65 protein-coding genes and 2 riboswitches (1 of these 67 running past the window's edge) are annotated in these 57298 nt (G+C 42.9%); of the genes, 60 read left to right on the plus strand and 5 right to left on the minus strand.

The genetic code is table 11. The annotated features are described in order from the left end of the window. Positions 1-95: 95 nt before the first annotated feature. Positions 96-241: riboswitch (FMN riboswitch) on the plus strand. Between the two features lie 133 nt (positions 242-374). The 5 genes from ribD to ribT all read left to right on the plus strand — a co-directional run bounded on the left by ribD (position 375) and on the right by ribT (position 4320). Further along, positions 375-1466, plus strand: a complete 1092-nt coding sequence (ribD, locus tag AXI57_RS10875; protein WP_061670062.1) for a bifunctional diaminohydroxyphosphoribosylaminopyrimidine deaminase/5-amino-6-(5-phosphoribosylamino)uracil reductase RibD — start codon at positions 375-377, stop codon at positions 1464-1466. Positions 1467-1476: 10 nt separating this feature from the next. Beyond that, positions 1477-2124: a riboflavin synthase gene (gene ribE / locus AXI57_RS10880; RefSeq protein WP_061670063.1), complete on the plus strand. Its 648-nt coding sequence runs from the start codon at positions 1477-1479 to the stop codon at positions 2122-2124. 14 nt (positions 2125-2138) lie between these two features. Continuing rightward, the gene (locus tag AXI57_RS10885; protein ID WP_061670064.1) at positions 2139-3335 is read left to right on the plus strand and encodes a bifunctional 3,4-dihydroxy-2-butanone-4-phosphate synthase/GTP cyclohydrolase II; all 1197 of its coding nucleotides are present in this window, start codon (positions 2139-2141) and stop codon (positions 3333-3335) included. 30 nt (positions 3336-3365) lie between these two features. Then, entirely contained in the window at positions 3366-3830 is a 465-nt protein-coding gene (ribH, locus tag AXI57_RS10890) for a 6,7-dimethyl-8-ribityllumazine synthase (protein WP_004429671.1), read from the plus strand. Between the two features lie 115 nt (positions 3831-3945). Next, on the plus strand, positions 3946-4320 hold the full coding sequence (ribT, locus tag AXI57_RS10895) for a GNAT family N-acetyltransferase RibT (protein ID WP_004429673.1): 375 nt from the start codon (positions 3946-3948) through the stop codon (positions 4318-4320). Between the two features lie 15 nt (positions 4321-4335). Here the strand turns inward: ribT and AXI57_RS10900 are convergent, their stop codons facing one another. Together AXI57_RS10900 and AXI57_RS10905 are read right to left on the minus strand one after the other, a co-directional pair. Then, complete coding sequence (locus AXI57_RS10900) at positions 4336-4860, minus strand: DUF309 domain-containing protein (protein ID WP_061670065.1); 525 nt, start codon at positions 4858-4860, stop codon at positions 4336-4338. Positions 4861-4951: 91 nt separating this feature from the next. Continuing rightward, a complete protein-coding gene (locus tag AXI57_RS10905; RefSeq protein ID WP_072053263.1) occupies positions 4952-5047 on the minus strand; it encodes a YjcZ family sporulation protein in 96 nt (31 codons plus the stop codon). A 207-nt stretch (positions 5048-5254) separates the two neighbouring features. Here AXI57_RS10905 and AXI57_RS10910 point away from each other — a divergent pair, with 207 nt between their 5' ends. The 15 genes from AXI57_RS10910 to aroD all read left to right on the plus strand — a co-directional run bounded on the left by AXI57_RS10910 (position 5255) and on the right by aroD (position 19141). Further along, positions 5255-6010 carry a segregation/condensation protein A gene (locus AXI57_RS10910; RefSeq protein WP_061670066.1) on the plus strand — a complete coding sequence of 252 codons (756 nt, stop codon included), beginning with the start codon at positions 5255-5257 and terminating at the stop codon, positions 6008-6010. Beyond that, complete coding sequence (scpB, locus tag AXI57_RS10915) at positions 6000-6593, plus strand: SMC-Scp complex subunit ScpB (RefSeq protein WP_061572939.1); 594 nt, start codon at positions 6000-6002, stop codon at positions 6591-6593. Before AXI57_RS10910 ends, scpB begins: the two co-directional genes overlap by 11 nt. Positions 6594-6642: 49 nt before the next feature. Further along, a complete protein-coding gene (locus AXI57_RS10920; protein WP_010789092.1) occupies positions 6643-7182 on the plus strand; it encodes a YpuI family protein in 540 nt (179 codons plus the stop codon). 123 nt (positions 7183-7305) lie between these two features. Beyond that, positions 7306-8457, plus strand: coding sequence for a D-alanyl-D-alanine carboxypeptidase family protein (locus AXI57_RS10925; RefSeq protein ID WP_061670067.1), 1152 nt, complete (start codon positions 7306-7308; stop codon positions 8455-8457). Further along, entirely contained in the window at positions 8445-9035 is a 591-nt protein-coding gene (gene spmA, locus AXI57_RS10930) for a spore maturation protein SpmA (protein ID WP_061670068.1), read from the plus strand. Before AXI57_RS10925 ends, spmA begins: the two co-directional genes overlap by 13 nt. A gap of 4 nt (positions 9036-9039) precedes the next feature. Further along, entirely contained in the window at positions 9040-9576 is a 537-nt protein-coding gene (gene spmB / locus AXI57_RS10935) for a spore maturation protein SpmB (protein WP_061670069.1), read from the plus strand. Positions 9577-9668: 92 nt separating this feature from the next. Then, positions 9669-10403, plus strand: coding sequence for a 23S rRNA pseudouridine(2605) synthase RluB (gene rluB / locus AXI57_RS10940; protein WP_004429689.1), 735 nt, complete (start codon positions 9669-9671; stop codon positions 10401-10403). A gap of 89 nt (positions 10404-10492) precedes the next feature. Next, on the plus strand, positions 10493-11032 hold the full coding sequence (gene resA, locus AXI57_RS10945) for a thiol-disulfide oxidoreductase ResA (protein ID WP_010789090.1): 540 nt from the start codon (positions 10493-10495) through the stop codon (positions 11030-11032). Further along, positions 11029-12657, plus strand: a complete 1629-nt coding sequence (resB, locus tag AXI57_RS10950) for a cytochrome c biogenesis protein ResB (protein ID WP_061670070.1) — start codon at positions 11029-11031, stop codon at positions 12655-12657. Before resA ends, resB begins: the two co-directional genes overlap by 4 nt. A gap of 21 nt (positions 12658-12678) precedes the next feature. Further along, positions 12679-13854: a c-type cytochrome biogenesis protein CcsB gene (gene ccsB / locus AXI57_RS10955; protein ID WP_061670071.1), complete on the plus strand. Its 1176-nt coding sequence runs from the start codon at positions 12679-12681 to the stop codon at positions 13852-13854. 82 nt (positions 13855-13936) lie between these two features. Further along, positions 13937-14659: a DNA-binding response regulator ResD gene (resD, locus tag AXI57_RS10960; protein ID WP_061670072.1), complete on the plus strand. Its 723-nt coding sequence runs from the start codon at positions 13937-13939 to the stop codon at positions 14657-14659. Next, complete coding sequence (locus AXI57_RS10965) at positions 14656-16443, plus strand: ATP-binding protein (protein WP_061670073.1); 1788 nt, start codon at positions 14656-14658, stop codon at positions 16441-16443. The genes resD and AXI57_RS10965 overlap by 4 nt, the downstream gene beginning before the upstream one ends. 183 nt (positions 16444-16626) lie before the next feature. Next, entirely contained in the window at positions 16627-17211 is a 585-nt protein-coding gene (gene sigX, locus AXI57_RS10970) for an RNA polymerase sigma factor SigX (protein WP_004429700.1), read from the plus strand. After that, positions 17147-18247 (plus strand): hypothetical protein, encoded by a 1101-nt coding sequence (locus AXI57_RS10975; protein ID WP_061670074.1) that lies wholly within the window; start codon positions 17147-17149, stop codon positions 18245-18247. The genes sigX and AXI57_RS10975 overlap by 65 nt, the downstream gene beginning before the upstream one ends. Before the next feature lie 138 nt (positions 18248-18385). Next, the gene (gene aroD, locus AXI57_RS10980; protein WP_061670075.1) at positions 18386-19141 is read left to right on the plus strand and encodes a type I 3-dehydroquinate dehydratase; all 756 of its coding nucleotides are present in this window, start codon (positions 18386-18388) and stop codon (positions 19139-19141) included. A gap of 49 nt (positions 19142-19190) precedes the next feature. Here aroD and serA read toward each other — a convergent pair whose 3' ends face one another. Next, positions 19191-20768, minus strand: a complete 1578-nt coding sequence (serA, locus tag AXI57_RS10985) for a phosphoglycerate dehydrogenase (RefSeq protein ID WP_004429705.1) — start codon at positions 20766-20768, stop codon at positions 19191-19193. A 222-nt stretch (positions 20769-20990) separates the two neighbouring features. Further along, a riboswitch (FMN riboswitch) is annotated at positions 20991-21126 on the plus strand. Positions 21127-21278: 152 nt separating this feature from the next. Between serA and AXI57_RS10990 the strand changes: the two genes are divergently transcribed. Further along, positions 21279-21857 carry an ECF transporter S component gene (locus AXI57_RS10990; RefSeq protein WP_004429709.1) on the plus strand — a complete coding sequence of 193 codons (579 nt, stop codon included), beginning with the start codon at positions 21279-21281 and terminating at the stop codon, positions 21855-21857. 71 nt (positions 21858-21928) lie between these two features. On the opposite strand, the gene AXI57_RS10995 is transcribed toward AXI57_RS10990, so the two are convergent. Further along, the gene (locus AXI57_RS10995) at positions 21929-22177 is read right to left on the minus strand and encodes a ferredoxin (protein ID WP_004429710.1); all 249 of its coding nucleotides are present in this window, start codon (positions 22175-22177) and stop codon (positions 21929-21931) included. A gap of 267 nt (positions 22178-22444) precedes the next feature. Here AXI57_RS10995 and AXI57_RS11000 point away from each other — a divergent pair, with 267 nt between their 5' ends. The 17 genes from AXI57_RS11000 to fni all read left to right on the plus strand — a co-directional run bounded on the left by AXI57_RS11000 (position 22445) and on the right by fni (position 38499). Beyond that, entirely contained in the window at positions 22445-23503 is a 1059-nt protein-coding gene (locus AXI57_RS11000; protein WP_061670248.1) for a YpbB family protein, read from the plus strand. Next, entirely contained in the window at positions 23496-24986 is a 1491-nt protein-coding gene (locus tag AXI57_RS11005) for a RecQ family ATP-dependent DNA helicase (RefSeq protein ID WP_061670076.1), read from the plus strand. The genes AXI57_RS11000 and AXI57_RS11005 overlap by 8 nt, the downstream gene beginning before the upstream one ends. Before the next feature lie 14 nt (positions 24987-25000). Next, positions 25001-25606 (plus strand): CPBP family intramembrane glutamic endopeptidase, encoded by a 606-nt coding sequence (locus AXI57_RS11010; RefSeq protein WP_303740894.1) that lies wholly within the window; start codon positions 25001-25003, stop codon positions 25604-25606. Continuing rightward, positions 25566-26411: a LysM peptidoglycan-binding domain-containing protein gene (locus tag AXI57_RS11015; protein ID WP_061670077.1), complete on the plus strand. Its 846-nt coding sequence runs from the start codon at positions 25566-25568 to the stop codon at positions 26409-26411. The genes AXI57_RS11010 and AXI57_RS11015 overlap by 41 nt, the downstream gene beginning before the upstream one ends. A gap of 65 nt (positions 26412-26476) precedes the next feature. Continuing rightward, complete coding sequence (locus AXI57_RS11020) at positions 26477-26935, plus strand: YpbF family protein (RefSeq protein ID WP_061670078.1); 459 nt, start codon at positions 26477-26479, stop codon at positions 26933-26935. 83 nt (positions 26936-27018) lie between these two features. Next, a complete protein-coding gene (locus tag AXI57_RS11025) occupies positions 27019-27804 on the plus strand; it encodes a metallophosphoesterase (RefSeq protein WP_061670079.1) in 786 nt (261 codons plus the stop codon). Between the two features lie 167 nt (positions 27805-27971). Then, a complete protein-coding gene (locus tag AXI57_RS11030) occupies positions 27972-28556 on the plus strand; it encodes a genetic competence negative regulator (protein ID WP_004429724.1) in 585 nt (194 codons plus the stop codon). 167 nt (positions 28557-28723) lie between these two features. After that, a complete protein-coding gene (gene gudB / locus AXI57_RS11035; RefSeq protein WP_004429726.1) occupies positions 28724-29998 on the plus strand; it encodes an NAD-specific glutamate dehydrogenase in 1275 nt (424 codons plus the stop codon). 107 nt (positions 29999-30105) lie between these two features. Then, positions 30106-31080 (plus strand): YpdA family putative bacillithiol disulfide reductase, encoded by a 975-nt coding sequence (locus AXI57_RS11040; protein ID WP_061572954.1) that lies wholly within the window; start codon positions 30106-30108, stop codon positions 31078-31080. Positions 31081-31212: 132 nt separating this feature from the next. After that, positions 31213-31869, plus strand: a complete 657-nt coding sequence (gene prsW, locus AXI57_RS11045; protein WP_004429730.1) for a glutamic-type intramembrane protease PrsW — start codon at positions 31213-31215, stop codon at positions 31867-31869. 144 nt (positions 31870-32013) lie between these two features. Then, a complete protein-coding gene (gene sleB / locus AXI57_RS11050; RefSeq protein ID WP_061670080.1) occupies positions 32014-32943 on the plus strand; it encodes a spore cortex-lytic enzyme in 930 nt (309 codons plus the stop codon). Between the two features lie 34 nt (positions 32944-32977). Continuing rightward, entirely contained in the window at positions 32978-34327 is a 1350-nt protein-coding gene (gene ypeB / locus AXI57_RS11055; protein WP_061670081.1) for a germination protein YpeB, read from the plus strand. Positions 34328-34423: 96 nt separating this feature from the next. Then, the gene (locus tag AXI57_RS11060) at positions 34424-35080 is read left to right on the plus strand and encodes a flagellar brake protein (protein ID WP_061670082.1); all 657 of its coding nucleotides are present in this window, start codon (positions 34424-34426) and stop codon (positions 35078-35080) included. Positions 35081-35126: 46 nt separating this feature from the next. Beyond that, a complete protein-coding gene (locus AXI57_RS21350) occupies positions 35127-35303 on the plus strand; it encodes a YpfB family protein (RefSeq protein WP_004429738.1) in 177 nt (58 codons plus the stop codon). A gap of 78 nt (positions 35304-35381) precedes the next feature. Continuing rightward, positions 35382-36068: a (d)CMP kinase gene (gene cmk, locus AXI57_RS11065; RefSeq protein WP_061670083.1), complete on the plus strand. Its 687-nt coding sequence runs from the start codon at positions 35382-35384 to the stop codon at positions 36066-36068. Positions 36069-36288: 220 nt separating this feature from the next. Further along, complete coding sequence (rpsA, locus tag AXI57_RS11070) at positions 36289-37437, plus strand: 30S ribosomal protein S1 (RefSeq protein WP_004429740.1); 1149 nt, start codon at positions 36289-36291, stop codon at positions 37435-37437. Positions 37438-37449: 12 nt separating this feature from the next. Next, positions 37450-38499, plus strand: coding sequence for a type 2 isopentenyl-diphosphate Delta-isomerase (gene fni, locus AXI57_RS11075; RefSeq protein ID WP_061670249.1), 1050 nt, complete (start codon positions 37450-37452; stop codon positions 38497-38499). Between the two features lie 50 nt (positions 38500-38549). On the opposite strand, the gene AXI57_RS20865 is transcribed toward fni, so the two are convergent. Beyond that, positions 38550-38681 (minus strand): YpzI family protein, encoded by a 132-nt coding sequence (locus AXI57_RS20865; RefSeq protein WP_004429742.1) that lies wholly within the window; start codon positions 38679-38681, stop codon positions 38550-38552. An 80-nt stretch (positions 38682-38761) separates the two neighbouring features. On the opposite strand from AXI57_RS20865, the gene AXI57_RS11080 reads away from it, so the two are divergent. From AXI57_RS11080 to trpC, 22 genes are all read left to right on the plus strand, one after another. Next, on the plus strand, positions 38762-39364 hold the full coding sequence (locus tag AXI57_RS11080) for a YphA family membrane protein (RefSeq protein WP_061670084.1): 603 nt from the start codon (positions 38762-38764) through the stop codon (positions 39362-39364). Continuing rightward, on the plus strand, positions 39361-40254 hold the full coding sequence (locus AXI57_RS11085) for a YIEGIA family protein (protein WP_004429744.1): 894 nt from the start codon (positions 39361-39363) through the stop codon (positions 40252-40254). The genes AXI57_RS11080 and AXI57_RS11085 overlap by 4 nt, the downstream gene beginning before the upstream one ends. Beyond that, entirely contained in the window at positions 40251-40445 is a 195-nt protein-coding gene (locus tag AXI57_RS11090) for a capping complex subunit for YIEGIA (protein WP_004429745.1), read from the plus strand. The genes AXI57_RS11085 and AXI57_RS11090 overlap by 4 nt, the downstream gene beginning before the upstream one ends. 157 nt (positions 40446-40602) lie before the next feature. Beyond that, positions 40603-41913, plus strand: coding sequence for a ribosome biogenesis GTPase Der (gene der / locus AXI57_RS11095; RefSeq protein WP_004429746.1), 1311 nt, complete (start codon positions 40603-40605; stop codon positions 41911-41913). Positions 41914-41930: 17 nt separating this feature from the next. Next, complete coding sequence (locus AXI57_RS11100) at positions 41931-42968, plus strand: NAD(P)H-dependent glycerol-3-phosphate dehydrogenase (RefSeq protein WP_061670085.1); 1038 nt, start codon at positions 41931-41933, stop codon at positions 42966-42968. A gap of 341 nt (positions 42969-43309) precedes the next feature. Next, entirely contained in the window at positions 43310-43513 is a 204-nt protein-coding gene (locus AXI57_RS11105; protein ID WP_004429748.1) for a DUF2768 domain-containing protein, read from the plus strand. 21 nt (positions 43514-43534) lie between these two features. After that, complete coding sequence (locus AXI57_RS11110) at positions 43535-44266, plus strand: hypothetical protein (RefSeq protein ID WP_061670086.1); 732 nt, start codon at positions 43535-43537, stop codon at positions 44264-44266. A gap of 194 nt (positions 44267-44460) precedes the next feature. Further along, complete coding sequence (gene spoIVA, locus AXI57_RS11115; protein ID WP_004429750.1) at positions 44461-45939, plus strand: stage IV sporulation protein A; 1479 nt, start codon at positions 44461-44463, stop codon at positions 45937-45939. Between the two features lie 363 nt (positions 45940-46302). After that, positions 46303-46581 carry a non-specific DNA-binding protein Hbs gene (gene hbs, locus AXI57_RS11120; protein ID WP_003153447.1) on the plus strand — a complete coding sequence of 93 codons (279 nt, stop codon included), beginning with the start codon at positions 46303-46305 and terminating at the stop codon, positions 46579-46581. Positions 46582-46778: 197 nt separating this feature from the next. After that, the gene (gene folE, locus AXI57_RS11125; protein ID WP_004429751.1) at positions 46779-47351 is read left to right on the plus strand and encodes a GTP cyclohydrolase I FolE; all 573 of its coding nucleotides are present in this window, start codon (positions 46779-46781) and stop codon (positions 47349-47351) included. 22 nt (positions 47352-47373) lie between these two features. Next, positions 47374-47601: a trp RNA-binding attenuation protein MtrB gene (gene mtrB / locus AXI57_RS11130; RefSeq protein WP_003230576.1), complete on the plus strand. Its 228-nt coding sequence runs from the start codon at positions 47374-47376 to the stop codon at positions 47599-47601. Between the two features lie 165 nt (positions 47602-47766). Next, positions 47767-48522, plus strand: a complete 756-nt coding sequence (hepS, locus tag AXI57_RS11135; protein WP_004429753.1) for a heptaprenyl diphosphate synthase component 1 — start codon at positions 47767-47769, stop codon at positions 48520-48522. Positions 48523-48527: 5 nt separating this feature from the next. After that, positions 48528-49229 carry a demethylmenaquinone methyltransferase gene (menG, locus tag AXI57_RS11140; protein WP_061670087.1) on the plus strand — a complete coding sequence of 234 codons (702 nt, stop codon included), beginning with the start codon at positions 48528-48530 and terminating at the stop codon, positions 49227-49229. 28 nt (positions 49230-49257) lie between these two features. Then, positions 49258-50220, plus strand: coding sequence for a heptaprenyl diphosphate synthase component II (gene hepT / locus AXI57_RS11145; protein ID WP_004429757.1), 963 nt, complete (start codon positions 49258-49260; stop codon positions 50218-50220). Positions 50221-50342: 122 nt separating this feature from the next. Beyond that, positions 50343-50789, plus strand: coding sequence for a nucleoside-diphosphate kinase (gene ndk, locus AXI57_RS11150; protein WP_004429759.1), 447 nt, complete (start codon positions 50343-50345; stop codon positions 50787-50789). 223 nt (positions 50790-51012) lie between these two features. Further along, positions 51013-51783: a protein-glutamate O-methyltransferase gene (locus tag AXI57_RS11155; RefSeq protein WP_061670088.1), complete on the plus strand. Its 771-nt coding sequence runs from the start codon at positions 51013-51015 to the stop codon at positions 51781-51783. A gap of 71 nt (positions 51784-51854) precedes the next feature. Beyond that, positions 51855-53027 (plus strand): chorismate synthase, encoded by a 1173-nt coding sequence (gene aroC / locus AXI57_RS11160; RefSeq protein ID WP_004429762.1) that lies wholly within the window; start codon positions 51855-51857, stop codon positions 53025-53027. Continuing rightward, positions 53027-54115 carry a 3-dehydroquinate synthase gene (aroB, locus tag AXI57_RS11165; protein WP_061670089.1) on the plus strand — a complete coding sequence of 363 codons (1089 nt, stop codon included), beginning with the start codon at positions 53027-53029 and terminating at the stop codon, positions 54113-54115. Before aroC ends, aroB begins: the two co-directional genes overlap by 1 nt. Continuing rightward, positions 54112-54495 (plus strand): chorismate mutase, encoded by a 384-nt coding sequence (aroH, locus tag AXI57_RS11170; RefSeq protein WP_010789062.1) that lies wholly within the window; start codon positions 54112-54114, stop codon positions 54493-54495. Before aroB ends, aroH begins: the two co-directional genes overlap by 4 nt. A gap of 218 nt (positions 54496-54713) precedes the next feature. Continuing rightward, positions 54714-56261: an anthranilate synthase component I gene (gene trpE, locus AXI57_RS11175; RefSeq protein WP_061670090.1), complete on the plus strand. Its 1548-nt coding sequence runs from the start codon at positions 54714-54716 to the stop codon at positions 56259-56261. Further along, a complete protein-coding gene (gene trpD, locus AXI57_RS11180; RefSeq protein WP_061670091.1) occupies positions 56233-57249 on the plus strand; it encodes an anthranilate phosphoribosyltransferase in 1017 nt (338 codons plus the stop codon). The genes trpE and trpD overlap by 29 nt, the downstream gene beginning before the upstream one ends. Beyond that, a protein-coding gene (gene trpC, locus AXI57_RS11185) for an indole-3-glycerol phosphate synthase TrpC (protein WP_061670092.1) crosses the window boundary here: on the plus strand, positions 57242-57298 show its start. It continues 696 nt past the right edge of the window; only the first 57 of its 753 coding nucleotides appear in the window; its start codon is at positions 57242-57244; its stop codon lies beyond the right edge, outside the window. The genes trpD and trpC overlap by 8 nt, the downstream gene beginning before the upstream one ends.

Raw genomic sequence — 57298 nt, forward strand, 5'->3', positions numbered from 1 at the left:
AGGTGTTTCTTTGTTTTCTCAAATTGTAAGTTTATTTCATTGCGTACTCTCGGAAGGATCGTTATAATAGCCACTAAGGACAAAAAAATATCGATTGTATCCTTCGGGGCTGGGTGGAAATCCCGACCGGCGGTAGTAAAGCCAATGCGCTTTAGAGCCCGTGACCCGTGTGCTTATGCATACGGTGGATTCAGTTATAAGCTGAAGCCGACAGTGAAAGTCTGGATGGGAGAAGGATGAAAGACAGCTATGCAAAAGAATGAAAAACGCATAGTGTTATTTCGTATGGTTAAAAAATGGACAGCCCCGAATTTATTTTAAAATTCGGGGCTTTTTGACGGCCAAATTCACAATAGAGAAAGGAGGGAAAATGAATGGAAGAGTATTACATGAATACGGCGTTAGAGCTTGCAAAGCAAGGCGAAGGCCAAACCGGTTCTAATCCGCTTGTTGGCGCTGTCGTTGTAAAAAACGGCGAAATTGTCGGGATGGGCGCTCATTTAAAGTACGGTGAAGCGCATGCGGAAGTCCATGCCATAAAAATGGCGGGAAAACACGTAAAAGATGCTGACATCTATGTCACTCTGGAACCATGCAGCCATTACGGAAAAACGCCTCCTTGCGCCGAGCTGATTATAACATCAGGCATTAAAAGAGTCTTTGTTGCGATGAGAGATCCAAATCCCCTAGTGGCGGGAAAGGGAATCAGCATGATAAAGGCTGCGGGCATTGAAGTGAAAGAAGGCATTCTGGCAGATCAGGCAGAAAAGCTGAACGAAAAATTTCTTCACTACATGCGTACCGGGCTTCCGTACGTTACGTTAAAAGCAGCTGCAAGCCTTGACGGAAAGACAGCCACAAGTACAGGCGACAGCAAATGGATTACCTCAGAGGCGGCCAGACAGGATGCCCAGCAATACCGGAAAACACATCAAAGCATTCTTGTCGGAGTCGGTACAGTGAAAGCAGATAATCCAAGCTTAACCTGCAGGCTTCCGAACACAGTAAAACAGCCCGTCAGAGTCATTCTTGATACGAGCCTTACCATTCCTGAAGAAGCAAATGTAATCCAAGATCAAGCGGCACCGACATGGATTTTTACAACGTCGCAAGCGGACGCGGAAAAGAGAAAACGCCTTTCTGATTTCGGAGTGAAAATATTCACACTGGAAACCGGACATATCCATATTCCCGATGTGCTGAAGATTCTCGCAGAAGAAGGCATTATGTCGGTTTATGTTGAAGGCGGGGCCGCTGTTCACGGAAGCTTTGTCAAGGAAGGCTGCTACCAAGAAATCATCTTCTATATTGCCCCTAAACTAATCGGAGGAACGCATGCTCCCAGCTTGATCTCCGGTGAAGGCTTTCAATCGATGAAAGATGTCCCCTTATTACAATTCACTGCAATTACCCATATTGGTCAAGATATAAAACTGGAAGCAAAACCAAAACCTGTACATGAGTAGGATGGTGACAATGTTCACAGGAATAATTGAAGAAACAGGCACAATTGAGTCCATGAAAAAGGCAGGCCTTTCTATGGCTCTGACGATTAAGTGTTCACACATATTAGATGATGTAAAACTCGGCGACAGCATTGCGGTTAACGGCATTTGTCTCACCGTCACTGCGTTTACGAAAACTCAATTTACGGTTGATGTGATGCCGGAAACGATAAAATCTACCTCTTTAAACGGTTTATCTAAAGGAAGCAAAGTCAATCTGGAAAGAGCAATGGCGGCAAACGGGCGTTTCGGCGGACATTTTGTTTCCGGACATGTGGACGGAACGGCGGAAATCACGCGTATCGAAGAAAAAAGCAACGCTGTATATTATGATCTGAAGATGGACCCTTCTTTAACGAAGACTCTTGTATTAAAAGGCTCCATCACTGTTGACGGCGTCAGTTTAACAATTTTCGGGTTGACGGAAGACCAAGTGACAGTGTCGATTATCCCGCATACCATCAGCGAGACGATTTTTTCAACAAAGGCGATCGGCAGTACGGTGAATATCGAATGCGATATGATCGGAAAATATATGTACCGCTTTTTACACAAAGCTGATCAAAAAAAGAATGACCAATCCATTACAAAAGCGTTCTTAAGCGAGAATGGTTTTTAGAGAGGAAGATTAACATGTTTCATCCGATAGAAGAAGCATTAGACGCTTTAAAAAAGGGCGAAGTCATTATTGTAGTAGATGATGAAGACAGAGAAAACGAAGGTGATTTTGTGGCGCTGGCCGAGCATGCCACACCGGAAGTCATTAATTTCATGGCAACCCACGGGAGAGGGCTGATCTGCACGCCTTTGGAAGAAAACATCGCCAATAAGCTTGATCTTCACCCGATGGTTGACCATAATACAGATTCACACCATACAGCTTTTACGGTAAGTATTGACCACCGTCTTACAAAAACGGGAATCAGCGCGCAGGAAAGATCGCTTACTGTTAAAGCGCTCCTTGACAGCCAAGCGGTTCCGACTGACTTTCAGCGCCCTGGTCACATTTTTCCCTTAATTGCGAAAAAGGGCGGCGTGCTCAAAAGAGCGGGTCACACAGAAGCAGCGGTTGATTTAGCAAAAGCCTGCGGTTCACAAGGAGCAGGCGTTATTTGCGAAATTATGAATGAAGACGGAACAATGGCGAGAGTGCCCGAACTGATTGAAATTGCCAAGCAGCATCAGCTGAAAATGATTACAATCAAGGCATTGATCGAGTACCGCTACAACTTAACAACACTCGTAGAGCGGGAAGTGCAAATCAGTCTGCCGACAGATTTCGGCACATTTAAAGTATACGGGTATACAAACGAAATAGACGGCAAAGAGCACGTGGCGCTCGTCATGGGAGAAGAGCCGTTTGATGAAGAGCCTGTGCTGGTCAGGGTGCATTCTGAATGTCTCACAGGAGATGTGTTTGCCTCACACCGATGTGATTGCGGTCCGCAGCTTCATGCAGCGCTTGCACAGATTTCTGAAGCGGGGCGCGGCGTTCTGCTATACCTGCGCCAAGAAGGACGGGGAATCGGCTTAATCAATAAATTAAAAGCGTACAAGCTTCAGGAAGAAGGCTATGATACAGTCGAAGCCAACGAAGCGCTCGGCTTCTTGCCTGACTTGCGCAACTATGGTATCGGTGCGCAAATATTACGCGATCTGGGTGTCCGTGAAATGAAACTGCTGACAAATAACCCCCGGAAAATTGCCGGGCTTGAAGGCTATGGCTTGCAAATTGCTGAAAGAGTGCCGTTGCAAATGGAGGCAAAAGAGCATAATAAAAAATATTTGGAAACAAAAATGGATAAACTAGGACATTTACTTCATTTCTAAAACAAACTCACAAAAAAGGATGGGAATCATATGAATATTATACAAGGAAATTTAGTTGGCACAGGTCTTAAAATCGGAATCGTCGTAGGAAGATTTAATGATTTTATCACAAGCAAGCTGTTAAGCGGTGCGGAGGACACTTTACTGAGACACGGAGTAGATACAAATGATATCGATGTGGCTTGGGTGCCGGGTGCATTTGAAATTCCGTTTGCAGCAAAAAAAATGGCGGAAACAAAAAAATACGATGCGATTATCACACTCGGAACCGTTATCCGGGGCGCTACGACTCATTATGATTATGTTTGCAACGAAGCCGCCAAAGGTATCGCGCAAGCAGGAAATACAACAGGAGTGCCGGTCATTTTTGGAATTGTCACTACGGAGACCATTGAGCAGGCGATTGAACGCGCTGGCACAAAAGCAGGGAATAAAGGTTCTGATTGCGCCGTATCTGCCATAGAAATGGCAAATTTAAACCGCTCATTTGAATAATTTGTTGAAAAGAGTTTAAAAACATGGCGAAAATGATATAATGTGAGAAAGCGGATCACCTTTATTCATCCGTTTGACAGACAAGACTGGATATTTTGGATATAGAGGGGTTTTTATGTTAATTCGTTATAAGAAATCGTTTGAAAAGATTGCGATGGGGCTTCTTTCATTCATGCCGAATGAAAAAGATCTTAAGCAGCTTCAGCAGACAATTAAGGCCTACGAAACGGATACTGACCGCCAGCTCTTTCTTTGGAAAGAGGATGAGGACATTGTCGGAGCAATCGGAGTCGAAAAAAAAGATTCTGAAGTCGAAATCCGGCATATCAGTGTAAATCCTTCTCATCGCCATCAAGGAATCGGAAAACAAATGATGGATGCATTAAAGCATTTGTTTAAAACACAAGTACTGGTTCCGAATGAATTAACGCAGAGCTTTTTTGAACGCTGTCAACATCAAAAAGATCAAGACATCACATATAATAATTAAGCAGAGGCTGCAGTGTTAGCCTCTGCTTTTTTTTCTGCGTTCGATTTCTTGTTCTCGTTTAAGAATGACATCTGTCCGATCACGCAAGCGGTGTTTATTTACAAGATAGGTATCGGTAAGTACGCTGGGCTGGCCCCATGTGTAAGACTTGCGCTGACACTGCTTGCGGCAAGCTTCTGCCAAGTGCTTGTCCTTCATCGGCAGCATGATGCTCTCGTATGAAGCTCCCGTGTTGATCCGTTCATACAATGACTGCATGAGCTCCATTAAGCGTGTATAGTCAAGCCCGAGAGCTTCCACCGCCGGCTTTTCTGCCTGGAGAATGCGGATGCTGTTTGCAAGAAGGCGCTTTGCCCCACGCATATTAGACCTCCGCTGATGATACAAGGCAACGGCAAGCTGAATAAACCCTACCCAATATTGCTTCCGTTCTTCCGGAGGATCTTCTTTCCAGTATTCTTCTAATATTTCATGGCACTCAAAATAATCGCGTGTAGCGTGAAATTCAATGAGGAAATCAATATATGCTTTTGGATACAAGACGCTTCCCCCTTTCTCTCTCCTCAGTGTACCATAGGAAAAATAAAAGGAAAAAGGAGCGTCCTCACTCGAACGCTCGTAGTCCTGTGTTCTAGCAAATCCAGGCAGCTCCTACGATAATCAGCAAAATGAACAAGACGACAATTAATGCAAAGCTGCCGCTGAATCCTTTTTCTCCCATGGACATTCAGCCTCCCTTTCTTCTTTATACATGGGTATCTTATGTGTGTTCGCCTTCTTGTGTATAGGCGATTATCTTATCTTTCAGTATTTTCTGTACAAATTGTTTGGAAATCACGTAATAAATAGTATTGGACGAGAGCTTTTGGGTGGCTTATACTAAAGGGTAGCCAGTTTTTCCGGCAATGAAAGTGATACTGAAAATGGTGAGATGATGTTAGAATATCAAGTGAAAATTGATTCGTTTGAAGGGCCTTTGGACCTGCTGCTTCATTTAATAAATCGTCTTGAAATTGACATATACGATATACCTGTGGCAAAAATCACTGAACAATATTTATTATATGTACATACGATGCGTGAGCTTGAGCTTGATATTGCCAGCGAATATTTAGTCATGGCCGCAACGCTGCTCAGCATCAAAAGCAGGATGCTGCTTCCGAAACAAGAGGAAGAGCTGTTTGAAGATGAATTACTTGAAGAAGAAGATCCGCGTGAGGAACTGATTGAAAAGCTAATTGAGTATAGAAAATACAAAGATGCGGCGAAAGATTTAAAGGAACGGGAAGAAGAGAGACAAAAATCCTTTACAAAACCGCCGAGTGACTTGAGCGAGTATGCAAAAGAAGTGAAACAAACAGAACAAAAGCTGTCAGTTACCGTTTATGATATGCTCGGCGCTTTTCAAAAAGTGTTAAACCGAAAAAAAATAGCAAGGCCGACGGAAACGACCATTACAAGACAAGAAATACCGATAGAAGACAGAATGAACGAAATAATGAAAAGCTTGAAAACAACCGGAACGAGAATCAATTTTATGGCGCTTTTTCCGTATGAACAAAAAGAACACTTAGTCGTTACTTTTTTAGCAGTTCTCGAGCTGATGAAAAATCAGCTGATCCAAATTGAACAGGAGCAAAATTTTTCAGATATTTACATTACGGGGAGTGAATCCATTCATGGAGCTTGACATCGTGAAATGGAAAGCAATAGTAGAAGCCCTGCTGTATGCGGCGGGTGATGAAGGACTGACTAAAAAGCAGCTGTTGACTGTGCTTGATATAGAGGAAGCAGAGCTGCAAGATATTATGGCGGACGTGGCCGGCGAATATCGTAAGGACGATAGAGGAATCGAATTAATTGAATTTGCGGATACGTATATGCTTTCTACTAAGAAAGAGTTTGCGGCGTATTTAAAAAAGCTTATCGAGGTACCGTCAAAAGGCCTTTCTCAAGCTTCTCTGGAGGTATTGGCGATTGTATCGTATAAACAGCCGATTACGAGAGCGGAGATTGAAGATATCAGAGGTGTGAAATCAGAACGGATTCTGCACAGCCTAGTCTCAAAGGCGCTTTTATGTGAAGTCGGACGGGCCGATGGACCCGGGCGCGCGATTTTGTACGGCACAACGGCAACTTTTTTGGAACAATTCGGCTTGAAAACGCTGGACGAGCTTCCTCCGCTGCCTGAAAATGCGGAAGAAGACGTGTTCCAAGAAGAAGCTGATTTGTTTTTTGAAAACTTTAACCAAACATTCGAGGATATAAAATAGAAGATTATTTTTGCTTTTTCATCATACGATAGTAAAGAAAAGGCCAGTGATGAAAGAAGCAGAACAAGATGCACAAAGATATGAGGGGAAGGTAACGAACGGAATGGGAAATTCGATGGTGAAAACCCAGACTAAGGAAACCGGCGAATTCTTATCAAAGGTTGTCACAACCGTCAACAATTATTTAAATCAAACCACTTTATCATCTATGCAGGCCGATTTGCCTCTTGAGGAGGAATATTGCCGAGATGTGCTCAGTACGCTGAGAAGGATGTCAGTATTTTGTGAAGGAGGCGCTGAAGCATGCCGCCTGCTTCTTCACCATGAGCCATTTCAGGATAAAAGAGCGGAAAACACGCTGTACAAAGTGTATCATCAGTGTATTGAAGAATTTTTTATGCCGAAAAAAGATACATGGTTTGAAAATAGCCGGGCAGCCTACACCGGTAATAGCGCGATCCAATTTTATCAGGCTGTGCCTGCCTCTCTGCAGGAATTATTGACGGCTCTCAGCCCCGATTTCCTGCATATGCGGGAAGAATTGGCGCACTATGAAACGTCAGGATCAAACATGGCGCAAATCAGATAAGATGAACTCTCCCTTAAAAGGAGAGTTTTTTATTGTTGAAAAGGGCCTGACAAACAATTGGTATTCATAACTGCTGGACATGCGCATAAACTTGTACAAACCACAACAAGGACGTGAGCAAACATGCGCTTTCTGAAAAAAGCTGCCGTAATCATTCTGGTCACTGCTTTTCTACTCACCTTTATTAAAGAGCATAAAGCATATGCAGCAATAAATGTCAGCGCAAAAAGCGCTATTGTCATTGACGGTGCGTCAGGCAGAGTGTTATTTGCTAAAGACGAGCACGAAAAACGGCGAATTGCGAGCATAACAAAGATCATGACGGCCGTTCTCGCCATAGAATCAGGAAAAATGGAAGAGACTGTGACAGTGTCGGCAAACGCGGTCAGAACGGAAGGTTCAGCCATCTTTTTAAAAGAAGGACAAAAGGTAAAGCTGAAAGATCTTGTATATGGGCTGATGCTGCGTTCAGGCAATGATGCGGCTGCGGCCATTGCCGAACATGTCGGAGGAAGCCTAGGCGGATTTGTGTATATGATGAACCAAAAAGCTGAGCAGATCGGCATGGAAAATACACGTTTTCAAAACCCTCACGGACTCGATGACCATGAGAATCATTACTCAACAGCCTATGATATGGCGATTTTAACCAAATACGCCATGAAGCTGAAAGACTATCAAACCATTTCAGGTACTAAAGTGTATAAAGCGGAAACGATGGAAAGCGTATGGAAGAATAAAAACAAGCTTCTGACAGGACTTTACCAATACAGCACAGGCGGTAAAACAGGCTATACGAAGCTTGCGAAGCGGACGCTGGTCTCGACCGCATCAAAAGATGGCACAGACTTAATTGCAGTCACCATTAATGACCCTAACGATTGGGATGATCATATGAATATGTTTGAGTATGTATTTAATCATTATAAAACCTACATTGTCGCAAAAAAAGGAGACATTCCAAAGCTCAAAGAAACCTTTTATGGCAGCCGCGCTTTTATAAAACGAGATGTTACTTATTTACTCAATGAAGCTGAAAAAGACGAAGTGAAAATTAATACAACCCTGCTCAAGCCGAAAAAAGCATGGAAAAAGGATCGCTCAGCCATTCCTGATGTTGTCGGACAAATGACGGTCACCATTAATGACGAAACCATAGTGAAATTGCCGATCTATTATGAAAATGAACGGAATAAAAAACCGAAAAAACGCTTCTTTGAAACCTTCAAAGCAATTTTCTCGAATGCGGCTGGCGGGTCAGAATGGTCAATTTAATTTGGGTCGGCTTAACTGTGATCGGGCTTGTGTTCGCAATGTGCAACGGGACCCTTCAAGAGGTGAATGAAGCTGTTTTTAAAGGGGCAAAAGAGGCCGTTACGATCTCACTCGGACTCATGAGCGTCCTTGTCTTCTGGCTCGGCTTGATGAAGATAGCTGAACAGTCCGGGCTGCTTGATATCTTCAGCCGTATGTGCAGGCCGTTTATATCAAAGCTGTTTCCAGATATTCCGCCGGATCATCCCGCAATGGGCTACATCTTATCAAATCTCATGGCCAACTTTTTCGGTCTGGGCAATGCGGCGACACCGCTTGGCATAAAAGCGATGGAACAAATGAAAAAGCTGAATGGCAACCGTTCTGAAGCAAGCCGCTCAATGATCACGTTTCTGGCCGTTAATACATCGAGTATTACTCTCATTCCGACAACAGTGATTGCAGTCCGAATGGCTTATTCTTCAAAGGCGCCGACTGATATTGTCGGCCCCACTATTTTGGCGACTCTTATCTCAGGCATCGGCGCCATCCTGATCGACCGTTATTTTTATTATCGCCGGAAAAAGAAGGGGAGATGAGCGGATGGAAATCATCAATTGGCTGTCTTTGGCAATGATTCCGATTATTATTGCCGGAATACTTCTTTACGGAACCTTCAAGAACGTTCCGACATATGAATCTTTCGTAGAAGGCGGAAAAGAAGGAATAGAGATTGCGTTCTCCATTATTCCGTATTTAGTCGGGATGCTTGTCGCTATTACTGTTTTTCGGGCTTCAGGCGCGCTCGATTTTTTTATGGGACTTTTAAAACCCGTCTTCTCCGCGCTTGGCATGCCCGCTGAGATAGTGCCGCTCGCTCTGATCCGCCCGATTTCAGGAACGGCGGCGCTTGGTATGACAACAGATTTAATTGCCGTTTACGGACCGGATTCCTTTATCGGCAGGCTCGCGTCGGTTATGCAAGGCTCGACCGATACGACACTTTACGTTTTAACTGTCTATTTTGGGGCGGTTGGAATTAAAAAAATGGGTGATGCTTTAAAGGTAGGACTTCTCGCTGATTTGATCGGAGTAGTTGCATCCATCATCATCGTTACGTTATTATTTGGAAGCGCCTGAAAATGGCGCTTTTTTGTTTCGAAACAGTAAGCTCCTGAAAAAGCTTGTTTGTTCAGGTTGAAAAAAGTAAGATAATACTTGAGGTGAAAGACATGGAAAGACTGCAAAAAGTTATTGCTCACGCCGGAGTTGCGTCACGCAGAAAGGCAGAAGAGCTGATTAAAGAAGGAAAAGTAAAGGTGAACGGCAAAATTATAACAGAGCTGGGTGTAAAGGTGACCGGTTCTGATCAAATTGAAGTAAATGGGATGAAGATAGAACGCGAAGAGCCCGTATATTTTCTGCTCTACAAGCCGAGAGGCGTCATTTCGGCTGCTGACGATGATAAAGGGCGAAAAGTGGTAACTGACTTTTTTAAAGAAATTCCGCAGCGCATTTATCCGATCGGACGCCTTGACTATGATACAAGCGGATTATTGCTTTTAACGAATGACGGCGATTTTGCCAACAAGCTTATGCATCCTAAATATCAAATTGATAAAACATACGTGGCGAAGGTAAAGGGAATTCCGTCAAAAGAGCTGGTCAGAAAACTCGAACGGGGCGTACAGCTGGAAGAAGGCAAAACAGCGCCCGCCAAAGCGAAGCTGCTCTCTTTAGATAAGAGAAAACAGACAAGCATTATTCAGCTGACCATTCATGAAGGCAGAAACAGACAAGTTCGCCGCATGTTTGAAGCAATCGGCCATGAGGTGCTGAAGCTGAAGAGGGAAGAATACGCATTTTTAGACCTGCGCGGACTTCATACCGGAGATGCGAGAGAACTGACGCCGCATGAGGTAAAAAGACTCAGGGCATTGGCTGAACACGGTAAAAACGCTTTCTAATTTTCACATAACCTTCAAAAAAAACAAATGTGAATAGAATTGGCAATGGTATAATGAAATGGTATGCAATAGGGGAAGGGGGCTGTGCAATGAAGAAAAAAAGGCGTTTATTCATTCGGACCGGCATCCTTCTCATATTAATCTGTGCGCTGGGATATACGATTTACAATGCCGTATTTGCAGACAAAGAAAGTATATCTGAAGGGTCCCAAGCACCGAATTTTGTGCTGAAAGATGCGGAAGGGAACCGTATTGAACTGAATGGGTTGAAAGGCAAAGGCGTTTTTTTGAATTTCTGGGGAACATGGTGTGAACCGTGCAAAAAAGAGTTTCCCTATATGGCGAACCAATACAAACACTTTAAAGACCAAGGAGTCGAAATTATTGCAGTGAATGTAGGCGAGTCAAGATTAGCAGTACATAATTTTATGAATTCCTACGGAGTCAATTTTCCAGTTGTGCTGGATAGTGACAGACAAGTGCTTAATGCGTATGGCGTGAGTCCGATCCCAACAACATTTTTAATTAATCCGGAGGGGAAAATTGTCAAGGTGGTGACCGGCACAATGACAGAAAGCATGATTCATGATTATATGAATCTGATTAAGCCCGGGGAGTCTTCAGGATGAAGCGGGTAAAATGCGAGTGCGGACATATCAACCCGATCGGAACCGTCTTATGTGAATCGTGCGGCAGAACGCTTCAAGAAAAACAGCCGGCGCTTGCTGATATGAGGTATGACGGCAGTGCCAGGCGCTCCCAAACCTATAACAAAACCATCATCGATAAAATTTGGAACTTCTTTTCTTCGGTCAAGGTAGGGATATGGCTTATCATCATTACACTGGCTGCCTCTGCATTCGGCACCATTTTTCCGCAGGAAGCCTACTTGCCTCCAGGGGCACAAGCTGATACATATTATAAAGATCAATACGGCACATTCGGCCATATCTATTATCTGTTAGGCCTTCATCACCTTTACGGGTCTTGGTGGTATTTGCTTCTGATCGCTTCCATCGGCATCTCTCTTGTGATTTGCAGTCTTGATCGGGTTATCCCGCTTTACAGGGCGTTGAAGAACCAAGGTGTCAAACGGAATCCTGTCTTTTTGAGAAGGCAGCGGCTGTTCAGCCAGTCAGAGACAGAGCTGACAGGACAAACAAAGGAAAAAATCATCACTCATTTAAAAAAGAAGCGTTATAGAATAAGAGAAAAAGAGGGAAGCCTTTTAGCTGAAAAAGGCCGTTTTTCCAGATGGGGTCCATATGTCAACCATATCGGTCTGATTATCTTTCTCATCGGCGCGATGCTGAGATTTGTCCCCGGAATGTACGTTGACGAAACTCTGTGGATTCGTGAAGGCGAGACAGCGACGATCCCGGGAACTGGCGGCAAATATTATTTAAAAAACAATCAATTCAGTGTGGAAACCTACAATAGCAAAAATGAAAAAAAAGTCTTTGCGGACGCTATTGACCGGGTCGGAAACGGAAAAGTCGCCAAAAGCTTTCAGACAAAGGCAGAGCTTTTCAAACGCGAAGGCAAGATTGTTTACGGAGAAAAACCGAAGCTAAAGAAAATAAAAGAGGACAACATCATTGTCAATGAACCTCTGCGTTTTGATTCCTATTCGGTTTATCAAGTAGACTATAAAGAGAATCAGCTCGATCAGATGGTGTTTCAGCTGATTGATAAAAAAACCGAAAAATCCTTTGGAAGTATTAAGATTAATCTTCTGGATCCAGATGCGGACTATGATCTTGGTAACGGTTACAAGGTTGAAGTGGCAAGCTACCTGCCGGATTTTTATTTTAATAAAGACGGAGAGCCGAGCACCAAAACAAAAATCCCTAACAATCCTGCATTTGTCTTTAATATGATTACACCAGACAAGCCAAAAGGTGAAAAAAGCTTCGTGGCGATCCAGGAGACGATAGAAGGATCAGACAGCAACAAATATAAAATGAAATTTGATCATGTCGAAACGAAAAACATCTCTGGTCTTACCGTCAGAAAAGATTTGACGCTTTGGGTGCTTGCTTTAGGCGGAGCTATTTTTATGATCGGTGTTATTCAGGGTATGTACTGGCAGCATCGGAGAATCTGGCTGCACACGCAGGATGGTAAGGTGCTTATAGCCGGGCATACCAACAAAAACTGGTACGGACTTAAGCAGGATTTGAAATATGTCCTGACTGATACAGGGCTGGCTGAGCCGGCAGATCAAAAAGAATTAATGAAATCGCAGGTATAGTTATAAAAAGGGAGTGTTGTAATGGCGGAGCTGAGCGGAAATTTTCTTTATGCGGCCTTTCTTGTATATTTAATAGCCGTCGCGTTTTTCGGCGGGGCTATTCGCGGGAAAAGAGGCAGGAAGGACGGTAAAAACCGTTGGGCGGCGATCGGAATTGCCCTTTCTTGTATCGGGTTTGTTTGCCATCTCGGATATTTCATCACAAGGTGGGCTGCGAGCGGTCACGCGCCTGTCAGCAATCTGTTTGAATTCACCACAGCCTTTGGCATGATGCTGGTTCTTGCCTTTATCATTATTTATTTTATTTATAAGCTGCCTTCATTAGGGCTGTTTACGCTGCCGATCGCTTTGCTTCTCATTGCATATGCGAGCATGTTTCCGACGGATATTTCGCCATTAATTCCTTCATTGCAGAGTAATTGGCTGTATATTCATGTCACAACCGCTGCGCTTGGGCAGGCTATACTTGCGATCAGCTTTGTGGCGGGCGTTATTTTTCTGCTGAAAGATGTGGATCAGACAAAGCCGGGCAAAAAAACCTTTTGGCTGGAAATGATCATGTTTATACTGGTGACAACCATCGCGTTTATTGCTGTCACGTCAGCATTCCGCTTCGCAGATTACAAAGCGGAATTTAATTGGGTTGATAAAAACAAGGAAAAAAGCGTAATGGTGTATGAAATGCCTGCGCTTGTCGGACCGCATCAAGGCGAGCTGGTGACAAACGGCAAATTGGAGCCATTCATAGAACTTCCGGCAATCTTTTCAGGCAGAAAAGTGAATACAGTCATCTGGTCATTTGGCGCCGGGCTTCTCCTATATGGCGCGTTGCGTCTGATCATCAGAAAAAGGATCAGTGCGTTTTTACAGCCTCTGGTGAAAAGTGCGAATCTTGATCTGGTGGATGAAGTCGGCTACAGAGCTGTTTCCATCGGATTTCCCATATTTACACTTGGGGCGCTGATCTTTGCGATGATTTGGGCTCAGCTCGCTTGGACAAGATTTTGGGGCTGGGACCCGAAGGAAGTATGGGCGCTGATTACGTTTTTGTTCTACGCCGCTTATTTGCATTTAAGGCTTTCAAGAGGATGGCATGGCGAGAAATCAGCATGGCTTGCTGTCATTGGATTTGCCATCATTATGTTCAACTTAATTTTCGTGAATCTTGTGCTTGCCGGACTGCACTCCTACGCATAAGTTCCTAAAAACCTATTCAGTTCTCAATCTTTCACAGGTTTTGATAAAATGAAAGTAACAGAAGGAAAGCAGGGGGAAAACGATGGATCAATCTAAAGAAACAAAAATATTAGTAGTAGATGACGAAGCCAGAATTCGCCGCCTTTTAAAAATGTATCTTGAACGGGAAGAATATGAAATTGAGGAAGCGGAAAATGGAGACGAAGCAATCGTCAAGGGGCTTGAAACCGATTATGATCTGATCTTACTCGATTTAATGATGCCAGGCACAGACGGAATCGAAGTCTGCCGCCAAATTCGGGAAAAAAAGGCTACACCGATCATTATGCTGACGGCAAAAGGAGAAGAAGCGAACCGCGTGCAGGGCTTTGAAGCGGGAACAGATGACTATATCGTCAAGCCTTTCAGCCCGAGGGAAGTCGTGCTGCGTGTAAAAGCGCTGCTGCGCAGAGCATCACAAACATCTTACTTCAATGCCAATACGACAACGAAGGATGTGCTCGTGTTCTCGCATCTGTCCATTGATAATGACGCCCACCGCGTGACCGCCGATGGAACTGAAGTGAGCTTAACCCCAAAAGAGTATGAGCTTCTTTACTTCTTGGCGAAAACGCCGGACAAAGTCTATGACAGGGAAAAGCTTCTGAAAGAAGTATGGCAGTACGAATTTTTCGGAGACCTCAGAACGGTCGATACACATGTCAAACGGCTGCGGGAAAAGCTGAACAAAGTATCACCGGGCGCGGCAAAGAAAATCGTTACAGTTTGGGGCGTCGGTTATAAATTTGAGGTAGGCGCTGAATGAAATTTTGGAAAAGCGTAGTAGGCAAGCTATGGTTCACAATCCTTTCGCTTGTTCTGATCGTTTTATTTATCTTAACGGTCCTGCTGCTGGAATTTATCGAAAATTATCACGTAGAAGAAGCGGAAAATGACTTAACCCAGCTCGCCAACAAAGTAGCGGTTATTTTAGAAAACCATGAGGATCAAGCACTGGCTAGATCCATCACATGGGAGCTGGCAGATAACTTAACAAGCATTGCGATTGTGCAGGATGAGAAGAAACACTGGTATTCGCCTAATGACAAAAATCAATTATCCTCGATTACGCTGGAACAAATTAAGCGTGACCCAGAGTTAGGCAAGGCGCTGTCGAATTACCAAAAAGTGAGTAAACGCACCGGAGTCAACGACACCAATACGAATAATGAGCGGCTCGTCGTCGGAGTCCCTTATGAAAAAGACGGAAAAAAAGGGATGGTATTTTTATCGCAGTCTCTTTTAGCCGTGAAGGATACGACAAAACACACAACACGCTATATTTTTCTGGCTGCAGGCATTGCGATCGTGCTGACAACATTTTTCGCCTTCTTTCTGTCAAGCCGGGTAACCTATCCGCTTCGAAAAATGAGGGAAGGTGCTCAGGATCTGGCGAAAGGAAAGTTTGACACAAAGATTCCGATTCTGACGCATGACGAAATCGGTGAACTTGCGACTGCCTTTAATCAAATGGGGAGACAGCTCAACTTCCATATTAACGCGCTGAATCAGGAAAAAGAACAGCTTTCCAACATATTGAGCAGTATGGCCGACGGGGTCATTACAATTAATATAGACGGAACAATTCTGGTCACAAACCCGCCGGCGGAGCGTTTTCTGCAAGCGTGGTATTATGAGCAGAACATGAATGTACAGGCAGACGATCACCTTCCGCCGGAGGCAAAAGAACTGTTCCAAAACACGGTCAATACAGAAAAAGAACAAATGATCGAAATGACGCTGCAAGGGCGGTCGTGGGTGCTTTTAATGTCGCCGCTTTACGCGCAGTCTCATGTGCGGGGCGCCGTTGCCGTGCTGCGGGACATGACGGAAGAGCGCCGGCTTGATAAATTGCGGGAAGATTTTATCGCCAATGTGAGCCATGAGCTCAGAACGCCGATCTCTATGCTTCAAGGCTATAGTGAAGCCATCGTTGACGATATCGCAAGCTCAGAGGACGACCGAAAAGAAATTGCGCAGATCATTTATGATGAGTCATTACGAATGGGCCGTCTTGTCAATGATTTGTTGGATTTAGCGAGAATGGAATCCGGCCATACCGCCTTACATTACGTAAAAGTAAATCTCGATGAGTTTTTAGAAAAGATCTTCAGAAAATTTTCCGGAGTTGCAAAAGAGAAAAACATCTCTTTAACGGACGACATTTCACTTAATGAAACAGAGTTTGCATTCGATGAGGACAAAATGGAGCAGGTATTTACAAATTTAATTGATAATGCGCTGCGTCATACTCAATCGGGCGGAACCGTCCATATTGCGGTCCAATCTGTCAAAGACGGATTGAAAATTGACGTGAAGGACTCTGGTTCAGGAATACCGGAAGAAGATTTGCCGTTTATCTTCGAGCGTTTCTACAAAGCGGATAAAGCACGTACAAGGGGCCGAGCGGGCACAGGGCTCGGACTTGCGATTGTGAAAAATATCGTAGAAGCACACAATGGCTCCATCACAGTGCACAGCCGTATTGATAAAGGAACGACATTTACGTTTTACATTCCGACAAAACCGTTGGATGAAGTCCAAATTTGACGAAGAATCTTGTTCCATACGAAACACCCGCTGTTTATGCGGGTGTTTTTTTCCTTTTACGCTTACAAAATTTAAGAATAAGTTAATATAAATTCCCTTCCAAATTCCAGTTTCTCGTAATATAGTTGTAATGTAACTTTTCTACCTATTCTTACGACAAAAAAGTGAACGGAGGGGTTTCCCATGGAAGAAACCTTTCAGATATTGTATGATACATATCATCAAGATTTGTACCAATTCTTATTTTATATGGTAAAAGACAAAAGCCAAGCAGAGGACCTTCTTCAAGAGGTTTATATCCGTGTGCTGAATTCATATCATACATTTGAAGGAAGAAGCAGTAAAAAAACATGGCTGCTGTCAATAGCCCGCCATGTCGCAATTGATTGGTTCCGAAAGCAGCAGACGATCAGACAGCGGATTATGGGGACATTTGATTGGGATACACAGGATGTCAGAGATCAGCATTTGCTTCCGGATGAACTCGCCGTTCAGCATGAAAATGTCCGGGAAATCTATGCCGCGCTGGATCAATGCACCATAGATCAAAGAGCTGTTATTATCTTAAGATTTATTCAAGGATATTCTATTCAGGAAACAGCCAAAGCTCTGCGCTTCTCGGAAAGTAAAGTGAAAACGACCCAGCACAGGGCGCTCAAAGTACTTCGGAAACATATGGAGCTTTTGAGGGAGGAGCTAATGGATGATGAAGTCAGATTGGAACGAAGAACGGATAAAGGAGTTGTTAAATCAACTTCCCATAGTTAAAGACCAACGCTCGGCAAACGACATTTACGCGTGTCTTCTGAAGGCAAAGCATAAGAAAAAACTGCCTGTAAGCTGGATTGGTCCCGCAGTTGCAACAGCGATTGTTGTATATATTGCTTTCATTATTTCTCCTCATTTATTTCCCAAATCACAGTTTGAGAACAAAGAAACGGCTGATGACAGTGCTGCCGCTGAAATGAAGCTGGCAGACAGCCAAAAATCAGAAGCAGCCCGCATTCAAAAAACGTTTGTCGTTTCTGACAAAGATCAAAACAAGTACATAACCGTAGCATTTGCCAATGCAAAAACGTCCACGATCATACCCGTAAGCATCGAAAAAACAAACTCAGGCGAAAACATTCAGGACATGCTGTTTGCCTACGACCACTCAGATTTATTTGATACCGGCATATCTGTCCCATCATTTATTGATGACGTGAAAGTCACGGAAAATCAGAAGGAGCTGTTGATACAGGTCAATCAACAAATCACGGTCGATTCTTCTAAAGAGGCAAAGTTATTGGAAAAAATGCTGAACGAAACAATGAAATGGAGCCCCTATGACCGCATCAAATTCACGACAGACCAAGGCGATTCAGGTGCAGACATAGGATCCTACGGCACTTTAACGGAACTTCCGGTTCACAAACAGACCCAAAGGGGTTACTATGCCTATCAGGATGAAGAAGGGCATTATTTCCTCGTCCCTTCTGAAAAAACCTATCATAATATAAGTGACGCAATAAAAGGAATGGAAAACAGCAGCAATTCAGATACAAGACCTATTATTAAAAGCGGAACGGTCAAATCTGTAACAGAAAAAAACGATTCCTTATTGATATATTTCTCAGAAAAGTCGGTTGTTGAGAATTCGATAAGCAGTATTTTAATGCTTGAAGGATTGCTTTTGACAGCGAAAGATTTTGGTTATACCAAAGTGACCTTTAAAAATACGAAAACACATCAGGTTGGGAAGTATGATGTAACAGAACCCGTATCGGTTCCGTCTGCTCCAAATCCGATTCATATAAATTAAGACAAAGAACTCTTTTCGGGCAGTAAGGGAAGAGTTCTTTTTTATGCGGACAGCCGCCGGTTTTTGAAAAGGGACTGCCGCTTTCGCCTTGTAAGTGTTATATAATAATAAGACGATTGAAGAAAGGGCTGAAAGTCTATGAATACATTAACAATCAAAAATGTTTCAATAGGGGAAGGGATTCCTAAGATTATTATTCCTTTAATGGGGACGACAGAAAAACAAATTCTTCAAGAATCAGAAGCTATAAAAGCCTTAAAGCCGGACATTGTGGAATGGCGAGTGGATGTGTACCAAAAGGCTGAAGATTTAGAAGCGGTAAAAGACATGATTTCAAAGCTTAGAAAGACGTTGGCAGACACCCTTTTTCTTTTTACATTCCGAAGTCATAAAGAGGGCGGCAGCTTACAAGTTGAAGATCGTTACTATGCGCAACTGCTGGAAATGGCTATTCGTACAAAAAAAATTGATCTGGCGGACGTTGAACTGTTTTCAGGACAAGCAAAAGCACTAGTTGCGTGTGCGGAAGAAAATGGTGTGTATGTCGTGATGTCTAATCATGATTTTCGCAAAACACCAGCAAAAGAAGAAATCATTTCACGTTTGCGCCAAATGCAAGAGTACGGAGCTCATATCCCTAAAATCGCGGTAATGCCGAATAGCGCTGAAGATGTATTGACTCTGCTCGATGCCACGCTCACTATGAAAACAAAATATGCAGATCGTCCAATCATTACAATGTCAATGGCGGCAACAGGACTTGTCAGCCGTCTTGCAGGAGAAGTTTTTGGTTCAGCCTGCACATTTGGCGCAGGAGAAGAAGCGTCTGCACCAGGACAGATCCCAGTCCAAGAATTGAGAAGTGTTTTAGACATTTTACATAAAAACGCGTAATGATCAAAAAAACTCAAGCCTTCAATGGCTTGAGTTTTTTGTGTATTGATTAAGGAAGATCAATCAGTTTGACAGAAACAATGTCAGCAACGTCTGATAGTTCATTAACAACCTTTTCTTCTAAATGTCTGTCAAAGGAGAGCATCATAATAGCTTCTCCGCCTTTTTCTTTACGGCCAACCTGCATTGTGGCGATATTGATATCATTGTCGCCGAGAATACGTCCAACGCGGCCGATAACACCGGTTGTATCTTGATGCTGGATGTAAACCAGATGTCCGGTTGGGTAGAAGTCAATATTAAATCCGTTTAATTCAACAATACGCTCTCCGAAATGAGGGATATACGTAGCTGTTACCGTAAACGTGCTGCGGTCTCCCGTAACTTTAACGCTGATGCAGTTATCGTAACCAGACTCATTAGATGAAATTTTCTCGCTGAAGCTGATTCCGCGTTCCTTAGCAACTCCGCCGGCATTTACCTCGTTGACGGTTGAATCAACGCGCGGTTTTAAAAAGCCTGACAGCAAACTTTTAGTGATAAACGATGTTTCAAGTTTCGAAATGGTTCCTTCGTATTGAATCGCCACATCTTTTACAGGTTCCTTCATACATTGTGAAACGAGGCTTCCGATTTTATCTGCGATTTGGTGGTAAGGCTGAATTTTTTTGAACTCATCCTTTGTCATCGCCGGCAGGTTGATCGCTGACATAACAGGAAGGCCTTTTGCAAACTGCAATACCTCTTCAGATACCTGAGCTGCAACATTCAGCTGGGCTTCTTTTGTTGATGCACCTAAGTGAGGAGTGGCAATTACTAAAGGATGATCAGGAAGCTTTGATTCAACAGGCGGTTCAACCTCGAATACATCAAGTGCCGCACCTGCGACATGGCCGTTTTCCAAAGCTTCTAAAAGCGCAGCTTCATCAATAATGCCGCCTCTTGCACAGTTAATCAGGCGGACACCCTTTTTCGTTTTCGCAATGGTTTCTTTGTTCAGTAAGCCCTTTGTTTCTTTCGTTAAAGGCGTATGAACTGTGATAATATCCGCGCTTTCGAGAACTTCCTCAAATGTACGGCTGTTTACACCGATTTTCTTTGCTCTGTCTTCTGTTAGGAAGGGATCAAAAACATGCACGGTCATACCGAAGGCTCTCGCACGCTGTGCAATTTCGCTTCCGATTCGGCCCAATCCTACGATTCCAAGTGTTTTTCCGTAAAGCTCAGAACCGACATAAGCTGTGCGGTTCCACTCTCTGGATTTTACAGAAATATTGGCCTGAGGAATGTGTCTCATTAAAGAAGAGATCATCGCAAATGTATGCTCTGCCGTGGAAATGGTATTTCCGTTCGGAGCATTAATGACGATCACCCCATGCTTTGTGGCCTCATCAATGTCAATGTTGTCGACACCGACGCCGGCTCTGCCGACAATTTTTAAGGAAGTCATTTTTTTGAAAAGGTCTTCCGTTACTTTTGTCGCGCTGCGCACCAAAAGAGCATCAAAAGTATGTAATTCATCTTCTGCTTCTGTCACGTTTTTCTGAACAATTTCAATAAAGTCTGATTCAATTAGCGGCTGTAAGCCATCGTTGCTCATTTTGTCTGAGACCAATACTCGAAACATCGTAAGATTTCCTCCTAAATTTACTAACATAAATATCTGATAATTTATCATATTCCCAATAGAGTGTCAACGTGTATTGCCGCAGTAAAGGACGAAAGTAAAGCTTATAAATGCGCTGTTTATCACACTGAAGAGCATAAATATTTATTTAAAAATAAAGATTTTGAGCTCTTATCTATACATTACGATTTATATCATTTATAATGTGAATAAATTCATATGATCAATCTTCGGGGCAGGGTGTAATTCCCTACCGGCGGTGATGAGTCTAAGTGCTCTAAGCCCGCGAGCTGTTTTTACAGCAGGATTCGGTGTGATTCCGAAGCCGACAGTATAGTCTGGATGGGAGAAGATGGAGGTTCAGCAGCGTTTTGAAATAAGATTTTCAAACGTTTCTTTGCCGAGTCCAAATCTAAACCCCGCTTATCATAAAGCGGTTTTTTTATTGGGCTGGACAGAACGAACCTTTCCACTTTTCGAGAGATATGATCGAAAAGGAGAGAGCTCAAAATGAAAGTGAAAAAATTAGTGGTTATCAGTATGCTTAGCAGCATCGCGTTTGTATTAATGCTGTTAAATTTCCCGTTTCCGGGTCTTCCTGATTATTTAAAAATTGATTTCAGTGATGTTCCTGCCATTATCGCCATTCTTCTATACGGACCGGCAGCGGGCATTGCCGTTGAAGGGATAAAAAATGTTCTTCAATATATGATTCAGGGAAGCATGGCCGGCGTACCTGTGGGGCAGGTTGCAAACTTTATCGCAGGAACACTGTTTATTCTGCCGACTGCTTTCTTATTTAAAAGGTTAAATTCGGCAAAGGGACTGGCTGTGAGCCTGCTTGCGGGAACTGCAGCCATGACGGCCTTAATGAGCATTTTGAATTATGTTCTCATTCTACCTGCTTACACATGGTTTTTACATTCGCCGGCATTATCAGACAGCGCTTTGAAAACAGCGGTTGTCGCGGGAATATTGCCGTTTAATATTGTAAAAGGGATCATTATCACGATCGTCTTCACTTTAATCTTTACGAAGCTTAAACCTTGGATTGAACAGCAAAGAAACCTTCAAACCATTGATTCATAAAAAATGCGCCAGGTCTGTTAAAAGACCTGGCGCAACATATTAAAAAAGCTCCCAATGACAGGGAGCTTTTTCTATTCGAACTTAAGCGGGTCGCCTTCGAACGGCTCATCCGCAACCTTGATGGAATCAGTCGGGCATCCTTCAAATGCATCAATCATATCCTCTTCAAGCACATCCGGAACTTCGACAACACCTTTATTTTCATCAAGCGTGACGAATGCAATGCCCTCATCATCATAATCATAAATGTCTGGTGCAGCAGCACCGCAAGCTCCGCATGCAATGCACGTATCTTTGTCTACAATTGTGTACTTTGCCATAAAAATAAACCTCCCAGATTGTTCTTATTGGAACAAATGGATTAATCTTTTATATTTTTTTAATATAACACCTATTCCCTTTACCTATTGTAATGATGTTGATGCTACATTTCAACAGAAAAATGAATGAGAATGCTTATCACATAAGGGGTTATCTACATAACCTCCCCTTGAATGTCGACTTTAAACATCGATTTATCTTTAAAATCTGTTAAAATAAAAAGAAGAAAACATCGATTTTTGTCAGAAAGATTGTGGGTGAGGCAGTTGTCATTAAATTACTTCGATATTATGGTACTTGACTGTCTGGAAAAAATAGATGCAGAACGGTCTCAAAGCGCTGTTTTTCATTTATTAAAAGGAAAGAGATCGTCTCAAACGATACAAGATGCCGGATTATTTCAGATCGCAAAATATTTTGGAATGGTTCCGGACTGTTCAAGGAGTGACATCACAGCATCACTGAAAAAGCTTAAGCAGCTCGCATTCGTGAAAGCGATGAATGAAACAGATACATACAGGGTGACAGCGGAGGGAGCACAAGAATTGAAGCGGGCGCTTTTTGCCAGACCTTGGCCCGCTCATTGCCACGGAGCTTATCACCAGCAGGCTGCAAAAATATTTTGGAAAAGGTTCTCCCTTCTTGTTCAGGTGTTATCAAATAAGCAGCATCATTGCCAGCGGTATACACCCATTACAAAAGACACTCAAATTTTGCAATGGGTGAAAAGCTATTTGCGCCGCCATCCCGACCATAACGACCTTAGTGCCAGCGTGTGGGGCTTGATAACAGATCATTTGAACAAACTCAGTGAAAAACAGGCGTTTATTTTTGTGTACTCATTAACTTCATATGAAAGAATAGGTTATACAAACAGGCAGCTTGCCGATTCACTTCGTGAAGATGAGCGGTATGTTTATATTCTGTTTTGGGGTGCTGTACATTATTTTATTCAATCCATCCCGCATTGTGAACATTCTGTTTTAGCAGATCTTCTTTCTGATACAGTGCATGAGAGCGCCCTTACACAGTCGGCAAGAAAAACGCTGCATCTGGTTCAAAAAGGTTTTCCGATTGAACGGATAGCGGATATAAGAAACCTGAAAACAGCGACAATTGAAGATCATATCGTGGAAATTTCTTTGCATCAGCCCTCATTTTTTATTGAACAGTATATTTCTAAAGAGGAACAGCAGCGAATCGTTGAGTTTGCAAAGAATATGCAGACCAATAAAATGAAACGAATTCGGGAAGGGTTGCATCAGCAGTTTAGCTACTTTCAAATTAGACTGGCACTGGCAAAAACGGTGAGTCAATATGAATAAATTACAACAAGCCTTATATCAAAATTTTGGTTTTCATACCTTTAAAAAAGGGCAAGAGAAAATCATCCAAAGTGTACTGAATGGAAAAGATACGATTGCTATGCTGCCGACTGGCGGAGGAAAATCGCTCTGCTATCAGCTGCCGGGGTATTTGCTGGACGGAATGGTTCTTATCATTTCACCTTTGCTTTCTTTAATGGAAGACCAGGTACAGCAGCTGAAAGCGCTGGGAGAAAAACGGGCAGCCGCTCTCAACAGCATGCTGAGCCGGAATGAGAGAAATGCTATTTTGGAGAACATTGGACGTTATAAATTTTTATATTTATCCCCGGAGGCTCTTCAGTCAGATTACGTTTTAGACAGGCTGAAAAGAGTGCCGATCAGTCTTTTCGTTATTGATGAAGCCCACTGTATATCCGAATGGGGCCATGATTTCAGACCGGATTATTCGAAGCTCGGACAGCTCAGGAAGACACTTGGCCATCCGCCGGTACTTGCGCTAACGGCTACGGCCACAAAGAATACTTTGCTAGATGTCATGAATTTGCTTGACCTGCAGCATGCTGACCGCCATCTCTATTCAGTGAATCGGCCAAATATTGCTTTAAAGGTTGAAAATGCGGCGGATACTGCCGAAAAAATACACAGGACGGTCCAGCTCGTCGAACAGCTTCAGGGGCCTGGCATTGTATATTGTCCGACAAGGAAGTGGGCAGAAGAATTATCTGCTGAAATCAAAGCGAAAACAAACAGCAGAGCGGATTTTTACCACGGCGGAATGGAGTCCGGCGACAGAATTTTAATACAGCAGCAATTTATCAATCATCAGCTGGACGTGATTTGCAGTACGAACGCTTTTGGGATGGGCGTAGATAAAGCGGATATCAGATATGTTATTCATTTTCACCAGCCTCAGACTGCTGAAGCCTTTATGCAGGAGATCGGCAGAGCAGGGCGGGACGGAAAGCCGAGCATCAGCATTTTATTAAGAGCTCCGGGAGATATTGAGCTGCAGCAGCAAATCATCCAGATGGAATATTTGGCTGATCATGAAATCAGTTCGATCTTAAGCATTTTGACAGCAACTGAAGAGCGGGATGAAAAAAAACTGAGGGAACTCCTAATCAGTCATGGCGTTTCAGAGACTCAGGCCCGTACCATCATCCACCTATTTTTAAGCGGAAAGACGTCTATAGAGCTTATGACTCAGGAATTGTCGCACCGCATGGAATTGAAGCTGGATAAAATGTATCATCTTTCTGCACTGCTGGAACAAAAGAGCTGTTTAAGGGAGTCGCTGCTTTCTTATTTTTCCGAAGCTTACAAGCCTGATCATACGCAAAATCAATGCTGCAGCCGCTGCGGTATCGATCTTACCGCCTATGAACAAAAAGGAGAAGGTAACAAAATGGAACGGTTTGACAACTGGCGATCAGAATTGAATCGAATATTCGGCCTCCAGTCTGAAGGTGAGCTGTGCTGAAACAACAAAAAGATTTGATTGACCAGCTGTCAGATGGGGATATGCTAAAGCAATTATATATGACACAGCTAATTGTTATAATTGTGTCGGCTGTAGCAGGACTGTTTTTATTTCAGCATGCAAATGCCTTTTTTAAGCTTTGGAATATTCGGGACCCCCGTATTATATGGTATGGTGTTTCGCTTGCTGTTATTGTTATTATATTGGATCTGGCAGTGATGAAATGGTGTCCGCCTCACTTATATGATGATGGCGGGATAAATAAAAAGTTATTCAGTAAGAGGTCAGTCCCTCATATTATATTTTTAACGCTTCTGATTGCCTTTACAGAGGAAATCTTATTTAGGGGCGTATTGCAGACACATATCGGTTTATGGACTGCAAGCCTGGTGTTTGCCGTTCTTCATTTTCGGTATTTGACAAAATGGCTGCTTTTTATCATGGTGACGGCGATCAGCTTTTTGCTTGGCCTTATCTATGAATGGACCGATAATTTATTTGTACCGGTTATGGCGCATTTTATCATTGATGTAGTGTTTGCCTGTCAGATTCGTTTTCAACAGGTTAGGAGGGAAATGCATGACGAAAATGTCAAGAGTAGAGAGAAGAAAAGCCCATAATCTTTATGAGCAGCAAAAAGACGTTTTTGAAGAAGAGCATGTTGACCAACAGGATGAAACTCTTCCGTCAAGACAGTCAGTAAAAGATCAGAGAAAAAAGAAGCAGGAAAAGGCCAAAACCAAAACACCGTTATTTACGGTTCTTGCTGTACTGTTTGTATTTGTTCCGATTATCGTGTTTGTAAGTCTGCTGTATTTCACAAAAAGCGATCCGTTTAACCCGAATAAAGATTATGAAGATGTCTTTATCGACAGCAGCCAAAGCAAGTATGAATCTCTGCCCAAGGCTAGAAAACAACAAGAAACAGAAGATACTGTCGCATTGCAGGATTCCGCAAAAAAGACAAAAGATCAAGAAACAGATAAAAAAACAGAGGATCTCGAATCCTCTGTGAGTAAAAAAGAACAAGCGAAGGGCAATAAGCCTTCGGAGAGTAAAAAAGAACAAGCTGAGGACAATAAGCCTTCGGAGAATAAAAAAGAACCAACAGAGGAGAAAGAGTCCTCTATACATAAAAAAGTTGATACCAAGGCCAATGAGAAGTCAGAAAGCAAGGCTTCTGCTGCCGCTGCCCCTGCCCCAGAGGAAACAAAGACGGTGCAAAAGGATACTCAGCAAGCGCAGACTAAAGAAGATGCAACTCGAGTTGTGAAACATACGGTCAAAAAGAAAGAAACCTTATATCGTATTTCCATGAAGTATTATAAAAGCAGAGCCGGCGAAGATAAAATCCGCAATTATAATAACCTAAACGGCAATGAAGTGTACACCGGCCAAGTTCTTAACATTCCCCTGACCAATTAACAGGCATGTATTTTGCAGGCCTCTCATATATTGTACCAATGAATGATGGACAAGGTGTGAAGCGCATGGAACGAATATGGGATCAATTAGACCGTTTTACTGACGCTCCGACAAAACAGATGCTTCAGGCGCTGGTGAAACGGAAAGTAAAGTATGAAAATTACGCCAAGCAATGCCGAAGGTGGCAGTGGACCTCGCTTATCTGTTTTGGTTTGTTATGCTTATTTTTCATTTTTAAAGGTTTCAGCCTAAATCAGCAAGCGCCTCAGATCATGCTTGAAGAGTTTCTGAACCATACGGTTTATTTATTTTGGATGATGGCGGCCGCTTTTGCATATTGTACGTCTTACTATTTTAAAAAGAAGGAAGAAAAAGCCGAGGGAGAGTATCACAAACTGAGATGTGAAATCATACAAAAAAGCACTGATCTGTGGCCTCAGCCTGAAAAATGGAAGGCGAGAGAATCTGTTTTTCAAATGATGAAGCACCAATATGACATCAATCTATATTTTGAAAGTAAATAAATTGCGGCGTTTTCTCAAACGATAGAAACGTCTTTTTTTTATTGGCCGTCTTATTGATAAGTCATAAAGAATGGAGAGTTTTTATGAAGCTTACAGTTGCAATGGCCGGCGCGCTGACTGCAGCAGCGGCAATGACGGTGAAAATGTATACTCTTGCTAAAGGTAACCACCTTAAAACCCACACATTTGCTTTACCAAAAATGAAAGGCATGACCCCGCTTACGATCTTTTTTATTTCTGACATTCATAAACGTACGGTTGACAGAGGCTTGTTACATGAAGCTGAAAGCCATCATCCTGACCTTGTCATTATTGGCGGTGATTTAGCGGAGGGGGGCGTTCCTTATGCAAGAATCGAAGAAAATATAAAACGGCTTGCGGATCTTGCTCCTGTCATGCTGGTATGGGGAAATAATGATTATGAGGTCAGCCAGCAGAAGCTTCTTTTGATCTGTAAAAAATACAAAGTCACACCTTTACGCAATGAATCGGTACCGTATTTCTATAATGGGCATACCGTAACAATTGCAGGTGTGGATGATATCAGGATGGAAATGGACGATTATGCCGCTGCCATTAAGGACGTTGATAAACAGCAGCTTAATATACTTGTTTCTCACAACCCTGCGATTCATGAACAGATAAACGAATCTGACGGCATAGATGTCGTTTTCAGCGGACACACACATGGCGGACAGATTCGGTTTGGCAAGTTCGGGCCTTATGAATTGGGGATGACCGGCCATGTGAAAAATGCGCGCTATCTCATCAGCAACGGCTATGGCACAACGAAGGTGCCGCTTCGGTTCGGAGCTAAGCCGGAAACGCATATTGTGACACTTGCCGCACCGCCAGATCCTTCTGTATAAAATGCAATTTTTACTAAAAATAGCCGGACACTTCAAGAAAAGACTGCATTGTGCTTGTCTTACCAGTGAACACAGTGTAAACTGATAACAAATTAAGAACCTATGACTCATCATTTCATATAATGTGTTATATGATTTGTGTGCAAGAAGAGGCAGGAGGGAACGTTATGCGGCTTGAGCGTCTGAATTATAATAAGATAAAAATCTTTTTGACACTCGATGACTTGACAGATCGAGGGCTGACAAAAGAAGATCTCTGGAAGGACTCATTTAAAGTCCACCAGTTATTTAAAGATATGATGAATGAAGCAAATACAGAGCTCGGATTTGAAGCGAATGGACCTATCGCAGTCGAAGTGTATTCTCTCCAAGCACAAGGCATGGTTGTCATCGTAACAAAGAATCAGGAAGCGGATTCAGAGGACGAGGAGTACGATGACGATTACATTGAGATGCAGGTGAAGCTGGATGAAAGTGCAGATATTATTTATCAATTCCATTCATTTGAAGATATTATCCAGCTTTCTGAAAGCCTGCAGCGCATCGGCATTTTGGGAGGGACCGTTTACCATTATGAAGGCCAGTACTTTTTAAGCCTTGACGATCTCGGTTCCCGTTCATCCGAAGGGGTTGTCGCAGTATTGGCTGAATACGGAAGCCCGACCACTTTAACGATCTATCGCTTGCAAGAGTACGGGAAAGTCATTATGGACGGAAATGCTGTTGAAACGATCCGGACTCATTTCTCATAAAACATATAAAAAAACTGCTGTTTATGACAGCGGTTTTTTTTATTAGATAATTTAGGTAAAAATCATCAAAAAACTAACGTTTAACCTATGCATAGCTGATATGAAGGTGTATACTATTCTCTGAAAGGGAGCATGTGAGAAACAGAAGATTCTAGGAGGTTAACTTAATGGTAGCCGATCGAAACACCGGTCATAATGAAGAAGACAAACTTGATGTATTATTATCAACCCAAACCGTAATACATAAGGCTCTTGAAAAATTGGGGTATCCAGAGGAAGTTTATGAATTATTAAAAGAACCGATGAGATTATTAACGGTGAAAATACCCGTTCGCATGGACGACGGGTCTGTGAAGATTTTTACTGGTTATCGCGCCCAGCACAATGATTCAGTCGGTCCGACAAAAGGCGGAATTCGTTTTCACCCGAATGTGACAGAAAAAGAAGTGAAGGCGCTTTCAATTTGGATGAGTTTAAAATGCGGAATCATTGATCTTCCTTATGGCGGGGGTAAAGGCGGAATTATTTGTGATCCAAGGGATATGTCATTCAGAGAACTGGAAAGACTGAGTAGGGGTTATGTCAGAGCGATCAGCCAGATTGTAGGGCCGACAAAGGATGTGCCTGCACCAGACGTGTTTACCAATTCTCAAATTATGGCTTGGATGATGGATGAGTATTCAAGAATTGATGAATTTAATTCACCAGGTTTTATTACAGGTAAGCCGCTTGTGCTTGGAGGTTCTCACGGAAGAGAATCAGCAACTGCAAAAGGCGTAACCATCTGCATAAAAGAAGCGGCTAAGAAAAAAGGCATTGACATTCAAGGTGCGCGTGTAGTCGTTCAGGGCTTCGGAAACGCGGGAAGCTATTTGGCGAAATTCATGCATGATGCCGGAGCCAAGGTCGTCGGGATTTCCGATGCATACGGCGGACTTTATGATCCGTCCGGACTTGACATTGATTATTTGCTAGACCGCCGGGACAGCTTTGGAACAGTAACGAAACTGTTTAATGATACGATTACGAACCAAGAGCTGCTTGAATTAGAATGTGACATTCTCGTTCCCGCTGCGATTGAAAATCAAATTACAGAAGAAAATGCCCATAACATTCAAGCTAAAATCGTTGTCGAAGCGGCTAATGGTCCGACAACGCTGGAAGGGACGAAAATCCTTTCAGGTAGGGATATTCTGCTTGTTCCTGACGTTCTTGCAAGTGCAGGCGGCGTTACGGTTTCCTATTTTGAATGGGTGCAAAATAATCAAGGCTTTTACTGGAGCGAAGAAGAAGTTGAAGAAAAACTTGAAAAAATGATGGTCAAATCATTTAATAATATCTATGATATGGCGCAGAACCGGAGAATTGACATGAGGCTTGCAGCCTACATGGTCGGTGTTCGAAAAATGGCTGAAGCTTCTCGTTTCAGAGGCTGGATCTAAGTCAATCATTTGCATAAAAATAAAAAATCTCCTATGATGATATAGGAGATTTTTTATTTATGAACGGAATATCTTGATGGAATTGCCAATCGCAGGAGTTGAAGGAAATGATTGAAGAAAAAGCAATAGTTATTGGCGGGGGGCCATGTGGATTATCAGCAGCCATTCACCTAAAACAAATTGGCATTGATGCACTTGTTATCGAAAAAGGAAATGTGGTCAACAGTATATACAATTATCCGACCCATCAAACCTTTTTCAGCTCAAGTGAAAAGCTTGAAATCGGTGATGTGGCGTTTATCACTGAAAACAGAAAACCCGTTAGAATTCAAGCCTTGTCTTATTACCGGGAAGTTGTCAGACGCAAAGACATACGCGTAAATGCATTTGAAACGGTGCAGACCGTTACGAAAACAGACGGAAACAAATTTCTGATCGAGACATCGAAAGGAACTTATGTGACACCGTACTGCATTATCGCAACAGGCTATTATGACAATCCGAATTATATGAACCTTCCGGGGGAACAGCTGCCTAAAGTTTTTCATTATTTCAAAGAAGGCCATCCATACTTTGATAAAGATGTTGTGGTCATCGGCGGGAAAAACTCAAGTGTTGACGCCGCGCTGGAGTTAGTGAAATGCGGAGCACGGGTTACGGTATTGTACAGAGGGAAAGAGTACTCATCAAGCATTAAGCCTTGGATACTGCCGGAGTTTGAAGCTCTTGTGAGAAACGGAACAATCCGTATGGAGTTTGGTGCATGTGTTGAAGAAATCACGGAAGATAAAGTAATGTTCCGTTCCGGACAAAACGAATTGGTGAGCATAAAAAATGATGTTGTATTTGCCATGACAGGCTACCATCCGGATCACGGTTTTCTTAAAAAAATCGGCGTGAAGATAGACGAAGAATCAGGCCGTCCTTATTTTAACGAAGAAACGATGGAAACAAATGTGGAAGGTGTTTTTATTGCGGGGGTTATCGCTGCCGGCAATAATGCCAATGAGATTTTTATTGAAAACGGGCGTTTCCACGGTGGATTAATCGCATCTGAAATATCAAAAAGAAATCATCATTAAACATCTTGTAAGAATGGGGCATATGAAAAAGATTCATATGCTCTTTTTTGCGGTTTTTCATAAAAGGCAGATGTAAAATGATAAACAACATGATACGATAGTTATAGGAATTTAAAGGAAAGAGGTTGCCTGATGTTTGCAATCATCTCTGCAGGAATAGCTCCAGGCATCGCGCTGTTAAGCTATTTTTATCTAAAAGATCAGTATGACAATGAACCTGTACACATGGTGCTGCGTTCTTTTTTTCTAGGTGTTGTACTTGTATTCCCTACCATGTTTATCCAATATGTATTAGAAAAAGAAAATGTGGGAGCCGGAAATTTGTTTGTTTCTTTCTTATCGTCAGGTGTTTTAGAGGAATCGTTAAAATGGTTTATCCTGATGGTAAGTGTATATCCTCACGCCCATTTTGATGAACATTATGACGGGATTGTATACGGGGCCAGCGTCTCCCTTGGATTCGCAACCCTTGAAAATATTCTCTATTTAGTTGGCCATGGAGTGGAACATGCTTTTGTGAGAGCGCTTTTACCTGTTTCATGTCATGCTCTCCTTGGCGTTATTATGGGATTTTACCTTGGAAAAGCACGTTTTTCGGATCAGAAAGCCCGCTTGAAATGGCTGCTTCTCTCATTGGTAATTCCTTCAACCCTTCACGGGTCGTATGATTTTATTCTGACAGCCCTTCATAATTGGGGCTATTACATGATCCCCTTTATGCTTTTTTTATGGTGGTTTGGTTTAAGGAAAGCGAAGAAAGCCCGCACCGTCAATATGATGCAATTATAATGTTGGAAGCTGCCCACTCGTGCAGCTTTTTTTTATGCCTGCAGGAAGAATGTTAAGAGGGATAAGAAGGAAAGAGTGTATAAAAATAACCTTGCTACAGAAAATACGACTACACTAAAAATTTGCTGTAGGAGGCTTGAAAAGATGAAGTCCAAAGGTGCGATCATGGTATGTCTCATCCTTTTTTCCTTTACAATAACCGCTTTTTCAAATTGCGAGAAGATTTATGCCTTTTCAAATCAAGTGATTCAAAGAGGGGCGACGGGAGATGACGTTATTGAATTACAAGCGCGTCTTCAATACAACGGATACTATAATGGCAAGATAGACGGGGTCTATGGATGGGGAACGTACTGGGCGGTAAGGAACTTTCAAAACCAGTTCGGTTTAAAAGAAATTGACGGTCTTGTCGGAGCGCAAACGAAACAAATCTTAATTTCAAAATCCAAATATTATCGGGAATATGTGGTTGAGCAGCTTCAAAAAGGAAATACATTTACACACTACGGAAAAATTCCGTTAAAGTATCAAACAAAGCCGTCTAAAGCAGCTACCCAACAAGCAAGGCAGAAGGCGGAGGCGCGGCAAACCCAGCCTGACCAAAACCAAAAAGCGCAGAACAAATCAGCTGGCAATCAGCAAGCACAAAAGAACGCACCGGCACAAAAAACACCGGAAAAAAAACCGGATGCTGTTGCGGCAAATATGCCGGGAGGGTTTTCAAATAATGATATTCAGCTTCTCTCTCAAGCAGTATATGGTGAAGCAAGGGGCGAGCCATACGAGGGGCAGGTGGCGATCGCAGCCGTTATTTTAAACCGTATTAACAGTCCATTGTTCCCAAATACGGTAGCGGGAGTTATTTTTGAACCGCTCGCCTTTACAGCGGTTGCCGACGGCCAGATTTATATGCAGCCGAATGAACGGGCCAAAGAAGCAGTGCTTGATGCGATAAATGGCTGGGACCCAACTGAAGAAGCCCTTTACTATTTTAATCCGGATACAGCGACAAGCGCATGGATTTGGGGACGACCGCAGATTAAAAGAATCGGAAAACACATTTTCTGTGAGTAAGAGCATGAAAAAGCATAAAAAAGAGGTGTGACAAATGATTAGAGGAATTTTAATCGCCGTACTGGGAATCGCCATCGTCGGCACAAGCTACTGGGGATATAAAGAGCACCAAGAAAAAGACGCTGTGCTTCTCCATGCTGAAAATAACTACCAGAGAGCATTCCATGACCTGACGTATCAAGTTGACCAGCTTCATGATAAAATCGGAACGACATTGGCCATGAACAGCAAAAAATCACTGTCTCCCGCTTTGGTAGACGTATGGCGGATTACCGCGGAAGCACACAACAACGTGAGCCAGCTTCCGCTTACCTTAATGCCGTTTAATAAAACGGAAGAGTTTTTATCCAATATCGGGGATTTCAGTTACAAAGCATCAATCAGGGATTTAGATCAAAAGCCGCTCGATAAAAAAGAATATTCATCCCTCAATAAGCTGTATCAGAAGTCAGAGGATATTCAAAATGAATTGCGCCATGTCCAGCATCTCGTTATGAGCAAAAACTTACGCTGGATGGATGTTGAGATGGCGCTTGCGTCCGATGAAAAACAGAGTGACAATACGATCATAAACAGCTTTAAAACAGTTGAAAAAAACGTAGGGTCATTCTCTGAATCCGAGTTCGGCCCGACCTTCACAAGCACGAAAAAAGAAGACAAAGGATTCGCCCATCTGAAAGGAAAACAAATAACTGAACAAGAAGCAAAGAACATCGCTCAGCGCTTTGCTCCGGACGATAACTATTCAATTAAAGTAAATAAAAGCGGCAAAAAAACAAATCGGGACGTTTATAGCGTCAGTATGAAAGACCCGGACCAAAAAGCAGCAATCTATATGGACATTACCCAAAAAGGCGGACATCCTGTTTATCTCATTCAAAACAGAGAAGTAAACAAACAGAAAATCAGTTTGAATGACGCCTCAAACAAAGCGCTTGCGTTCTTGAAGAAAAATGGATATGAGACAAAGGACCTTGAAATAGATGAAAGTGCCCAGTATGACAAAATCGGTGTATTTTCATACGTCCCGGTTGAAAAGAATGTGCGGCTTTATCCGGAAGCCATTCGTATGAAAGTGGCGCTTGATGATGGTGAGGTCGTCGGTTTTTCAGCGCGTGACTTTTTAGCGGCACACCGCACAAGAGATATTCCTAAGCCGGCTCTTTCTGTTGACGAAGCAAAAGAAAAACTGAACAAAAACGTGGATGTGAAAGAAACAAGACTTGCAATTATCACAAACGAGCTCGGGAAGGAAGTGCTTTGCTACGAGATGCTCGGTACGATTGAAAACGATACGTACAGGATGTTTATTAATGCCGATGACGGAACAGAAGAAAATGTCGAAAAACTAAAAAATGCTGAACCTATATACAAAGACCTATAAAAAAACAAGGAGGAAAGGACTAAATGTCTTTTCCTTTTTTACATAACATGCTTTAATAAAAAAGTGAAGCATATTGAAAATGAAAGAGTGAATTTCATGATAGATGTCGGGGATAGTGTAACAATTGAATATAAAGAAGAAAGCCAATTGAAAACAGTAAAAAGTAAAGCCGTGAGTGTGGAAAACGGTGAGCTGTTTATTGCATACCCAGTCGATCAGCATACAGGCCGGACGGTCTTTTTACATAACGGCACTGAAGTGATGGTGGAATTTGTCGGAAAAGATGAAATGCCGTATCAATTTAAAAGCAGCGTGAAAGGAAGAAAGAAGGACAAAATTCCGATGATTTGCCTGTCGCTTCCCAGCCAAGAACAGATAAAAAGAATACAAAGGCGGCAATATCTGCGGATCAGCGCCATATTAGATGTATATGTTCAAAGGAACAGCGATCAAAAAACGTTTCAAACTTTTTCATACAACATCAGTGCCGGAGGAATTGTGCTTCTATTGCCGGAAAACCTGTCCTTTATGCCTGAGGAAGAGCTGCATTTGCGAATCTGCCTTCCTGAAGAGAAAAAAACGCTTCAGGTCGACACAGACGCAATCGTTAAACGCGTCTTTTATGATACAAAATCAACAAAATATAAAATGACGCTGGAATACTCTAATATTGCCTCAGATCAGCAGCAGCTCGTACTGCAATACTGCTTTAGGCGCCAGCTTGAAAATAGAAGAAAGGGGCTCGCGGAATAAACAGGGGTAAACATTTCCATACTATTTGTATTGGAGGTGCGCCGTAATGAAAACTTTTGAACGCCTGCTGGTTAAATTATTGCTCGTCCAGGCAGTGATATTGATCGGTGTCCAGTGTCTTTTTCATTATCAACATATTGAACCATATGTATCAAAAGCCGTTCGATATGAAGGGGTCGATAAAATGGAAATTGAAGAGTGGATAGAGACATTTAAGCCGTAAGTATCGTCAATTTTTTCACCCTTTTTTGTATAGTTCATGATACAATCCATAGAGGAGAAAAGAGCAAGGAGAGAGATTATGGAGAAGAAATTATCAATTGCTATTGATGGACCGGCAGCTGCGGGGAAAAGCACTGTAGCAAAAATTGTAGCTGAAAAAAGGTCATATGTTTATATTGATACAGGAGCGATGTACCGGGCTATTACATATGTAGCGCTCAAGGAATCAGCAGATTTAACGGATGAAAAAATGCTGTCAGAGCTGCTGGAAAAAACAACTATTGAATTGATCACATCAAAAGAAGGACAAAAAGTATTAGTAAACGGAAATGATGTGACAGAAGACATCAGAAAAGATGAAGTCAGCAATCAAGTTTCTATCGTAGCCAAGCACAGATCAGTCAGAGAAGAAATGGTCAGAAGACAGCAGCTGCTGGGAGACAAAGGCGGCGTTGTCATGGACGGGCGTGACATCGGCACTCATGTGCTGCCGAATGCGGAAGTGAAAATCTTTCTCTTGGCGTCTGTTGAAGAGAGGGCCAATCGCCGTTTTGAAGAAAACGTAAAAAAGGGCTATGACGTAAACTACGAAACGTTAATTGAAGAAATCGCCAGAAGAGATAAGCTGGATTCCGAGCGGGAAGTTTCGCCCCTTCGCAAAGCGGATGATGCGGTCGAAATTGATACAACATCACTCTCAATTGACGAAGTGGCGGGCAGAATACTCGAGATTGCAGATCAAAAGTCCCGTCCAGCCGATAAGTAACTTCTTTTTTGAAATTTTTCAACAAAGACAAGATGTTATTGCTTGACAAACCTGTCCTTTTATTAGAAGTTAATACTAATAAAACTTTTTATTGGTCATTCAAAATCTTTTTTTGAATGATTCTTTAATACATATTCGGCTAAAAGCGGGCATTTTGCATGTTCAGCTTTCAAACCGTTTTAATTAAGCTGTGTAGGTTTGGACCAAGGAGGTTATTCAAATGACAGAGGAAATGAATCAAATTGATGTTCAAGTGCCAGAGGTTGGAGATGTAGTAAAAGGAATTGTTACAAAAGTGGAGGACAAGCATGTGGATGTTGAGATTATCAACGTCAAGCAGTCCGGCATTATTCCAATCAGTGAATTATCAAGTCTTCATGTAGAGAAAGCATCGGATGTCGTAAAGGCTGACGACGAGCTTGACCTGAAAGTGACGAAAGTGGAAGACGATGCTTTGATTTTATCTAAACGTGCTGTTGATGCAGACCGCGCTTGGGAAGACCTTGAGGAAAAATTTGAAACAAAAGAAGTGTTTGAAGCTGAAGTGAAAGATGTGGTAAAAGGCGGGCTCGTGGTTGATATCGGCGTTCGCGGTTTTATTCCTGCGTCGCTTGTTGAGGCTCACTTTGTCGAGGATTTCACTGATTATAAAGGAAGAACGCTTACTTTAATCGTAGTGGAGCTTGACAGGGATAAAAACAGAGTCATCCTGTCACATCGTGCTGTCGTAGAAAAAGAGCAAACAAATAAAAAACAAGAATTTCTGCAAACTTTAGAAGTCGGAAGTGTGCTTGAAGGTAAAGTGCAGCGTTTGACTGACTTCGGAGCGTTTGTAGATATTGGCGGGATCGACGGTCTTGTCCACATTTCGCAGCTTTCCCATTCTCATGTGGAAAAGCCATCTGATGTGGTGGAAGAAGGCCAGGAAGTGAAGGTGAAAGTCCTTTCTGTAGACCGCGATAATGAGCGTATTTCTTTATCTATTAAAGAGACGCTTCCGGGACCTTGGAGCCAGATTGGCGAAAAAGTCAAAAAAGGCGATGTTCTTGAAGGAAAGGTTCAGCGCCTCGTAAGCTTCGGTGCGTTTGTCGAGATTCTCCCCGGAGTGGAAGGCCTTGTGCACATTTCACAAATTTCCAATAAACATATCGGCACACCGCATGAAGTTTTGGAAGAAGGGCAAGATGTAAAAGTGAAAGTCCTTGATGTGAATGAAGGCGAGGAACGCATCTCACTTAGCATGCGTGAACTGGAAGAAGCGCCTCAAGGCGGTCAAGAAGACTATCGCCAGTATCAGGCCAAAGAAGAACAAAGCTCCGGTTTCCAGCTTGGAGATCTAATTGGTGATAAACTTAATAAACTAAAATAATTGGTGATGAACGTGACACGAGCAGAACGCAAAAGACAACATATAGATCACGCGCTGTCTACCGGACAAAAACGAGAGACAGGTCTTGACGATATAACGTTTGTTCATGTCAGTCTTCCCGATCTTGCATTAGAACAAGTGGATATAACAACAAAAATCGGCGAACTTACGAGCAGTTCGCCGATTTTTATCAATGCAATGACGGGCGGCGGCGGACAACATACATATGAAATTAATAAATCGCTGGCGAGAGCGGCGCGGGAGGCGGATATTCCTCTTGCTGTGGGTTCGCAAATGTCGGCTCTTAAAGACCCTTCTGAACGCTTTTCTTATGAAATTGTGAGAAAAGAAAATCCTGATGGGCTTATTTTTGCTAATTTAGGCAGTGAAGCGACAGCAGAACAGGCGAAACGGGCTGTTTCAATGCTTGAGGCGGATGCTCTGCAAATCCATCTGAACGTCATTCAGGAAATTGTCATGCCGGAAGGGGACAGAAGCTTCAGCGGCGCGCTTGGACGAATTGAGCAGATGTGCAAGGAGCTCGAAGTGCCTGTCATTGTAAAGGAAGTCGGATTTGGAATGAGTAAAGAATCGGCTGCCAGGCTGTATGAGTCGGGTGCGGCAGCCGTTGATATCGGCGGTTACGGCGGCACGAATTTCTCGAAAATTGAAAATCTCCGCAGAGATAAGCAACTGAACTTTTTTAACTCGTGGGGCATTTCAACAGCTGCAAGCTTAGCTGAAATCACATCACAGTTTCACGATAAGGCTGTTATCGCTTCCGGCGGTCTGCAGCATGCGCTTGATGTGGCCAAAGCGATCGCTCTCGGCGCTTCCTTTGCCGGAATGGCAGGCTACTTCTTAAAGGCGCTTACCGCTAAAGGGGAAGACGGATTAATTGATGAGATCCGTGAACTTCTGCAAGAACTAAAGGTGATCATGACTGTGCTCGGGGCCAAAACCATCCCTGAATTACAGCAGGCTCCTCTCGTCATACAAGGAGATACCCACCATTGGCTGAAGGAGAGAGGCGTGAATACATCCGCTTTTAGCGTACGTTAAAAGGATGACAAAAAATCTTTGTCATCCTTTTCGTATGCTTTTTTTTAATGCTATGATTTCCTCTTTTTGAATTCCCCGTTTTTCTCAAGGGCTGTCGCGCCGTTATGGTGAATGGACTGATCTCTGTCTGACTCCACTCGGTGAGAAGCTTTGAGTTTTCTTTCCTGTCTGTCTCTTCCCATCATCATTCTCCTTTTCGTTTATCAGCTGGTTTAAAAAACGTTCTCCGGCCCCATACTGTGTGTAGATGGAGGAACGCGAAATGGAACCATTTTATTATTATTGGTCAATGTGGTTTTTGTGGATACTGACGACTTTTATCCTCGAAAAGACAAAAAGCCGGTTTATCGTATCTGTTTTTATTTTGACAAATATCATCTTAAGCATACATCACTTTACTTTTTATTTTACGCTGAATGCTGCATACGTGATGTTTTATACAGCTGCATGTGCCTTTGGAGGTTATTTGGGTATGTATAAACGGCTCCGTTACATCGTTTTGCATATGACATTGGTGTTTGCGTATGCTTTTGTCTTTCTTTTTGCATTATATGATCCGGTTTGGTTCATCATAGAACCTGAGTGGGTTGTTGTGATGGTTTTTACGGTCGTGACAGCCGCGGTTGAAAGGAACTTTCGCGAGCGGCTTGCATTATTTGTTCTTGGAATGTGCCAGGGGGAGCTTTTGTACTCTTTCATCATTCAAAGATTTGCGGGTGCAGTCAGTATTGGTGATTTTAAATGGCTGTATGCATGCTCAGCAGGCACGATTTTGCTGTTTGGTATCTCGAAATGTGAACAGCTTGCCGGCCAACTCAGTCAAAAAGGCAAAAGATCCAACAAAGGAGCCACAAAAATGTCATGAGTAATTATGTATATCCCATTATTGCGGGAGTCATTGCAGGAGTGCTGACAAGGCTTTATATGCTGAAAACTGATTACCGCCAATATCCTACCTATATCCATGGAAAAGTGATCCATATTGCGCTTGGGTTAATTGCTGCCGGCCTCGGTGCGATTATTATGCCGGCTTTGTTGGAAGAAGAATTTACCGCGATTACTTTTCTGACATTAGCGGCAACGCAATTTCGAGATGTACGGAATATGGAGCGGAACACGCTGACCCAAATGGATTCTTATGAGCTTGTGTCCAGAGGCAGCACATATATCGAGGGGATTGCGATCGCGTTTGAAAGCAGAAATTATATTGTTATATTCACCGCGCTTCTCACAACATCAGCTTATGTGTTTTTCTCTTTATGGGCAGCTGTAATTGCGGCGGTTGTTTGCTTCTTGCTCGCGATGAAATTCATGTCCGGCAGTGTATTGAAAGATATAGTGGATATTGAATACATAAAGCCCCGTTTTGAAGGACCGGGTTTGTATGTTGATAATATTTATATTATGAATATCGGGTTGCCCGAGAAACAAGAGCTGATTTTAAAGCATGGAATGGGATTTATTTTAACACCGAAAAACTTTAATTCAGCTACTACAATTGCCAACTTAGGACAGCGGCAGGCTATTTTATTCGATGTTTCCAATGTGCTCGGCGTCTATCGCGATTCAGGGGAACCGTCACTTACGCCGCTGGCAAAACGGGATCTCAATGACGGCCGAGTCGGCATCTTCGTTCTGCCGCAAGTGCATCATCCGGATACCGCGCTTCAGATTATCAGCAATGTTCCGACCCTTGAGAATGCGATCAGAATGCCGACTGAATTTATTAAAAAGCAAGATAAGGTGATAAAATGAGCGATTCCTTAACGAATTTTGTATTGGCTGTCATAACGACCAACCGAAACCGGGCGATCGGCGGGACAACCATCTTTTTTTGTGAAGATCAAAAGGAAATGGAGCTTTACGCTACAAATCTTGAAGCCATTCTTGACGGAATTGCCCATCGTATTGGGGACGACTTATATTTGATTGTGAAACATTTTTAAGAATACGTTGTGATCTTACTGAAAACTGATATAATAAATGAGTTAAGCCCTTCAGTTTGAAGGGTTTCTTTTCATAAAAAGTAAAAATAAGAATACTAATAACCGGTTGAAAATTTATGTAAAAAATGAAAGCGGCTGGATTGAAAGGAAGGGTACAATGGGTAAACCTGTCGTAGCCATAGTCGGGAGACCGAATGTAGGGAAGTCCACAATCTTTAATAGGATTGCGGGTGAAAGAATCTCAATAGTAGAAGATACCCCTGGAGTGACCAGGGACCGGATATACAGCTCAGCTGAATGGCTGAACTATGATTTTAACCTGATTGATACGGGCGGTATTGATATCGGTGATGAACCGTTTATGACACAGATTCGCCAGCAGGCTGAAATCGCCATGGATGAAGCGGATGTCATCATTTTTATGGTGAATGGCCGTGAAGGAGTGACGGCAGCCGATGAAGAGGTCGCCAAAATTCTGTACCGGACGAAAAAGCCGGTTGTTCTTGCGGTGAATAAATTGGATAATACTGAAATGAGAGCGAATGTTTATGATTTTTACTCGCTTGGTTTTGGAGAGCCATATCCGATTTCAGGCACCCACGGACTGGGTTTAGGTGATTTGCTTGACGCTGCAGCGGAACATTTCAAAAACATTCCGGAGACAAAGTACAACGAAGAAGTTGTGCAATTTTGCCTTATCGGACGCCCGAATGTCGGAAAATCTTCTCTTGTTAACGCTATGCTCGGAGAAGAGCGGGTCATTGTAAGCAACGTGGCCGGAACAACAAGAGACGCAGTGGACACAATGTTCAGCTACAATCAGCAGGATTTTGTGATTGTCGATACTGCAGGTATGAGAAAAAAAGGAAAAGTATATGAAACAACCGAAAAATACAGTGTGCTGCGTGCGCTAAAAGCGATTGACCGCTCAGAAGTGGTTGCCGTTGTGCTTGATGGGGAAGAAGGTATCATTGAGCAGGACAAGCGTATTGCAGGCTATGCTCATGAAGCGGGCAAGGCTGTAGTCATTGTTGTGAACAAATGGGATGCTGTTGATAAAGATGAGCGGACGATGAAAGAATTCGAGCAAAATATCCGCGATCATTTTCAATTTCTTGATTATGCGCCGATACTATTCATGTCGGCTTTAACAACAAAACGCATTCATACGCTGATGCCTGCTATAATTAAGGCGAGTGAAAATCATTCGCTCCGTGTGCAGACCAATGTTTTAAATGACATCATCATGGACGCGGTAGCGATGAATCCGACACCGACGCATAATGGGCAGCGCCTGAAAATTTACTATGCGACACAGGTCGCTGTAAAGCCGCCGAGTTTTGTCGTTTTCGTAAATGATCCGGAGCTTATGCACTTCTCTTACGAAAGGTTTTTAGAAAATCGGATCAGAGATGCATTTGATTTTGAAGGGACACCAATTAAAATATTTGCAAGAGCGAGAAAATAAAAAGGTGTGATTCAACTATGAAAAAAGTGACGATGCTCGGAGCTGGGAGCTGGGGAACCGCACTCGCTTTGGTCCTTGCAGATAACGGACATCAAGTGTGTATGTGGGGTCACCGCCCTGAGCTTATCAGTCAAATTAATGAACGTCATGAAAACAAGGATTATTTGCCGGATGTAAAGCTTCCTGAAGAAATTACAGGAACAACAGATTTGCAGGAATCATTGAAGGATGCTGATTTCATTATTGTCGCTGTCCCGACAAAAGCAATCCGTGAAGTATTAAGCCAAGCTGTGCCTTATATTACTAAAAAGGCTGTCTTTGTCCACGTCAGCAAAGGAATTGAACCGGACACGCTTCTTCGTATTTCGGAAATTATGGAAGAAGAGCTGCCTGCCGATATCAGAAAAGATATCGTCGTGCTTTCCGGACCGAGTCATGCAGAGGAAGTCGGCCTGCGGCACCCGACTACGGTGACTTCTTCTTCAAAAAGCATACAGTCGGCGGAAGAGGTACAGGATTTATTTATGAATCATAATTTCCGCGTATACACAAACCCGGATATTATCGGCGTTGAAATCGGCGGTGCTTTGAAAAACATTATCGCCCTTGCAGCAGGGATCACTGACGGCTTAGGGTACGGAGATAATGCAAAGGCGGCCCTGATTACGCGGGGACTTGCCGAAATCGCCAGACTCGGAACAAAAATGGGCGGCAATCCGCTGACCTTTTCAGGCTTAGCGGGTGTAGGGGACCTGATTGTGACGTGTACAAGCGTTCATTCAAGAAACTGGCGCGCCGGCAATATGCTTGGAAAAGGTTACAAACTCGAAGCTGTTCTTGAAGAAATGGGAATGGTGGTTGAAGGGGTCCGCACCACAAAAGCGGCTTATCAGCTGTCTGAAAAGTATCAGGTGAAAATGCCGATTACAGAAGCTCTTCATCAGGTTCTTTTTAACGGGCAAACAGTAGAAACAGCAGTCGAATCCCTAATGGCGCGGGTGAAAACCCACGAAATGGAGGATTTGGTGAATACGTTTGAAAATCAAGTGAAGTAAAAAAAGTGACAATCCGCTGACAGCCTGCATATTCTGGGTTGAACGATTATCACGAAAAAAATGGAGCTTCCCGGCCCGGAATCGCTTGAAACATTTTGGCGATTTAGGCAGGAGAGGATGCATCTGTACGGACACTTGCATACTATAGCATCGAAGTCCAAGAGAGCTGGATCTAAAACGTGTAGGTAAATATAGTCATATGACTGAAGCGAAGCCCCCCCTTTGCTTCAGTTTTTTTGTACTTTCAAAGGTTGGAAAATCTGTTGATCTTTTCAACCTTTGTATATTAAAATGAAATATAACGCTTACATAACATATATACAGGGGAAGGGGCGGATCGTTTGAGTCTGGCATTAATGAAAATGTGGTTTGCACTTGGAGCCATGGGTTTAATGTTCATCGCCGTTGCAGCTATTTATATGAGCCGATACAAATGTAAAAATGCTTTTTTGAAAGCTGGCGTGTCTTCGCTTGCCTACGCTTGTATGCTGATATCGGGATTGATTGTGATCATTGTCGTTTTCAGCGGCCCTGTCAATGAATAAATGTGCAAAAGGAAGTGTGGTATGGTCAAACTGAAATGCGCCTTCATTTTCTTTTCTGCGATTCTTTTATCAGGGTGCTTATACCCGGAGGAGCGCAAAGTTGAAAATGCCATTCCTTATGAGGAGCAATTAAAACAGGTTCAGTCTGCGGTTGACAAGTTTAAAGAGGCGAATGGAGGGCTTCTTCCGATTCAGACAAAGGATATGAAAACACCGATTTATCAAAAATATCCGATTGATTTTAATCGTTTGGCCCCGAGATATATCGCTGAACCGCCAAGCACAGCTTTTGAAAGCGGAGGAGACTACCAATATGTGCTCGTGGATGTGGAGAACAATCCTTCCGTAAAGCTGATAGATTTAAAGATGGCTGAAAAAATCCGTGATATCAAACTTCGGGTAAAAATGTACAAGGAACAGCAAGGCTATCCCCCTTATGAGGATGTATTATCCCGTGATTTATTCACCTTAGACGCGAAGAAATTGGGTATGAAGCATGCGCTCACCGTCACAAGCCCCATATCGGGAGCCTCTCTGCCGCTTATGATCGGAGGCGATGGAGACATCTATGCTGATTACAGAATTGATTTGGCTGATTGTATGAAACAAAGCAAAAAAGATCTCAAGCCCGGCGCTGAAATCCAGGATATCATTTGGGAAGAGACACCCTTTGTACCCGCGTTTTCCGTCAAGTATACCGTTAATGAAAAACAAGAACCCGTTTTTTTAGAAAATGATATGAAACAGGAATGAACCTTTCTCCCTCGCATACAAATAGGGAGAAAGGTTTTTTCATACTTTACTAGAATGAGAATTGAAAATTTTCTAAAGGTGTCATATTGAAATAGGACAACGTCATACACATATAGTGTCCTGTATTTGATTGATGAAGGTGAAATGAATGGTGAATAAAAATGATTAGGATAGGAAGTCCGGGAGGGGATCACTTGGAAAAGGTCGATATTTTCAAGGATATCGCTGAACGAACAGGAGGCGATATATATTTAGGGGTCGTTGGAGCTGTCCGTACAGGGAAATCTACGTTTATTAAGAAATTTATGGAGCTTGTGGTGCTCCCGAATATCAGCAACGAAGCTGACCGTGCACGTGCACAGGATGAGCTGCCGCAAAGCGCTGCCGGAAAAACGATTATGACAACAGAGCCTAAGTTTGTTCCTAATCAGGCGATGTCTGTCCATGTATCAGACGGACTTGATGTCAATATAAGGCTGGTAGATTGCGTAGGGTACACGGTGCCCGGAGCTAAAGGCTATGAGGATGAAAACGGACCGAGAATGATTAACACGCCTTGGTACGAAGAGCCGATTCCATTCCATGAGGCTGCTGAAATCGGTACGAGAAAAGTGATTCAAGAACACTCGACAATCGGGGTAGTCATTACCACAGACGGTTCTATCGGCGATATCGCCAGAAACGACTATGTCGAAGCAGAAGAACGAGTCATTGACGAGCTGAAAGAAGTCGGCAAACCTTTCATTATGGTCATTAACTCGGTGAAGCCGTATCATCCTGAAACAGAGGCGCTGCGCCAGAGTTTAATGGAAAAGTATGATATCCCGGTACTGGCGATGAGTGTTGAAAGCATGAGAGAAACAGATGTACTCAGCGTGCTCAGAGAAGCGCTTTACGAGTTTCCGGTGCTTGAAGTGAATGTGAATCTCCCAAGCTGGGTCATGGTGCTGAAAGAGAACCATTGGCTGCGGGAAAGCTATCAAGACTCTGTCAAGGAAACGGTAAAAGATATCAAGCGGCTGCGGGATGTTGATCGGGTTGTCGGTCAATTCAGCGAATTCGATTTTATTGAAAGTGCAGGACTTGCCGGGATTGAAATGGGGCAGGGGATAGCTGAAATTGACCTGTATGCGCCGGATCATCTATACGATCAGATTTTAAAAGAAGTAGTCGGTGTTGAAATCAGAGGGAGAGACCACTTGCTTGAGCTTATGCAGGATTTTGCCCATGCTAAAACAGAGTATGACCAGGTCTCCGACGCTTTGAAAATGGTGAAACAGACCGGATACGGGATCGCTGCGCCGGCATTGTCGGATATGAGTTTAGATGAACCAGAAATCATACGACAGGGCTCCAGATTCGGCGTCAGGCTGAAAGCGGTCGCGCCGTCCATTCATATGATCAAAGTTGATGTAGAAAGCGAATTCGCTCCGATCATCGGGACTGAAAAACAAAGCGAAGAACTTGTCCGCTACTTAATGCAGGACTTTGAGGATGATCCGCTTTCCATTTGGAATTCAGATATTTTCGGAAGATCGTTAAGCTCCATCGTGAGGGAAGGCATACAGGCCAAATTATCTCTCATGCCTGAGAATGCGAGGTATAAACTGAAAGAAACGCTGGAAAGAATCATTAACGAAGGCTCCGGCGGTTTGATAGCGATTATCCTGTAATATGGAAGACCTCTTTAGAAATGGGAGGTCTTTTTTTATTGTCCGCAGATAATGGAAATAGATCAAGGAATAGGATGATATAAGTAAAAAAAGGAATATTTGTTCGGTTTATCACCCTAAATCCTTGACGAGCAAGGGATTGAAGCTTTAAAATGCTTGATATGGCTTTTTATATGTGTTACTCTACATACAGAAAATCTTCACTCTGTTGGACAAACATTCCTCAGAGCGCAGATTTCTCTATAAGAAGCCGTATGTGCCCTTCCTCTGAATTTTTTTCAGAGAGGTTTAGAATCAGGCTGAACTGTGAAGAAATGATAATAATCTACCTGAATTTATTACTTTTGGGAGGAGGTGAAAGGCATGAACAAGACAGAACTAATCAATGCAGTTGCGGAAGCAAGCGAGTTGTCTAAAAAAGACGCTACAAAAGCAGTTGACTCTGTTTTTGATACGATTTTAGATGCACTTAAAAATGGTGATAAAATCCAACTGATCGGTTTTGGTAACTTTGAGGTGCGTGAGCGTTCAGCACGTAAAGGACGTAACCCGCAAACAGGTGAAGAAATCGAAATTCCGGCAAGCAAGGTACCTGCTTTCAAACCAGGTAAAGCTCTTAAAGACGCTGTTGCAGGAAAATAATTGTGAATATAGATCGTGTATGCATCTAGCTTACATACACTTTATTTCTTCACAGAAAAGCCCCTTTTTAAGGGGCTTTTCATTTTTTAAAACGCCCCGATCTTTTCGTGACCCATTTAGGGCTTTCGTTTTGCTTTTGGCGTGATATGTGTGCTAGAATCGAAATTAAATGTATTCATTGGTGGAGGACATAGAAGATGAAAGAAGTTAATAAAGAACAGATTGAACAAGCGGTTCGCCAAATTTTAGAAGCGATTGGAGAAGACCCAAACCGGGAAGGGCTGTTGGACACTCCGAAAAGAGTCGCAAAAATGTACGCCGAAGTTTTTTCCGGACTGAATGAAGATCCAAAAGAACATTTTCAAACCGTCTTCGGTGAGGACCATGAAGAGCTTGTTCTTGTGAAGGATATCGCATTTCATTCTATGTGTGAGCATCATCTTGTTCCTTTTTACGGAAAAGCGCACATTGCTTATATACCGCGCGGCGGAAAGGTCACAGGCCTCAGTAAATTGGCTCGTGCCGTCGAAGCCGTAGCAAAGCGCCCTCAGCTTCAGGAGCGCATTACATCAACGATTGCAGAAAGCATCGTGGAAACACTCGATCCGCACGGCGTGATGGTTGTAGTTGAGGCGGAGCACATGTGCATGACAATGAGAGGCGTCAGAAAGCCGGGGGCAAAAACAGTCACTTCTGCTGTGCGAGGCATTTTCAAAAACGATGCTGCTGCCCGTTCTGAAGTGTTAGATCATATTAAACGACATGACTAAATAAGATAGAGGGTGCTCTTATATGAACCAAAAGCATTCAAGCGATTTTGTCGTCATTAAAGCGGTTGAGGACGGAGTGAATGTAATCGGCCTGACAAGAGGAACAGATACAAAGTTTCATCATTCCGAAAAGCTGGACAAAGGCGAAGTGATCATTGCTCAGTTTACTGAGCATACATCTGCGATTAAAGTCAGAGGCGAGGCCCTCATTCAAACCGCGTATGGAGAAATGAAAAGCGAGAAAAAATAAACTGGCTGTCCCCGCTGTTGCCGCAAATGCTCTCAAACAGCGGGATGGTACAGCTAATTTCTTTTTTTTATGCTATAATGATATCTGCGTATAAAAATGACAAAAAAGAATGTATTACATATATAATTTAGAATAAATGTGAATTTGGGGACAAGGGTGATATTTTTGCAAGACATCTACGGAACTTTAGCGAATCTGAATACGAAATTAAAACAAAAGCTGTCACATCCTTATTTAGCGAAACATATTTCCGCGCCTAAAATTGATGAGGATAAGCTTCTTCTTTTTCATGCGTTATTTGAAGAGGCGGACATTAAGCCTGAAGACAAAGAAAATTATATTGTAACAGCGATGCTTGTCCAAAGCGCCCTTGATACCCACGATGAAGTGACAACTGCCAGAGCAATAAAGCGAGACGAAAATAAAAATCGGCAATTGACCGTCCTTGCCGGCGACTATTTCAGCGGGCTGTACTATTCTCTCCTGTCAGAAATGAAGGATATATACATGATTCGGACGCTTGCTACAGCAATTAAAGAGATCAATGAGCACAAAATACGTCTGTACGACCGTTCTGTACGGGATGCAAACCATTTTTTTGAGAGTGTTGCTATTGTGGAGGCGGCATTATTCCATAGAGTATCGGAACACTTCAACCTTCCTCGCTGGAAAATACTATCAAGTGACTTTTTTGTATATAAACGGCTTATGAACGGGCATGATACATTTCTTGATGTGATCGGCGGTTTCGTTCATTCAGGCAAAACAATGGCAGAGATACTAGAAGACAGCCGCAAAAAAGCACAGCACAGCATTGAAACGATCCTGCCTGTGAATTCACCTATTCAAAATATGTTATTAAATCGTCTGAAAACAATCAGCCAAGACAAAACTTATCATCAGAAAGTGGAAGAAGGGTAACCATTATGCAGGAGTCTAAAGAACAGCGAGTACACGGCGTATTTGAGAAAATATATAAAAATTATGACCAGATGAACTCTGTCATCAGTTTTCAACAGCATAAAAAATGGCGTGAGAAAACAATGCGCATTATGGATGTGAAAGAAGGCGCCAAAGCACTGGATGTGTGCTGCGGAACAGCGGACTGGACCATCGCGCTTGCGGAAGCCGCCGGAAAAACAGGCGAGGTAAAAGGCTTGGATTTCAGCAAAAATATGCTGAGCATCGGCGAAAAAAAAGTAAAAGACGGCGGATACAGCCAAATCGAACTGCTGCACGGAAATGCGATGGAACTTCCTTTTGATGATAATTCATTTGATTATGTCACAATAGGTTTCGGACTTCGCAACGTCCCGGACTATTTAACGGTTTTGAAAGAGATGAGACGTGTGGTAAAGCCAGGCGGACAGGTCGTTTGCCTTGAAACGTCCCAGCCTGAAATGTTTGGTTTTAAGCAAGCCTATTTTATGTACTTTAAATATATTATGCCGTTTTTCGGCAAGCTGTTTGCGAAAAGCTATAAAGAATACTCTTGGCTTCAAGAATCAGCAAGAGAATTTCCCGGTATGAAGGAACTTGCGCGCCTGTTTGAAGAGGCGGGCCTTAAAAATGTCAAATATCATTCGTTTACTGGCGGTGTCGCTGCCACGCATATCGGATGGAAATAACGAATACACAGATGTTTGGGTGAATGATATGAAATTTAAAATGGCCTATTCTTTTTTAAATGACGATATTGATATAATCGAAAAAGAACTTGAACAAACCGTACGTTCCGACTATCCGTTACTAAGTGAAGCGGGGCTTCATCTGCTCCAAGCGGGGGGCAAACGAATCCGCCCGGTTTTTGTTTTGCTTTCCGGAATGTTTGGAAACTACGACATTAACAAGATCAAATATGTCGCCGTCACATTAGAAATGATTCACATGGCGTCTCTTGTTCATGATGATGTGATAGACGATGCTGAGCTTAGAAGAGGGAAGCCTACGATTAAAGCGAAGTGGGACAATCGTATCGCAATGTATACGGGCGATTATATGCTTGCCGGCTCTCTTGAGATGATGACAAGAATTAACGAACCGAAAGCTCACCGTATTCTCTCTCAAACCATTGTTGAAGTATGCCTCGGTGAAATCGAGCAGATTAAAGATAAATACAACATGGAACAAAACCTAAGAACGTATTTGCGGCGTATAAAAAGAAAAACCGCTATCCTCATTGCCGTCAGCTGTCAGTTGGGAGCCATTGCTTCCGGAGCGGATGAAAAGGTTCATAAAGCGTTGTATTGGTTTGGCTATTATGTGGGGATGTCTTATCAGATTATCGATGATATATTAGATTTCACTTCAACAGAAGAAGAGCTTGGGAAACCGGTCGGAGGAGATTTGCTGCAAGGAAATATCACACTCCCGGTTTTATATGCATTGGAGCATCCCGGATTGCGAAATCAGCTTAAATTGATAAATAGCGAGACGACACAGGAACAGCTTAATCCTATTATTGAAGAAATTAAGAAAACAAATGCGATCAAAAAATCAATGGACGTCAGTGAAATGTATTTGGAGAAGGCTTTCCAAAAACTAAATACTTTGCCGAGAGGGCGCGCGCGCTCATCCCTTGCTTCCATCGCAAAATATATCGGAAAACGAAAATTTTAAGTTTTTTTCGAACAAGATGTGAATTTTCTCCTCCCCTGATTGATTAATTGTCAGAAAGATGTTACGATTTCGTTGTACAACGTGAAAGCCTATACATACATAATGATGGGGTGGAGAATCTTATGGAAAAGACGTTTATCATGGTAAAACCTGACGGTGTAGAACGCCAGCTAGTCGGTGAAATTTTGTCTAGATTTGAACGTAAGGGCTTACAATTGGCCGGAGCCAAATTGATGGCCGTTTCTGAGCAAATGGCAGAAAATCATTATGCAGAACATAAAGGTAAACCATTCTTCGGAGAACTCGTGGAATTTATCACTTCAGGTCCCGTATTTGCGATGGTATGGGAAGGTGAGAACGTAATTGAAGTGACAAGGCAGCTGATCGGAAAAACAAATCCGCAAGAAGCATTGCCGGGCACGATTCGCGGAGACTTCGGAATGTTTGTAGGAAAAAATATTATCCATGGATCTGATTCTTTAGAAAGCGCAGAGCGCGAGATTAATATTTTCTTTAAACAAGAGGAATTAGTGCCTTATCAAAAACTCATGACCAATTGGATTTATTAAACATCAGCTGAAAGGCTCATGCTTTAAGACAATTTTATTGGTTTCAACTTTCTCTCGATTGTAAGGGTTTTCAATAATGTGTTAACAAATGGCAGGGTTTGAAAAACCCTGCCATTTCCCGTTTGAAATCAGCTGAAAGGCTGATTTTTTTGTTGAAACGATACAATTCCCCTAGAAAAAAAGCTATACTAGGACAAAAGAAAGCAAGGCTGGGAGAGAATCAATGGAAGCATACAATATATTCATCAGCAAATGGAAACAATTAACTGGAGTAGATCTTACTTTATACAAAGAAGCACAAATGAAGAGAAGGCTTACCTCATTATATGAAAAAAAGGGTTATCAGAACTTTAAGGAATTTGCTGAGGCTCTAGAGAAGGATCAGCGGCTTTTAAATGAAACATTAGACAGGATGACGATTAATGTTTCAGAATTTTACCGTAATTATAAAAGGTGGGAGGTTCTTGAAACCTCGATTTTACCATTAATAAAACATAAAAAACCGTTAAACATATGGAGTGCGGCATGTTCCACGGGAGAGGAACCGTATACGCTGGCCATGATTCTCGAGCAGCAAAAAGGGCTGTCCGGTTTTCAGATTTTGGCGACAGATATTGATGAGAAAGCGCTCGAAAAAGCAAAAACAGGAATATATCAGGAACGTTCATTACAGGAGGTTCCCGCGTCGGTAAAAGACAGGTTTTTTAAACAGAATGATGACAGAAGCTATCAAGTGAAAGCGGATATTAAAAAAAATATCAGGTTCAAAAAGCACAACCTGCTTGCTGATCGCTATGAACAGGATTTTGACTTAATTGTCTGCCGAAACGTTTTTATTTATTTTACAGAACAGGCGAAGGAAGAACTGTACTTAAAAATGGCGCAAAGCCTGAAAAAAAGCGGAATTTTATTCGTCGGCAGCACAGAGCAAATCTTCAACCCTGAGAAATACGGTCTGATTTCTGCTGATACATTCTTTTATCAAAAAAGATAGAATGACTTTTCACTAAAAAATATGTTATAGTTTTACTTAAAAGCGTTAATGTGATGAAGGGAGAAGAGGTCATGAGATATTTAACAGCTGGAGAATCACACGGTCCGCAATTGACAACCATTATAGAAGGTGTGCCTGCGGGGCTTTACATAACAGAAGAAGACATCAATTTTGAGCTTGCAAGACGCCAAAAAGGCCATGGACGGGGCCGCCGGATGCAGATTGAAAAAGACCAGGCGAAAATTATGAGCGGTGTACGTCACGCACGCACACTAGGTTCACCAATCGCGCTTGTTGTAGAAAACAAGGATTGGACCCACTGGACAAAGATTATGGGGGCTGCTCCCATTACTGAGGAAGAAGAAAATGAAATGAAACGCCAGATCTCAAGACCGAGACCGGGGCATGCCGATTTGAACGGTGCGATTAAATATAACCATCGTGATATGAGAAATGTGCTTGAACGTTCTTCTGCGAGAGAAACGACGGTAAGAGTGGCTGCTGGTGCCGTAGCGAAACAAATTCTTTCAGCGCTCGGCATTAAAGTGGCGGGCCACGTATTGGAAATTGGAGGCGTAAAAGCTGAAAAAACCGATTATACCTCTATTGAAGACCTGCAGCGAGTTACTGAGGAATCGCCAGTCAGATGCTATGACGAAGAAGCCGGCCGTAAAATGATGGATGCCATTGATGAAGCGAAAGCCAATGGAGATTCAATCGGCGGTATTGTAGAAGTTATTGTGGAAGGCATGCCTGTAGGTGTCGGCAGCTATGTTCACTATGATCGGAAACTCGACAGCAAACTTGCTGCCGCTGTATTATCAATCAACGCTTTCAAAGGTGTAGAGTTTGGCATCGGTTTTGAGGCGGCAGGCAAAAACGGAAGTGAAGTGCATGACGAAATCATTTGGGATGAAGAAAAAGGCTATACACGCGCAACCAACAGACTTGGAGGACTCGAAGGCGGTATGACGACAGGAATGCCGATTGTCGTCCGCGGTGTGATGAAGCCAATCCCTACATTGTATAAACCGCTGAAGAGCGTAGATATCGAAACAAAAGAGCCGTTTTCTGCAAGTATCGAACGGTCGGACAGCTGTGCGGTGCCGGCAGCAAGCGTAGTGGCTGAAGCGGCTGTGGCATGGGAAATTGCCAATGCCGTCGTTGAACAATTCGGCTTGGATCAGATTGACCGAATTAAAGAAAATGTGGAGAACATGAAAAAGCTGTCGAGGGAATTTTAATGAGAACACTGCATGTGGAAACAGCTTCCTCTTCATATCCTGTTTTTATCGGTGAAGGCATTAGAAAACAGGCTTCCGAGCTTTTGTCTTCATTGAACAGGCCGTTGACCAGTATTTTGCTCATTACGGATGAAGAAGTCGACCGCCTGTACGGTGAGGAAATGTTTCGTATATTAGAGGAGAAATGGCCCGTGAAAAAAGTGACGGTGCCAAGCGGCGAGCAGGCTAAATCCTTAGAGGTGTATACCCGGCTTCAGACGGAAGCCATTTCATTTCACATGGATCGCTCCTCATGTATCATCGCTTTTGGCGGCGGGGTCGTAGGAGATCTAGCCGGATTTGTGGCAGCCACGTTCATGCGGGGGATCGACTTCATTCAAATGCCGACGACGCTTTTGGCCCATGACAGCGCGGTAGGAGGAAAAGTAGCCGTTAACCATCCGATGGGGAAAAATTTGATCGGTGCTTTTTATCAGCCGAAAGCCGTGCTATACGATACAGAATTATTACACACACTTCCTCAAAAAGAGCTGAGATCAGGGATGGCAGAGGTCATTAAGCACGCTTTTATTTATGATCAAGCGTTTTTAGAGGAGCTATTGAGCATTCAAGCGCTGGATGACATAAACAGTGAACAGCTCAATGAGATGATTTATAAAGGCATTTCCATTAAATCATCTGTTGTCAATCAAGATGAAAAGGAAGAAGGAATCAGAGCCTTCTTAAATTTCGGTCATACACTCGGGCACGCTGTTGAGGCGGAATATGGCTACGGCCAGATTACCCACGGTGACGCAGTGGCGCTCGGAATGCAGTTCGCTTTGTATGTAAGTGAACAAGCAGAAGGATGCCAAATGGACAGAGAGCTTCTTACGGAATGGTTCAAGAAGCTTGGATATCCTCATAGAATTAAACAGGAAGTTTCTACATCTGTACTAGTAAACCGTATGATGAATGATAAAAAAACCCGCGGAGGCATTATCCAGTTTATTGTATTGAAACAAATCGGCCAGGTAGCCGACCATGCGTTTTCAAAAGATGAACTGGAAAATTGGCTGAACAAATGGCGAATGGAGGAGACAGCATGATGATTCGCGGCATTCGCGGAGCAACAACCGTTGAAAATGATACAGAACAAGAGATCTTAAGCAAAACAAAACAGCTGTTGGAGAAAATGATCACAGAAAACAAAACAAAGCCGGAAGATGTTGTCCAAATGCTTCTTTCGGCGACTCCTGATTTGCATTCTGTTTTTCCAGCCAAAGCCGTGCGTGAGATCGCCGGATGGCAATATGTTCCGGTTACCTGTATGCAGGAAATGGACGTAAACGGCGGTTTGAAAAAATGTGTGCGTGTCATGATGACCGTTCAGACCGATGTGCCGCAAGATCAAATCAAACACATTTATTTAGAAAAAGCGGTCGGATTAAGACCAGATTTATCATTGACAAAAAATACTGAATTGTAATACGATAAGAACAGCTTAGAAATACACAAAAGTGTGTATAAAGCAGAAGTTAGAACAGTTGAGTTAGAGAATAGGGTAGCTGAGAATGAGTTTAGTTGAGCTGAGGACAAATTTGTTAATTCCTACCCAAAAGAAGTTTATTCTTTTGGGTTTATTTTGTATACATTTCATTCCCTCTTATACCTCACCTCATTCTCCTTGCCATAAGGAGTGAGAAGATGAATTTCCAATCAAATATTTCCACATTTTTAAAGGACAGCTTGTCTCATAACACCATTCCCATTGTGGAGACTTTCACAGTGGATACACTGACACCCATTCAAATGATTGAAAAGCTGGACCGAAAAATCACTTATCTGCTTGAAAGCAAGGACGATACATCAAGCTGGTCAAGATATTCTTTTATCGGCATCAATCCCTTCATCACCATTAAAGAGCAAAAAGGACAATTTTTAGCGATTGATTCAGAACATCAGACGCTTTATACAGGAAACGAATTAAAAGCCGTCCTTGATTGGATGAACGAAACATATCGGATTAAAACACCAGAACTTGATATCCCGTTTGTAGGCGGGGCGGTGGGTTATTTAAGCTACGACATGATACCGCTGATTGAGCCGGCAATTCAGAGCCACAGCCAAGCAACTGATTTGGAAAAGTGCATGCTGTTTGTTTGCAGAACGATGCTGGCGTACGACCATGAAACAAAAAAAGTACACTTCATCCAGTATGCGAGGCTAAACGGACAAGAAGCAGAGTCTGAAAAAATTGATATATTTAATGAGAATCATGGCGAACTTCAGAGAATCATGGATCAAATGACGGAGAATAAAAATTTAACAGAGCTTTTCCTGTCATCAGAAACTTATACGACACCAAGCTTTGACACAGTCTCTTCTAATTATGAAAAGCGTGAGTTTATGGCGGATGTAGAGAGAATAAAAGAATATATTAAATCGGGTGATATCTTTCAAGGTGTGCTGTCACAAAAATTTGAGATTCCGATAACAGTGGACTCTTTTGAACTATACAGAGTGCTGCGCATTGTCAATCCCTCACCCTATATGTATTACATCAAGCTGCCTGACCGGGAAATTGTCGGAAGCTCTCCCGAACGGTTAATTCATGTTCAAGACGGCCATCTGGAAATTCATCCGATAGCTGGAACGAGAAAAAGAGGCGCTGATAAAGAGGAAGATGAAAAGCTGAAAATAGAGCTGATGAAAGATGAAAAGGAGAAGGCGGAACATTACATGCTTGTTGACCTTGCGAGAAATGACATAGGCAGAGTGGCGGAGTACGGCTCGGTTGCTGTTCCGGAGTTTACAAAAATTGTTTCCTTCTCACATGTGATGCATATTATCTCTATCGTCACAGGCCGATTGAAAGACGGCGTTCATCCTGTAGACGCATTAATGTCAGCATTTCCTGCAGGCACTTTAACGGGTGCCCCTAAAATCCGTGCCATGCAGCTATTGAACGAATTAGAACCGACGCCGCGTGAAACGTATGGCGGCTGCATCGCTTACATCGGATTTGACGGAAGTATTGATTCATGTATTACGATTCGCACAATGAGCGTAAAAAAAGGTGTCGCTTCTATACAAGCCGGAGCGGGCATTGTGGCTGATTCCGTGCCGGAAGCCGAATATGAAGAAAGCTGCAATAAGGCGGGGGCTTTGCTGAAAACCATTCATATTGCGGAAGACATGTTCCGAAGCAAGGGGGATGAAGTTGATGAACAAATTTCTGCTATCATGCGTTAATGGCAGCACATTATCTGTTCGCGAAGCGGAAGACCTCATGCAGCTCATGATGAGTGGAAATATGGGACCGACTGAGATGGGCGGGATTTTATCAGTATTGGCTCATCGGGGAGAAACTGCAGAGGAACTGGAAGGATTTGTAAAAGTGATGCGCGACCATGCGCTCACGATAGACGGCCTGCCTGACGTTGTTGATACGTGCGGAACGGGTGGAGACGGGATCTCCACGTTTAACATTTCAACTGCCGCTGCCATTGCGGCCTCTGCAGCCGGAGCCAAAGTTGCAAAGCACGGAAACCGATCAGTATCTTCAAAAAGCGGAAGCGCAGATGTTTTAGAGAGATTGGGAGTTTTCATTCAATCAACTCCGGAGAAGGTAAGGCAAAGCATAAAAACAAAAAATATGGGCTTTCTGTTTGCCCCGCTGTATCATTCGTCTATGAAACATGTCGCAGTCGCAAGAAAAGAGCTCGGTTTCAGAACGATTTTTAACTTGCTTGGCCCTCTCAGCAATCCTTTGCAGACGAAGCGCCAAGTCATCGGGGTATATTCAACGGAAAAAGCCAAGCTGATGGCAAGCGCTCTGGAAAGCTTCCATCCGAAGCATGTTCTGTTTGTTTCGAGCCGCGACGGACTAGACGAGCTGTCCGTGACATCACCGACCGATGTCATTGAATTAAAGGACGGTGCCCGGCGGGAGTATACTGTATCGCCTGAAGAATTCGGCTTTAAAGCGGGGGAGCTGAAAGATATTCAGGTGCAGTCTCCGCAAGAAAGCGCGTTGTTGATTCAGAAAATTTTTGAAAATGACAGCAATTCATCAGCCCTGAACATTACGGCTTTAAATGCGGGTGCCGCCATTTATGCGGCTGGGATTGCCGCTAATATGAAAGAAGGCGTACAGCTCGCCTTAGAAACGATCAAAAGCGGAAATGCCCGCGCACAGCTTGAACGTCTGAAACAGAAAGAGGAAGAGATCTATGCTTGATAAAATTATTGCCCAAAAAAAAGAAGAAGTAAAAACGATTATTTTACCA

The organism is Bacillus atrophaeus (assembly GCF_001584335.1).
In the GTDB taxonomy this organism is placed as follows: domain Bacteria; phylum Bacillota; class Bacilli; order Bacillales; family Bacillaceae; genus Bacillus; species Bacillus atrophaeus.

Coding starts and splice junctions, on each gene's coding strand:
- ribD (WP_061670062.1), top strand. CDS start 375: ATGGAAGAGTATTACATGAATACGGCGTTAGAGCTTGCAAAGCAAGGC.
- ribE (WP_061670063.1), top strand. CDS start 1,477: ATGTTCACAGGAATAATTGAAGAAACAGGCACAATTGAGTCCATGAAA.
- AXI57_RS10885 (WP_061670064.1), top strand. CDS start 2,139: ATGTTTCATCCGATAGAAGAAGCATTAGACGCTTTAAAAAAGGGCGAA.
- ribH (WP_004429671.1), top strand. CDS start 3,366: ATGAATATTATACAAGGAAATTTAGTTGGCACAGGTCTTAAAATCGGA.
- ribT (WP_004429673.1), top strand. CDS start 3,946: ATGTTAATTCGTTATAAGAAATCGTTTGAAAAGATTGCGATGGGGCTT.
- AXI57_RS10905 (WP_072053263.1), bottom strand. CDS start 5,047: ATGTCCATGGGAGAAAAAGGATTCAGCGGCAGCTTTGCATTAATTGTC.
- AXI57_RS10910 (WP_061670066.1), top strand. CDS start 5,255: ATGTTAGAATATCAAGTGAAAATTGATTCGTTTGAAGGGCCTTTGGAC.
- scpB (WP_061572939.1), top strand. CDS start 6,000: ATGGAGCTTGACATCGTGAAATGGAAAGCAATAGTAGAAGCCCTGCTG.
- AXI57_RS10920 (WP_010789092.1), top strand. CDS start 6,643: ATGAAAGAAGCAGAACAAGATGCACAAAGATATGAGGGGAAGGTAACG.
- AXI57_RS10925 (WP_061670067.1), top strand. CDS start 7,306: ATGCGCTTTCTGAAAAAAGCTGCCGTAATCATTCTGGTCACTGCTTTT.
- spmA (WP_061670068.1), top strand. CDS start 8,445: ATGGTCAATTTAATTTGGGTCGGCTTAACTGTGATCGGGCTTGTGTTC.
- spmB (WP_061670069.1), top strand. CDS start 9,040: ATGGAAATCATCAATTGGCTGTCTTTGGCAATGATTCCGATTATTATT.
- rluB (WP_004429689.1), top strand. CDS start 9,669: ATGGAAAGACTGCAAAAAGTTATTGCTCACGCCGGAGTTGCGTCACGC.
- resA (WP_010789090.1), top strand. CDS start 10,493: ATGAAGAAAAAAAGGCGTTTATTCATTCGGACCGGCATCCTTCTCATA.
- resB (WP_061670070.1), top strand. CDS start 11,029: ATGAAGCGGGTAAAATGCGAGTGCGGACATATCAACCCGATCGGAACC.
- ccsB (WP_061670071.1), top strand. CDS start 12,679: ATGGCGGAGCTGAGCGGAAATTTTCTTTATGCGGCCTTTCTTGTATAT.
- resD (WP_061670072.1), top strand. CDS start 13,937: ATGGATCAATCTAAAGAAACAAAAATATTAGTAGTAGATGACGAAGCC.
- AXI57_RS10965 (WP_061670073.1), top strand. CDS start 14,656: ATGAAATTTTGGAAAAGCGTAGTAGGCAAGCTATGGTTCACAATCCTT.
- sigX (WP_004429700.1), top strand. CDS start 16,627: ATGGAAGAAACCTTTCAGATATTGTATGATACATATCATCAAGATTTG.
- AXI57_RS10975 (WP_061670074.1), top strand. CDS start 17,147: ATGATGAAGTCAGATTGGAACGAAGAACGGATAAAGGAGTTGTTAAAT.
- aroD (WP_061670075.1), top strand. CDS start 18,386: ATGAATACATTAACAATCAAAAATGTTTCAATAGGGGAAGGGATTCCT.
- serA (WP_004429705.1), bottom strand. CDS start 20,768: ATGTTTCGAGTATTGGTCTCAGACAAAATGAGCAACGATGGCTTACAG.
- AXI57_RS10990 (WP_004429709.1), top strand. CDS start 21,279: ATGAAAGTGAAAAAATTAGTGGTTATCAGTATGCTTAGCAGCATCGCG.
- AXI57_RS10995 (WP_004429710.1), bottom strand. CDS start 22,177: ATGGCAAAGTACACAATTGTAGACAAAGATACGTGCATTGCATGCGGA.
- AXI57_RS11005 (WP_061670076.1), top strand. CDS start 23,496: ATGAATAAATTACAACAAGCCTTATATCAAAATTTTGGTTTTCATACC.
- AXI57_RS11015 (WP_061670077.1), top strand. CDS start 25,566: ATGACGAAAATGTCAAGAGTAGAGAGAAGAAAAGCCCATAATCTTTAT.
- AXI57_RS11020 (WP_061670078.1), top strand. CDS start 26,477: ATGGAACGAATATGGGATCAATTAGACCGTTTTACTGACGCTCCGACA.
- AXI57_RS11025 (WP_061670079.1), top strand. CDS start 27,019: ATGAAGCTTACAGTTGCAATGGCCGGCGCGCTGACTGCAGCAGCGGCA.
- AXI57_RS11030 (WP_004429724.1), top strand. CDS start 27,972: ATGCGGCTTGAGCGTCTGAATTATAATAAGATAAAAATCTTTTTGACA.
- gudB (WP_004429726.1), top strand. CDS start 28,724: ATGGTAGCCGATCGAAACACCGGTCATAATGAAGAAGACAAACTTGAT.
- AXI57_RS11040 (WP_061572954.1), top strand. CDS start 30,106: ATGATTGAAGAAAAAGCAATAGTTATTGGCGGGGGGCCATGTGGATTA.
- prsW (WP_004429730.1), top strand. CDS start 31,213: ATGTTTGCAATCATCTCTGCAGGAATAGCTCCAGGCATCGCGCTGTTA.
- sleB (WP_061670080.1), top strand. CDS start 32,014: ATGAAGTCCAAAGGTGCGATCATGGTATGTCTCATCCTTTTTTCCTTT.
- ypeB (WP_061670081.1), top strand. CDS start 32,978: ATGATTAGAGGAATTTTAATCGCCGTACTGGGAATCGCCATCGTCGGC.
- AXI57_RS11060 (WP_061670082.1), top strand. CDS start 34,424: ATGATAGATGTCGGGGATAGTGTAACAATTGAATATAAAGAAGAAAGC.
- AXI57_RS21350 (WP_004429738.1), top strand. CDS start 35,127: ATGAAAACTTTTGAACGCCTGCTGGTTAAATTATTGCTCGTCCAGGCA.
- cmk (WP_061670083.1), top strand. CDS start 35,382: ATGGAGAAGAAATTATCAATTGCTATTGATGGACCGGCAGCTGCGGGG.
- rpsA (WP_004429740.1), top strand. CDS start 36,289: ATGACAGAGGAAATGAATCAAATTGATGTTCAAGTGCCAGAGGTTGGA.
- AXI57_RS20865 (WP_004429742.1), bottom strand. CDS start 38,681: ATGGGAAGAGACAGACAGGAAAGAAAACTCAAAGCTTCTCACCGAGTG.
- AXI57_RS11080 (WP_061670084.1), top strand. CDS start 38,762: ATGGAACCATTTTATTATTATTGGTCAATGTGGTTTTTGTGGATACTG.
- AXI57_RS11085 (WP_004429744.1), top strand. CDS start 39,361: ATGAGTAATTATGTATATCCCATTATTGCGGGAGTCATTGCAGGAGTG.
- AXI57_RS11090 (WP_004429745.1), top strand. CDS start 40,251: ATGAGCGATTCCTTAACGAATTTTGTATTGGCTGTCATAACGACCAAC.
- der (WP_004429746.1), top strand. CDS start 40,603: ATGGGTAAACCTGTCGTAGCCATAGTCGGGAGACCGAATGTAGGGAAG.
- AXI57_RS11100 (WP_061670085.1), top strand. CDS start 41,931: ATGAAAAAAGTGACGATGCTCGGAGCTGGGAGCTGGGGAACCGCACTC.
- AXI57_RS11110 (WP_061670086.1), top strand. CDS start 43,535: ATGGTCAAACTGAAATGCGCCTTCATTTTCTTTTCTGCGATTCTTTTA.
- hbs (WP_003153447.1), top strand. CDS start 46,303: ATGAACAAGACAGAACTAATCAATGCAGTTGCGGAAGCAAGCGAGTTG.
- folE (WP_004429751.1), top strand. CDS start 46,779: ATGAAAGAAGTTAATAAAGAACAGATTGAACAAGCGGTTCGCCAAATT.
- mtrB (WP_003230576.1), top strand. CDS start 47,374: ATGAACCAAAAGCATTCAAGCGATTTTGTCGTCATTAAAGCGGTTGAG.
- menG (WP_061670087.1), top strand. CDS start 48,528: ATGCAGGAGTCTAAAGAACAGCGAGTACACGGCGTATTTGAGAAAATA.
- hepT (WP_004429757.1), top strand. CDS start 49,258: ATGAAATTTAAAATGGCCTATTCTTTTTTAAATGACGATATTGATATA.
- ndk (WP_004429759.1), top strand. CDS start 50,343: ATGGAAAAGACGTTTATCATGGTAAAACCTGACGGTGTAGAACGCCAG.
- AXI57_RS11155 (WP_061670088.1), top strand. CDS start 51,013: ATGGAAGCATACAATATATTCATCAGCAAATGGAAACAATTAACTGGA.
- aroC (WP_004429762.1), top strand. CDS start 51,855: ATGAGATATTTAACAGCTGGAGAATCACACGGTCCGCAATTGACAACC.
- aroB (WP_061670089.1), top strand. CDS start 53,027: ATGAGAACACTGCATGTGGAAACAGCTTCCTCTTCATATCCTGTTTTT.
- aroH (WP_010789062.1), top strand. CDS start 54,112: ATGATGATTCGCGGCATTCGCGGAGCAACAACCGTTGAAAATGATACA.
- trpE (WP_061670090.1), top strand. CDS start 54,714: ATGAATTTCCAATCAAATATTTCCACATTTTTAAAGGACAGCTTGTCT.
- trpD (WP_061670091.1), top strand. CDS start 56,233: ATGAACAAATTTCTGCTATCATGCGTTAATGGCAGCACATTATCTGTT.